General features: G+C 66.1%; 50 protein-coding genes (1 of these 50 cut by a window edge). 21 read left to right on the top strand and 29 right to left on the bottom strand.

Annotated features, from left to right (window positions below):
• The 9 genes from BMW87_RS29515 to BMW87_RS29475 form a co-directional block, all read right to left on the bottom strand.
• Positions 1-90 (bottom strand): GTP-binding protein (locus BMW87_RS29515; protein WP_038111923.1); only part of this gene is annotated, 90 nt, incomplete at its 3' end.
• A gap of 119 nt (positions 91-209) precedes the next feature.
• On the bottom strand, positions 210-2,309 hold the full coding sequence (gene fusA / locus BMW87_RS29510) for an elongation factor G (protein WP_093058727.1): 2,100 nt from the start codon (positions 2,307-2,309) through the stop codon (positions 210-212).
• 96 nt (positions 2,310-2,405) lie between these two features.
• Positions 2,406-2,879 carry a 30S ribosomal protein S7 gene (gene rpsG / locus BMW87_RS29505; protein ID WP_013543947.1) on the bottom strand — a complete coding sequence of 158 codons (474 nt, stop codon included), beginning with the start codon at positions 2,877-2,879 and terminating at the stop codon, positions 2,406-2,408.
• A 150-nt stretch (positions 2,880-3,029) separates the two neighbouring features.
• Positions 3,030-3,407 carry a 30S ribosomal protein S12 gene (gene rpsL, locus BMW87_RS29500; protein WP_013543948.1) on the bottom strand — a complete coding sequence of 126 codons (378 nt, stop codon included), beginning with the start codon at positions 3,405-3,407 and terminating at the stop codon, positions 3,030-3,032.
• Between the two features lie 206 nt (positions 3,408-3,613).
• Positions 3,614-4,783, bottom strand: a complete 1,170-nt coding sequence (locus BMW87_RS29495; protein WP_093081071.1) for a D-alanyl-D-alanine carboxypeptidase family protein — start codon at positions 4,781-4,783, stop codon at positions 3,614-3,616.
• Between the two features lie 40 nt (positions 4,784-4,823).
• The gene (locus tag BMW87_RS29490; RefSeq protein ID WP_093081069.1) at positions 4,824-5,456 is read right to left on the bottom strand and encodes an alpha/beta hydrolase; all 633 of its coding nucleotides are present in this window, start codon (positions 5,454-5,456) and stop codon (positions 4,824-4,826) included.
• 36 nt (positions 5,457-5,492) lie between these two features.
• The gene (locus BMW87_RS29485) at positions 5,493-5,846 is read right to left on the bottom strand and encodes a (2Fe-2S) ferredoxin domain-containing protein (RefSeq protein ID WP_093058724.1); all 354 of its coding nucleotides are present in this window, start codon (positions 5,844-5,846) and stop codon (positions 5,493-5,495) included.
• Between the two features lie 51 nt (positions 5,847-5,897).
• Complete coding sequence (locus BMW87_RS29480; protein WP_093081091.1) at positions 5,898-7,025, bottom strand: VanZ family protein; 1,128 nt, start codon at positions 7,023-7,025, stop codon at positions 5,898-5,900.
• A 14-nt stretch (positions 7,026-7,039) separates the two neighbouring features.
• The gene (locus BMW87_RS29475; RefSeq protein ID WP_056522085.1) at positions 7,040-7,468 is read right to left on the bottom strand and encodes a CopD family protein; all 429 of its coding nucleotides are present in this window, start codon (positions 7,466-7,468) and stop codon (positions 7,040-7,042) included.
• 367 nt (positions 7,469-7,835) lie between these two features.
• On the opposite strand from BMW87_RS29475, the gene hemB reads away from it, so the two are divergent.
• Positions 7,836-8,822 carry a porphobilinogen synthase gene (hemB, locus tag BMW87_RS29470; protein ID WP_093081066.1) on the top strand — a complete coding sequence of 329 codons (987 nt, stop codon included), beginning with the start codon at positions 7,836-7,838 and terminating at the stop codon, positions 8,820-8,822.
• A 17-nt stretch (positions 8,823-8,839) separates the two neighbouring features.
• Complete coding sequence (locus tag BMW87_RS29465) at positions 8,840-9,991, top strand: magnesium transporter CorA family protein (protein ID WP_093081064.1); 1,152 nt, start codon at positions 8,840-8,842, stop codon at positions 9,989-9,991.
• 83 nt (positions 9,992-10,074) lie between these two features.
• Here BMW87_RS29465 and BMW87_RS29460 read toward each other — a convergent pair whose 3' ends face one another.
• The gene (locus BMW87_RS29460; RefSeq protein ID WP_093058720.1) at positions 10,075-10,443 is read right to left on the bottom strand and encodes a DUF4148 domain-containing protein; all 369 of its coding nucleotides are present in this window, start codon (positions 10,441-10,443) and stop codon (positions 10,075-10,077) included.
• Between the two features lie 219 nt (positions 10,444-10,662).
• A complete protein-coding gene (locus BMW87_RS29455) occupies positions 10,663-11,001 on the bottom strand; it encodes an alpha/beta hydrolase (RefSeq protein WP_093081061.1) in 339 nt (112 codons plus the stop codon).
• A 133-nt stretch (positions 11,002-11,134) separates the two neighbouring features.
• Here BMW87_RS29455 and BMW87_RS29450 point away from each other — a divergent pair, with 133 nt between their 5' ends.
• Positions 11,135-12,049: a LysR family transcriptional regulator gene (locus BMW87_RS29450; RefSeq protein ID WP_093058718.1), complete on the top strand. Its 915-nt coding sequence runs from the start codon at positions 11,135-11,137 to the stop codon at positions 12,047-12,049.
• Positions 12,050-12,101: 52 nt separating this feature from the next.
• On the opposite strand, the gene BMW87_RS29445 is transcribed toward BMW87_RS29450, so the two are convergent.
• Together BMW87_RS29445 and BMW87_RS29440 are read right to left on the bottom strand one after the other, a co-directional pair.
• Positions 12,102-12,785: a dienelactone hydrolase family protein gene (locus BMW87_RS29445; RefSeq protein WP_093081057.1), complete on the bottom strand. Its 684-nt coding sequence runs from the start codon at positions 12,783-12,785 to the stop codon at positions 12,102-12,104.
• Positions 12,786-12,824: 39 nt separating this feature from the next.
• Entirely contained in the window at positions 12,825-13,430 is a 606-nt protein-coding gene (locus BMW87_RS29440) for a 2-hydroxychromene-2-carboxylate isomerase (RefSeq protein WP_093058716.1), read from the bottom strand.
• Positions 13,431-13,502: 72 nt separating this feature from the next.
• Here BMW87_RS29440 and BMW87_RS29435 point away from each other — a divergent pair, with 72 nt between their 5' ends.
• Positions 13,503-14,249, top strand: a complete 747-nt coding sequence (locus BMW87_RS29435; RefSeq protein WP_093058715.1) for an SDR family oxidoreductase — start codon at positions 13,503-13,505, stop codon at positions 14,247-14,249.
• Between the two features lie 2 nt (positions 14,250-14,251).
• Positions 14,252-14,905: a MarC family protein gene (locus tag BMW87_RS29430; RefSeq protein ID WP_093058714.1), complete on the top strand. Its 654-nt coding sequence runs from the start codon at positions 14,252-14,254 to the stop codon at positions 14,903-14,905.
• A gap of 17 nt (positions 14,906-14,922) precedes the next feature.
• On the opposite strand, the gene BMW87_RS29425 is transcribed toward BMW87_RS29430, so the two are convergent.
• The 10 genes from BMW87_RS29425 to purT form a co-directional block, all read right to left on the bottom strand.
• Positions 14,923-15,384, bottom strand: a complete 462-nt coding sequence (locus tag BMW87_RS29425; RefSeq protein ID WP_093081055.1) for an EVE domain-containing protein — start codon at positions 15,382-15,384, stop codon at positions 14,923-14,925.
• 7 nt (positions 15,385-15,391) lie between these two features.
• On the bottom strand, positions 15,392-16,564 hold the full coding sequence (locus tag BMW87_RS29420; RefSeq protein ID WP_093081052.1) for an ABC transporter substrate-binding protein: 1,173 nt from the start codon (positions 16,562-16,564) through the stop codon (positions 15,392-15,394).
• Positions 16,565-16,598: 34 nt separating this feature from the next.
• Entirely contained in the window at positions 16,599-18,455 is a 1,857-nt protein-coding gene (locus BMW87_RS29415) for an AMP-dependent synthetase/ligase (RefSeq protein ID WP_093058711.1), read from the bottom strand.
• 5 nt (positions 18,456-18,460) lie between these two features.
• On the bottom strand, positions 18,461-19,234 hold the full coding sequence (locus BMW87_RS29410) for an ABC transporter ATP-binding protein (RefSeq protein WP_093058710.1): 774 nt from the start codon (positions 19,232-19,234) through the stop codon (positions 18,461-18,463).
• A 457-nt stretch (positions 19,235-19,691) separates the two neighbouring features.
• Positions 19,692-20,510, bottom strand: coding sequence for an ABC transporter ATP-binding protein (locus BMW87_RS29400; RefSeq protein WP_093081047.1), 819 nt, complete (start codon positions 20,508-20,510; stop codon positions 19,692-19,694).
• Entirely contained in the window at positions 20,507-21,583 is a 1,077-nt protein-coding gene (locus tag BMW87_RS29395) for a branched-chain amino acid ABC transporter permease (RefSeq protein WP_093058708.1), read from the bottom strand. The genes BMW87_RS29400 and BMW87_RS29395 overlap by 4 nt, the downstream gene beginning before the upstream one ends.
• 7 nt (positions 21,584-21,590) lie before the next feature.
• On the bottom strand, positions 21,591-22,466 hold the full coding sequence (locus tag BMW87_RS29390) for a branched-chain amino acid ABC transporter permease (RefSeq protein ID WP_093058707.1): 876 nt from the start codon (positions 22,464-22,466) through the stop codon (positions 21,591-21,593).
• 18 nt (positions 22,467-22,484) lie between these two features.
• Positions 22,485-23,315, bottom strand: a complete 831-nt coding sequence (locus BMW87_RS29385; protein ID WP_093058737.1) for a helix-turn-helix domain-containing protein — start codon at positions 23,313-23,315, stop codon at positions 22,485-22,487.
• 110 nt (positions 23,316-23,425) lie between these two features.
• A complete protein-coding gene (locus BMW87_RS29380; RefSeq protein WP_093058706.1) occupies positions 23,426-24,367 on the bottom strand; it encodes an alpha/beta hydrolase in 942 nt (313 codons plus the stop codon).
• A gap of 63 nt (positions 24,368-24,430) precedes the next feature.
• On the bottom strand, positions 24,431-25,645 hold the full coding sequence (gene purT / locus BMW87_RS29375) for a formate-dependent phosphoribosylglycinamide formyltransferase (RefSeq protein WP_093081045.1): 1,215 nt from the start codon (positions 25,643-25,645) through the stop codon (positions 24,431-24,433).
• Positions 25,646-25,829: 184 nt separating this feature from the next.
• Between purT and BMW87_RS29370 the strand changes: the two genes are divergently transcribed.
• Genes BMW87_RS29370 through BMW87_RS29360 form a run of 3 tightly spaced genes read left to right on the top strand, consistent with a single transcriptional unit; the run spans position 25,830 to position 28,895 of the window.
• The gene (locus tag BMW87_RS29370; protein WP_093058704.1) at positions 25,830-26,678 is read left to right on the top strand and encodes a 3-hydroxybutyryl-CoA dehydrogenase; all 849 of its coding nucleotides are present in this window, start codon (positions 25,830-25,832) and stop codon (positions 26,676-26,678) included.
• 37 nt (positions 26,679-26,715) lie between these two features.
• On the top strand, positions 26,716-27,531 hold the full coding sequence (locus BMW87_RS29365; protein ID WP_093081042.1) for a crotonase/enoyl-CoA hydratase family protein: 816 nt from the start codon (positions 26,716-26,718) through the stop codon (positions 27,529-27,531).
• A 26-nt stretch (positions 27,532-27,557) separates the two neighbouring features.
• Positions 27,558-28,895: a serine hydrolase domain-containing protein gene (locus BMW87_RS29360; RefSeq protein WP_093081088.1), complete on the top strand. Its 1,338-nt coding sequence runs from the start codon at positions 27,558-27,560 to the stop codon at positions 28,893-28,895.
• Positions 28,896-28,898: 3 nt separating this feature from the next.
• On the opposite strand, the gene BMW87_RS29355 is transcribed toward BMW87_RS29360, so the two are convergent.
• Positions 28,899-29,684, bottom strand: coding sequence for a type III pantothenate kinase (locus BMW87_RS29355; RefSeq protein ID WP_093081040.1), 786 nt, complete (start codon positions 29,682-29,684; stop codon positions 28,899-28,901).
• 134 nt (positions 29,685-29,818) lie between these two features.
• On the opposite strand from BMW87_RS29355, the gene lysM reads away from it, so the two are divergent.
• Positions 29,819-30,283, top strand: a complete 465-nt coding sequence (gene lysM / locus BMW87_RS29350) for a peptidoglycan-binding protein LysM (RefSeq protein ID WP_093058701.1) — start codon at positions 29,819-29,821, stop codon at positions 30,281-30,283.
• A gap of 320 nt (positions 30,284-30,603) precedes the next feature.
• On the opposite strand, the gene BMW87_RS29345 is transcribed toward lysM, so the two are convergent.
• Positions 30,604-31,014, bottom strand: a complete 411-nt coding sequence (locus tag BMW87_RS29345; RefSeq protein ID WP_093081038.1) for a rhodanese-like domain-containing protein — start codon at positions 31,012-31,014, stop codon at positions 30,604-30,606.
• A 220-nt stretch (positions 31,015-31,234) separates the two neighbouring features.
• On the opposite strand from BMW87_RS29345, the gene BMW87_RS29340 reads away from it, so the two are divergent.
• The 3 genes from BMW87_RS29340 (at position 31,235) to BMW87_RS29330 (ending at position 35,032) form a co-directional block, all read left to right on the top strand.
• Positions 31,235-32,344 (top strand): TRAP transporter substrate-binding protein, encoded by a 1,110-nt coding sequence (locus tag BMW87_RS29340; RefSeq protein WP_093058699.1) that lies wholly within the window; start codon positions 31,235-31,237, stop codon positions 32,342-32,344.
• A gap of 91 nt (positions 32,345-32,435) precedes the next feature.
• Positions 32,436-33,104: a TRAP transporter small permease subunit gene (locus tag BMW87_RS29335; RefSeq protein ID WP_093058735.1), complete on the top strand. Its 669-nt coding sequence runs from the start codon at positions 32,436-32,438 to the stop codon at positions 33,102-33,104.
• Positions 33,101-35,032: a TRAP transporter large permease gene (locus BMW87_RS29330; RefSeq protein ID WP_093081035.1), complete on the top strand. Its 1,932-nt coding sequence runs from the start codon at positions 33,101-33,103 to the stop codon at positions 35,030-35,032. The genes BMW87_RS29335 and BMW87_RS29330 overlap by 4 nt, the downstream gene beginning before the upstream one ends.
• Before the next feature lie 48 nt (positions 35,033-35,080).
• On the opposite strand, the gene BMW87_RS29325 is transcribed toward BMW87_RS29330, so the two are convergent.
• Positions 35,081-37,132 carry a PEP/pyruvate-binding domain-containing protein gene (locus BMW87_RS29325; RefSeq protein ID WP_093081033.1) on the bottom strand — a complete coding sequence of 684 codons (2,052 nt, stop codon included), beginning with the start codon at positions 37,130-37,132 and terminating at the stop codon, positions 35,081-35,083.
• Positions 37,133-37,271: 139 nt separating this feature from the next.
• Here BMW87_RS29325 and BMW87_RS29320 point away from each other — a divergent pair, with 139 nt between their 5' ends.
• Together BMW87_RS29320 and gorA are read left to right on the top strand one after the other, a co-directional pair.
• A complete protein-coding gene (locus tag BMW87_RS29320) occupies positions 37,272-39,248 on the top strand; it encodes a DUF6600 domain-containing protein (RefSeq protein WP_093081030.1) in 1,977 nt (658 codons plus the stop codon).
• Positions 39,249-39,327: 79 nt separating this feature from the next.
• Entirely contained in the window at positions 39,328-40,686 is a 1,359-nt protein-coding gene (gene gorA, locus BMW87_RS29315) for a glutathione-disulfide reductase (RefSeq protein ID WP_093081027.1), read from the top strand.
• A 54-nt stretch (positions 40,687-40,740) separates the two neighbouring features.
• On the opposite strand, the gene BMW87_RS29310 is transcribed toward gorA, so the two are convergent.
• From BMW87_RS29310 to BMW87_RS29300, 3 genes are all read right to left on the bottom strand, one after another.
• On the bottom strand, positions 40,741-42,654 hold the full coding sequence (locus BMW87_RS29310) for a DUF3857 domain-containing transglutaminase family protein (RefSeq protein WP_093081025.1): 1,914 nt from the start codon (positions 42,652-42,654) through the stop codon (positions 40,741-40,743).
• A 106-nt stretch (positions 42,655-42,760) separates the two neighbouring features.
• Entirely contained in the window at positions 42,761-43,672 is a 912-nt protein-coding gene (locus BMW87_RS29305; protein ID WP_093081022.1) for a ketopantoate reductase family protein, read from the bottom strand.
• Between the two features lie 28 nt (positions 43,673-43,700).
• On the bottom strand, positions 43,701-44,615 hold the full coding sequence (locus BMW87_RS29300; RefSeq protein ID WP_093081020.1) for a LysR substrate-binding domain-containing protein: 915 nt from the start codon (positions 44,613-44,615) through the stop codon (positions 43,701-43,703).
• A 166-nt stretch (positions 44,616-44,781) separates the two neighbouring features.
• Between BMW87_RS29300 and BMW87_RS29295 the strand changes: the two genes are divergently transcribed.
• The 7 genes from BMW87_RS29295 to BMW87_RS29265 all read left to right on the top strand — a co-directional run.
• Positions 44,782-45,567, top strand: a complete 786-nt coding sequence (locus BMW87_RS29295) for an ABC transporter permease (protein ID WP_093058692.1) — start codon at positions 44,782-44,784, stop codon at positions 45,565-45,567.
• On the top strand, positions 45,564-46,592 hold the full coding sequence (locus BMW87_RS29290; RefSeq protein ID WP_093081018.1) for an ABC transporter ATP-binding protein: 1,029 nt from the start codon (positions 45,564-45,566) through the stop codon (positions 46,590-46,592). The genes BMW87_RS29295 and BMW87_RS29290 overlap by 4 nt, the downstream gene beginning before the upstream one ends.
• 22 nt (positions 46,593-46,614) lie before the next feature.
• Complete coding sequence (locus BMW87_RS29285; protein ID WP_093081016.1) at positions 46,615-47,703, top strand: extracellular solute-binding protein; 1,089 nt, start codon at positions 46,615-46,617, stop codon at positions 47,701-47,703.
• 10 nt (positions 47,704-47,713) lie between these two features.
• Positions 47,714-48,535: an ABC transporter permease gene (locus tag BMW87_RS29280; RefSeq protein ID WP_093081013.1), complete on the top strand. Its 822-nt coding sequence runs from the start codon at positions 47,714-47,716 to the stop codon at positions 48,533-48,535.
• A complete protein-coding gene (locus BMW87_RS29275) occupies positions 48,486-49,034 on the top strand; it encodes a TIGR00725 family protein (RefSeq protein WP_093081010.1) in 549 nt (182 codons plus the stop codon). Before BMW87_RS29280 ends, BMW87_RS29275 begins: the two co-directional genes overlap by 50 nt.
• 42 nt (positions 49,035-49,076) lie before the next feature.
• Entirely contained in the window at positions 49,077-50,594 is a 1,518-nt protein-coding gene (locus BMW87_RS29270) for an AMP nucleosidase (RefSeq protein ID WP_093058687.1), read from the top strand.
• A gap of 125 nt (positions 50,595-50,719) precedes the next feature.
• On the top strand, positions 50,720-51,719 hold the 5' portion of the coding sequence (locus BMW87_RS29265; protein WP_177192871.1) for a Bug family tripartite tricarboxylate transporter substrate binding protein. It continues 11 nt past the right edge of the window; the window shows 1,000 of its 1,011 coding nt (coding positions 1-1,000); it begins with the start codon at positions 50,720-50,722; the stop codon falls past the right edge of the window.

Here is a 51,719-nt window from a genome sequence, read left to right as displayed (position 1 = left end):
AGCCGTCAGCGTCGTCTTGCCGTGGTCAACGTGACCGATCGTGCCCACGTTCACGTGCGGCTTGGTGCGGGTGAATTTACCTTTTGCCATTTTTCAATCCTTGAAAGAGCAGTGCCCGTGATTGGGTTTTATGTCTGCACCGCATTGCTGGTTCCCTCGCCACGGGCAGCGAGGGGCACACGGTCGCAGACAGATTCGAAATTGAATACTTACTTGGCGCGGGCGGCCACGATGGCTTCGGCGACGTTACGGGGAGCTTCGGCGTAGTGCTTGAACTCCATCGTGTACGTTGCGCGGCCTTGCGACATCGAGCGCAGCGTGGTCGAGTAGCCGAACATTTCCGACAGCGGCACTTCGGCCTTGATGGCCTTGCCGCCACCGACCATGTCGTCCATGCCCTGCACCATGCCGCGGCGGGACGACAGGTCGCCCATCACGTTGCCGGCGTAGTCTTCAGGCGTTTCGACTTCCACGGCCATCATCGGCTCGAGGATCACGGGGTTGGCCTTGCGGGCGCCTTCCTTGAAGCCGAAGATCGCGGCCATCTTGAACGCCATTTCGTTCGAGTCCACGTCGTGGTACGAACCGAAGTGCAGCGTGACCTTGACGTCCACGACGGGGTAGCCCGCCAGCACGCCTTGCGTCAGCGCTTCCACGACGCCCTTTTCCACCGCGGGGATGTATTCGCGAGGAACCACACCGCCCTTGATGGCGTCGACGAACTCGAAGCCCTTGCCGGCTTCCTGCGGTTCGAGCTTCAGGATAACGTGACCGTACTGGCCCTTGCCGCCCGACTGGCGAACGAACTTGCCTTCGGCTTCTTCGACGGTCTTGCGGATCGTTTCGCGGTAAGCCACTTGCGGCTTGCCCACGTTGGCTTCCACGCCGAATTCGCGCTTCATGCGGTCCACGATGATTTCAAGGTGGAGCTCGCCCATGCCGGCGATGATGGTCTGGCCCGATTCTTCGTCGGTCTTGACGCGGAACGAGGGGTCTTCCTGAGCCAGGCGTTGCAGGGCGATGCCCATCTTTTCCTGGTCGGCCTTGGTCTTCGGCTCCACGGCCTGCGAGATCACCGATTCCGGGAACACCATGCGCTCGAGCGTCACGATCGCCGTCGGGTCGCACAGGGTTTCGCCCGTGGTGACTTCCTTCAGGCCCACGCAGGCAGCAATGTCGCCAGCGCGGATTTCGTTGACTTCTTCGCGGTTGTTGGCGTGCATCTGCACGATACGGCCGATACGTTCCTTCTTGCCGCGAACCGGGTTGTAGACACTGTCGCCCTTGGTCAGCACGCCGGAGTAGACGCGCACGAAGGTCAACTGGCCCACGAACGGGTCGGTCATCAGCTTGAATGCCAGGGCCGAGAACTTCTCGTTGTCGTCAGCCTTGCGGATGACAGGCGCTTCGTCTTCGTCCAGGCCGTTGACCGGGGGAATGTCGGTCGGCGCGGGCATGTATTCGACGACGGCGTCGAGCATGGCTTGCACGCCCTTGTTCTTGAAGGCCGAGCCGCACAGCATCGGCTGGATTTCGCCGGCGATGGTGCGCTGGCGAATGGCCTTCTTGATTTCTTCCTCGCTCAGCTCGCCGCCTTCGAGGTACTTGTTCATCAGCTCTTCGCTGGCTTCAGCAGCCGCTTCGACAAGCTTTTCGCGGTATTCGTTGCAGACATCGACCAGGTTGGCGGGGATCTCGCCGTACTGGAACGTCACGCCCTTGTCTTCGTCCCAGATGATCGCCTTCATCTTCACGAGGTCGACGATGCCCTGGAAGTGCTCTTCGGCACCGATCGGGATCTGGATCACGACGGGGTTGGCCTTCAGGCGGTCCACCATCATCTGGCGCACGCGCAGGAAGTCGGCGCCGGTGCGATCCATCTTGTTGACGAACGCGAGACGGGGCACCTTGTACTTGTTGGCCTGGCGCCAGACGGTTTCCGACTGGGGCTGCACGCCGCCGACGGCGTCGTACACCATGACAGCGCCATCCAGCACGCGCATCGAGCGCTCGACTTCAATGGTGAAGTCCACGTGGCCGGGGGTGTCGATAATGTTGATGCGGTGTTCGTCGAACTTGCCAGCCATGCCCTTCCAGAAGCAGGTGGTGGCAGCGGACGTGATCGTGATACCGCGCTCTTGCTCTTGCTCCATCCAGTCCATCGTGGCGGCGCCGTCGTGCACTTCACCGATCTTGTGGTTCACACCGGTGTAGAACAGGATACGTTCGGTCGTCGTGGTCTTGCCAGCGTCGATGTGCGCGGAGATGCCGATGTTGCGGTAGCGCTCGATGGGGGTCTTGCGGGACATGATTTACTTTCGGGTTGAAATGCGTTGAGCGCTGGGCCCCGAGCACGGGCACAACGCCCGACACTCAGCACCCAACGCCCAAGCGAAGTTTGATTTTTAGAAGCGGAAGTGGCTGAACGCCCGGTTGGCTTCCGCCATGCGGTGCACTTCGTCGCGCTTCTTCATGGCGCCGCCACGGCCTTCCGTGGCTTCCATGAGTTCGTTGGCCAGACGCAGGGCCATCGACTTTTCACCGCGCTTGCGGGCAGCTTCCTTGATCCAGCGCATCGACAGGGCGAGGCGACGGACAGGACGGACTTCGACCGGCACTTGATAGTTCGCACCGCCAACGCGGCGCGACTTCACTTCGACCATCGGCTTCACGTTGTTGATGGCAACGGTGAAAGCTTCGAGGGGGTCCTTGTCCGGGTTCTTCTTTTCGATGAAGTCGAGAGCACCGTAAATGATGCGCTCGGCAATCGCCTTCTTGCCGCCTTCCATGATCACGTTCATGAATTTGGACAGCTCGACATTGCCGTACTTGGGATCCGGCAGGATTTCACGTTTGGGGACTTCGCGACGACGTGGCATTTTTCTAACCTCTTTGCTTCAGTTGGCACCGTTTCCGGCACCGCGAGAGCCAGTCAGGACTCTCACTTACTCGACCCGACAGTGGGTCACTTCGTTCGATGTGCCCGCCAAGGCAACCGAACACCGTTTGTTTTTTGACGACAGGAAGGCTTAAGCCTTCTTGGGACGCTTCGCGCCGTACTTGGAACGCGACTGCTTGCGGTCTTTCACGCCTTGCAGGTCGAGCGAACCGCGCACGATGTGGTAACGCACACCGGGCAAGTCCTTGACACGGCCGCCGCGAACCAGCACGACGCTGTGTTCCTGCAGGTTGTGGCCTTCGCCGCCGATGTAGGAGATGACTTCGAAGCCATTGGTCAGACGGACCTTGGCAACTTTACGAAGCGCCGAGTTGGGCTTCTTGGGCGTCGTGGTGTAGACGCGGGTGCAGACACCGCGACGTTGCGGCGAGTTCTGCATGGCAGGGCTCTTCGAATTGATCTTTTCGACCGTTCGACCCTGACGCACCAGTTGATTGATGGTTGGCATGAATGAATTAGTCCCAAAACAACCCGGCCCTGGTTGTAAAACCGCCCTTGGTCCTTGACGTGACGCAAGGCAAGGAAACCGGGAATAACGAAAACGTGAAACCCTTCGGAAATTTCCGAAAAGCCCACGAGTATAGCAAACGAGTCTGAAACGGCAAGGTCAGCCGCAGCGGAGAGCTGCCAATCGCCTTTGTCGCCCCTGCGGATTTACTTGATCCAGAGCCGCACGGCATCCCATGCGCGGCCGAATATCCCTGCCTGCTCGACGGCTTCCAGGGCGACCAGGGGTACGTCGGCGACCGGCTGGTCGTCCAGGGTGACCTTGAGCGAGCCTACGGCCTGGTACTTGGCGAACGGCGCCACCAGCGGATCGGGGCGCGACACCTGGGTCTTGATCTTGCTGGCGGTACCGGCCGGCACCGCGACCACGATGGCTTCCGGGCGGCCCAGCTTCAGCGTGTTCGCCTTGCCCTTCCAGACGGCCGGGGTGGCGGCCGGCTGGCCGGCATCGAACAGGCGAACGGCGTCGTAGGCCGTGTAACCCCAGTTCAGCAGCTTCTGCGACTCGTTGGCGCGCACGGTCTCGCCCGTGGTTCCCAGCACGATCGACAGCAGGCGGCGGCCGCCCGTCAGATTGGGGAAATCGCGCTTGGCGGTGGCGATCATGCAGTAGCCGGCCGCCTCGGTGTGCCCGGTCTTCAGGCCGTCGACGGTCGGGTCGCGGAACAGCAGCAGATTGCGATTGGTGTCGTTGGTCGACGGGGTGCCCGGGTAGCGGTACTTCTTGATCGCGTAGTACTTGGCTTCCTCGGGGAAGTCGCGCACCAGGCGGGTCGCCAGAATGCTCAGGTCACGGGCCGTGGTGGTGTGGCCGGGCGCCGTCAGGCCTTCGGGGTTCTTGTAGCTCGTGTTCTTCATGCCCAGCGCCTTGGCCTGGGCATTCATCATCTCGACGAAGTGCTCCACCGTGCCGCCCACGCCTTCGGCCAGCGCCACCGTGGCGTCGTTGCCCGACTGCACGATCAGGCCCTTGATCAGGTCTTCCACCGGCACCTGCATCTTGGGGTCGATGAACATGCGCGAACCGGGCATCTTCCAGGCGCGCGGGCTGACCGGCAGCGTCTGGGTCAGCGTGATCTTCTTGGTGCGCAGCGCATCGAACACCAGGTAGGCAGACATCAGCTTCGTGAGCGAAGCCGGCTCGACCGGGCTGTCGATGTCCTTCTGGGCCAGGATCTGGTTCGCGGTCACGTCGAGCAGCAGGTAGCTGCGCGCGGCGATTTCAGGCGGAGCCGGCACCTGGGCGGCGGCGATCAGGCTGACGGATGCGGCGGCGGTAAAGACCAGCGCGCGGAGCGCGCCAAGAAAACGATTCATGGGGAGTTTGGAAAGAGACGAAAACAAGCCTGCGAGGCTTTCAAGCGATGTCCGCGCGCAGATGGCGGGCCACGAGACTTTTGAGCAGCGGCAATTGTCCGTGAAAGAAGTGGCCGCCCCCGGGGACGACTGTGACAGGAAGTGACTGCGGCCGCGCCCAGTCCATCACGGCGGACAGCGGCACGGTGTCGTCGGCTTCGCCATGAACCACCAGCATGCGCTCGTGCGCCTCGGCCGGCAGCGTGGCTACGGTGTTGCGCGCGGCGGCCGTACCTACCAGCACGATCTGGCGGATGTCGCGTTCGGTCCAGAGCTTTGCGGCGGCACCGGTCGCAACGAACGCGCCGAAGGAAAATCCGGCGATCGCCAGCGGCCCCTCGGGCGCGAGCTGGCCGACGACATTCAGCATGTCTTCCAGCTCGCCACGCCCTTCGTCGTGCACGCCTTCGCTGGCGCCCACGCCGCGGAAGTTGAAGCGCACCGTGGTCCACCCGCTGGCGACGAATGCGCGTGCCAGCGTCTGCACCACCTTGTTGTCCATCGTGCCGCCGAACAGCGGATGCGGATGGGCGATTACCGCGATACCGCGCGGGGTGCCGGCAGGCTGGTCGCGTTGAACCTCGATTGCGCCGGCGGCGCCCTGGAGGCTGATCTTTTCGGTCTGGGAATTCATTGGCGCAAGGTACGAGCGGAGGGTCGGCGGAAAAGTTCAGCGTCCGACATCGGGAGGCAGCAGCAGCCGCTCGACGACCTGGCCGTTCTTCAGGTGCGACTCGACGATCTCGTCGATGTCATCGCCATCAACGAAGGTGTACCAGACAGCCTCGGGGTACACCACAGCCACCGGCCCGCCCGCGCAACGGTCGAGGCAGCCGGCCTTGTTGACGCGCACCTTGCCGGGCCCGGATAGCCCCGCCTCCTTGACCTTCGCCTTGCAGCGGTCGAAGCCTTCCTGCGCGTTGTGCATGGAGCAGGAGTCTTCGCCGTTCTTGCGCTCGTTGAGGCAGAAGAAGATGTGGCGGCCGTAATAGCCGGACGGCGCGGCGGGGGAGGAGCTGGGCATCGGCAGATTTTAGTGACCGCCCCTTGGCCCCGTGTCGATACCTTCAAACGTTCAGGCCGTCGCAGCGGCATTGGGCCGGCCTCGGCGCGACAGAGCGACCACCACATACGCCAGCACCGCGAAGGGCCAGGTCCAGCCCAGCCACTGCGCCAGCCCGTGGAAGCGGATGAAGCGCCCCTGCTCCCAGGTAGCCAGCGTCTGCGCGAAGTACGCGCTCTCGGGCGCCTGGTTCAGCAAGCTCAGCTGCAGCACGAGCCCCACCAGCAGCAGCGCCGCACACAAGCGGCGCGGCGCGAACAGCAACAGCACGCCAGCAAAGAACGCCGCGGCCATGCCGACCTGCACAGGCAGGCCCAGCCACGCCCATGCGTGCTCGGGCCCATAGCTCAATGCCGCCGACAGCGCCGAGGCCGCGATGCCGGCCAGCAGCGTCAGCGGCAGCAGCACCGCGCGCTGGACCACGGAGCGCGCCACCAGATAGCCCAGCAGGCACGGCACCAGCGCGCCGAGCATCACGCACAGCAGTTCCACCGCCGGCACCAGCGGCTCGAGCTCGAACTGCCGCAGCGGCAGCCAGTCGATGAAGGGTGTGTCGAGCAGCCACTCGGAGATCGCCACTTCGAGCCGCTCGAACACCTGCCCCAGCCCGAAGGTGACGGCCGCTGGGAACAGCAGCGCAAAAGGCCACAGCGCGAGCAGCACCAGCGCGCCGCGCGAGTCCTCGGTGAACCACTGCGAACGCGCGCGGCTCCAGTGCGCAACCGCGCCCAGCCGCTCCAGCCCCGCCGCCAGCACGGCACCAAGGACCGCACCCGTCGTGTTGAACCCCAGGTCCACGTTGGAGGGAATGCGCGCGGGCAGGTAGCTCTGCAGCGTCTCCATGGCGAACGAAATTGCCGCTCCCGCCACGGTGGCGCGCAGCACCGCATGCCAGACGCTGGTGGCCGGGCGCGTGCGCAGCACCGCCAGGGCGCACAGGAAGCCGAAGGGCACGTAGCCCACCACATTGATGGCGAAATCGAAGCCCGTCCAGTACTTGGGCCAGGGCGCCGACAAGTAGGCCCACGGCGCGATCCCCTGGTCGCGCCAGTCGGCGAACGGATAGAGACTGGCGTAGACGATCAGCGCCGCGTACGCGAGCGCCAGGGGGAGCGCGGCGGACTTGTGCGGCCTCTCCACCGTGTGCACCGGGCTCAGAACGGCTTGACGACCACCAGGATCACGATGCCCAGCAGCAGCAGCACCGGCAGCTCGTTGAACCAGCGGAACCAGCGGTCGTTGCGCCGGTTCTCGCCCGCCACGAAACGGCGCAGCAGAACACCGCAGCCGTGGTGGTAGCCGATTGCCACCAGCACCAGCGCCAGCTTGGCGTGCATCCACCCGTTGCCCGGGCCGCGCCCGATGCCATAACCCAGCCACAGCCACAGGCCGAAGCCGAGCGCGGGAACCGCCAGGAAAGTCGTGAATCGCATGAGCTTGCGTGCCATCAACAGCAGCCGCTCCCGCTCGGCCACCGACTCGGGCGGCACCATCGCCAGATTGACAAAGATCCGGGGCAGATAGAACAACCCCGCGAACCAGCTTGCAATGAAGACGATGTGAAGAGATTTGACCCAGAGCATGGCGGCAGTTTAGTGGCGCCCCTCTCGCCGACCCCTCTTTTGCGGCGATGCCCCTGTACGACGGGCAAAAAAAAGCCCGACGTCTTCACGTCGGGCTGGGAAGCCCTTTTGCTGTCACACATCAAGGCACCCGCTCAGGGAGGAAAAGCGGGGAGCGGCAAGCCGCCCGCTTCAGAATTTAACAAAGACGAAACAAGGTTTCAAGCGACTGAGGCACTTTCTTTGACATTTGAAGCAAAAATTTGAGTACCTTGGTTCTACGAATTTCCGTAGTTGTCAGACAACTGGACACTCGGAGAGAAGGTCTGTGAAAGATCGCTTCAGGCACAATTTTGTATATATGACGTCATCATCTTCCCCTCTGGCCATGTTCCCCGCCGGGCGGCCGCGGCGCCTTCGCCGCGACGCTTTCACCCGCAATCTGGTTCGAGAACACGCCCTGACGGTCAACGACCTGATCTATCCGGTGTTCGTTCAGGAAGGCGAAAAACGTCGCGATGCCGTCCCCTCGATGCCCGGCGTGGACCGCCTGAGCCTCGACCAATTGCTGCCCGTGGCCGAGCAGTGCGTGGCGGCCGGCATCCCGGTGATGGCGCTGTTCCCGGTGATCGACGCCAGCCTCAAGACGCCCGATGGCCGCGAAGCCTTCAACCCCGACGGGCTGATTCCCCGCGTGGTGGCCGCCCTCAAGGCGCGCTTCCCCGAGCTGGGCGTGATGACCGACGTTGCCCTCGACCCCTACACCAGCCACGGCCAGGACGGCCTGCTCGACGACACCGGCTACATCCTCAACGACGCGACCGTCGAAGTGCTTGTGAAGCAGGCGCTCACACAATCGCAGGCCGGCGTGGACATTGTGGCGCCGAGTGACATGATGGACGGCCGCATCGGCGCCATCCGCACCGCGCTCGAAGCCCACGGCGACATTCACACGCGCATCATGGCCTACAGCGCCAAGTACGCCAGCGCCTTCTACGGCCCCTTCCGCGACGCCGTGGGCTCGGCCGCCACGCTCGGCAAGAGCAACAAGAAGGTCTACCAGATGGACCCTGGCAACAGCGACGAGGCCCTGCGCGAAGTCGCCATCGACATCGCCGAAGGCGCCGACATGGTGATGGTGAAGCCCGGCATGCCCTACCTCGACATCGTGCGCCGCGTGAAGGACCAGTTCCATGTTCCGACCTTCGCCTACCAGGTGAGCGGCGAATACGCGATGCTCAAGGCCGCCGCCCAGAACGGCTGGCTCGACCACGACGCCGTGGTGCTCGAAAGCCTGCTGGCCTTCAAGCGCGCCGGCGCCGATGGCGTGCTGACCTATTTCGCGCTCGACGCCGCGCGGCTGCTGCAGAAATAACGGCGCACCAGCACGGCATGCGCATCTTCGAAATCACCCGCTCGCAGGTCAGCGAGCACGCCGCGCTGGCGCCGCTGACCGTACCGGGAGCGTGCGGCACCGGAGGCTACCTCTGGATCTCGCTCACACGCGAGGAATTCCGGGCCTCGCTGGCCGAGGTGCAGCAGATCCTGCAGACGCTGTGCCTCACGCAACTGGTCGACCTGCACGTGGCCGACCTGCTCAACGACCAGTTGCCCTCCCACTACGACTACACCTCGCAATACGACGTGCTGGTGTTCCGGCGACTGGCCAACGGACAGGGCCAGGCGGCGCTGGGCAACGGCAAGGGCAATGGCAGCGAGGCCCCGCCCCTGCCCCGCAGCGGCCCGCCCGTGCTGCGCCGCGTCGACACCCGCCCGGTGGGCTTTACGGTGTTCGACCGCGTGCTGCTGTCGGTGCACCCGGAAGACGGCGCGGTGCGCGACGCCTTCGCCACGCGCCTGCTGGCGGCCGCCTCGCCCGACGACCGCGGCGCCCCTGCGCTCGACGTGCGCGCCACCTCGGCCCGCCTGCCGACCAGCCCTTCGGACCTGATGCTGCGCGTCATCAACCAGATCGTCGACGGCTACCTCGACCAGCGGCGCGAACTCACCAAGCAGCTCGATCACTGGCAGACCGAGCTGATCGACCCGCGCAGCCGCTTCACCAACTGGGGTGCGCTGATGGAGGCACGCCAATCGCTGCATCACCTGGACGAGATCTGCGAAGACCAGCGCGCCGCCATGCAGGACTGGATCGACTCGCTCGAGACGCTCCCCGTGCCCAAGGGCGAGACGGAGCAGCGCGAGCGTGAACTCATCATGATCCGCAGCCGCGACGTGCTCGAGCACATCGAGCGCGTGGTGCACCACGTGCACCGGCTGGAGCAGAACGCCGAGACTGCAGTGCAGATGCACTTCAGCGTCCAGGGCCACCGCGCCAACGACATCATGCGGGTGCTGACGGTGCTCACCGCCGTGTTCCTGCCGCTGAACCTCATCGCGGGCATCTTCGGCATGAACTTCGAATTCATCCCGCTGGTGCACAAGGCAGACGGCTTCTGGATCGCGATGACGTCGATGCTGGTCATTGCGGTGGCGCTGGTGCTGATCTTCTGGCGCAAGCGCTATCTCGCGCGTACGCGCTGATCCCGGAATCGCCAACCAAAGAAAAAGGGCCACGCTTTCGCGTGGCCCTTTTGCATTTCGACGGCCCCGAGGGACCGCTTCAATTACTTGGCGACAGCGCCCGAACCTTGCTCGGCCTGAACGCGAGCGTCCATCGGGTTTTGCATGGTCGAGATGACGCGGCTGTTGACGCGCGAGCCGCCAGTCACGTTCTGGTCGGGAGCGTAGGAGGTGCGAACGGCTTCGGCTTGGACGATTGCGCGGTCCTTCGACACGGCAACCGTTTCCGGGCCGCGCGAACCGCGGGTCACGTTCTGGTTCGGAGCCGATGCGGCGCGCACGGCTTCGGCGTTGACTTCATCACGGCTCTTGGTCGAGACGGCGGTGTTCACGCCTTGGTACGTTTCGGCTTGGGCGCCAACGGCAGCCAGCAGGGTCAGGGCGGCAGCGGCGAGGATTTGCGAGGTCTTCATATTCAGTTCTCCTAGGATGTTCGTTGGATGGTTCGTCCACCAGGCTTGCTGGTTCGCTTGCCTGTGCGGCGAGTTTCCGGGCGAACTGCCATGCCAAAACACTCTGTTCAGAGACACGGTGTTTCCTCTATTGAAACAATGCCGACATCAAGGCATGCCAGCAGAAAAAAGCCGGGCCCGGTTTGCACCGGCCCGGCCTTGCAGGAGAAGACTTCCGGCTTATCGCTGCGAGGCTTGGAACTGCGGCGGCACTTCGCTGTTGACGAAGGCGCGGCGGTCCAGGTTCTGGTTCGGCGCGTGGGCGGCAGCCACGGCCTGGGCGCGGACCGACGCCCGGTCGAGCGAACTCGGCCGCGAGACCAGCGGCGCCGCCACGACGTCGCCGTAGACATTGCCACCGCGCGCCGCAGCATCGGCGCCGGCCACCACATCGCTGCGGCTGGTGACGGCCTCGAGCGGCTGCACCGGCTCGAAGCCCTGTTGGGCACCCTGCGCCTGCGCGCCGGAGGCGGCGAGCAGCAACAGGACGGCAGCGGCAATGATGTTCGGGGTCTTCATTTCAGTTCCTTCCAACGGTCCAACCGGGCTGGCGACGTCGGCGAGTAACCGAAGTGTCGCCCAAGCTGGTTAGGAAAAACCCGGGAGAATCGAACCATCGCGTTCCCAAAACGGAAACAATGGACTCATTCACATGGACAGTCTCGATCTGATCAGAACCTTCCGGGAAGTCGCCTCGCACGGCAGTTTTTCCCAGGCAGCCAAGAGGCTCGACATGTCGAAGGCCACTGTCAGCAAGTATGTGGCCGAGCTGGAAACCCGCTTCGGCGTGCGTCTTCTCAACCGCTCCACCCGTTCCGTGAGCCTCACCGATGCCGGCCAACTGCTGCTGGACCGCAGCACCCCGATGCTAGAGATGGTCGAACTGACCCAGTCCGAGCTGCAGGACCGCGCCAGCCAGCCCGGCGGGCGGCTGCGCATCTCGGCCCCGCACGGCATGGGCAGCGGCGAGTTTCCGAACCTGCTGGCCGACTTCATGCGCTACTACCCCGACGTGACGATCAGCCTGCAGCTGACCAACCGGGCCGTCGACCTCGCCGAGGAAGGCATCGACGTCGAACTGCGCAGCGGCCCCATCGAGGACGCGAACCTGATCGTGCGCAAGCTGCGGCTCATGAACATGGTGGTCTGCGCCTCGCCGGTCTACTGGAAGAAGCACGGCAAGCCCGAGCATCCGCGCGACCTGTCGGGCCACGACGCGCTCACGTTCTCGGCGCAGGGCCAGCAGCCCGCGTGGCGCTTCGACGACAACGGCACGCCGATCGACGTACCGGTGAAAAGCCGCATGGACTGCACCGAAGGCGCGCCGCTGATCCGCGTGGCCATGCATGGCTTCGGCGTGATCTACCTGCCGTCGATCCTCGTGCAATCACACCTCGACCACGGCGAGCTGGTGCCCGTGCTGCAGGATTACGCGCGCAAGGACGTGTGGTTTTCGGCCGCCTACCTGCAACGGCGCCACAACAGCGCTGCATTGCGCGCGCTGCTCGACTTCCTGCAGACCCGAGTCGGCCCGGGCGCCACGGCACGCAAGCCGAGCCATTCATGAAATGAAAAAACCCGGCAGTGCCGGGGTTTTTCATTGGAGGACGAACGCAGGCTCAGGCGAGATGCTTCGCGAAGAACGCCAGCGTGCGCTCGCGCGCCAGCTTGGCCGCGTCGGCGTTGTACGAGCCGCGCTGGTCGCAGTTGAAACCGTGGCCGACCGGATACACATGCACTTCCACCTCCGGATGCGCCTTCTTGAACGACTCGATGGTGTCCAGCGGAATCCAGTGATCCTGGTTACCGAAGTGCGCGAGCACCGGCACCTTGGGCTCGCGCGCCGTTTCTTCCGGCGAGGTCATGCCGCCGCCGTAGTAAGGCGCGGCAGCAGCCAGGCCCGGCAGCAGCGCCGCCGAGCGCCACACCAGCAGGCCGCCCCAGCAGTAGCCCACGATGCCGACCTTGCCAGCCTTCGACGCGTAGGCAATCGACGCCTCGATGTCCTGCAGCACGCCCGGCGCCGGCAGCGCCTCGACAGCGGTCTTCAGGCCGAAGCCGTTCTTCATGTCGTCGTCCGAGTAGCCCAGTTCCACGTCCGGCTTGACGCGCTGGAAGGTCGACGGCGCCACGGCCAGGTAGCCCTCGGCCGCATAGCCGTCGGCCACCGAGCGGATATGCGAGTTCACGCCGAAGATTTCCTGCACCACGACCACCGCGCCGCGCGGCTTGCCTGTCGGCTCGGCCACGTAGGCGGGGAAACTGAAGCCGTCCTTGGCCTTGAGATCGATGAATTGACCCATGTTGTCTTGCTCCTTGATGGCAAATAAGTAAGTGCCGGGTTATGGGCGCAGCGCCCGTTCGACGAAGTCGAGACGGTCCTGCCCCCAGAAAATTTCGCCGTCGATCACGTAGCTGGGCGCACCGAACACCTGGATGTCGATGGCCTCCTGCGTGTAGGCCTCGTAGCGCTCCTGGACCGCCTGGCTCAGCGACTGCTCGCCACGCTTGGGCGACAGCCCACACTCGACGATCAGCGAATCGAGCACCTTCGGGTCGCCGATGTTGCGCTCCTGCACCCACACGGCCGCGAACACCGCCTCGCACATGCGCATGGCAGCCTCGGTGCCGTCGTGCATGTCGACCGCGATGATGACCCGCGCCGCGTCGTCGCTGGCCACCGGGAAGAACTTCGGCTTGACGTTCAGCGGCAGGCCGAGATAGCTCGAATAGCGCGCGAGGTCGACCAGCCGGTAGGCCTGCCGCTGCGGCGCGCGCTTGCCCAGCGGCAACCCGCCGGACACGGGAAACACGCTGCCCATGTCGATGGGCCGCACGCGCACCGTGGCGCCTGCGGCCGCAGCAATCGCCGCAAAGCGGGAATGCCCCAGATAGGTCCACGGGCTCTGTGGCGCAAAGTAGTAGTCAATCGTCTTGCTGGTGCTCATGCGCGTGCCCCAATGATGTAATCCAAGCCGACGGTTTTAACTGACACGCAGTTTCTCTGCAGGAGGTAGGTTTTGGACCAGGTGCTCTTGATCACGGGCGGCGGCCGCGGCATCGGCGCCGCCACCGCCCTGCTCGCCGCGCAGCGCGGCTATGCGGTGGCCGTCAACTACGCCAGCAATTCGCTGGCCGCCGACGAGGTGGTGCGCACCATCCGCGCAAACGGCGGCGCCGCCATGGCGGTGCAGGCCGATGTGGGCGACGAGGCGCAGGTACTAGCCATGTTCCAGAAGGTCGACGCCAGGTTCGGCCGTCTCACGGCGCTGGTCAACAACGCCGGCGTGGTCGACGTGCAGGCGCGCGTCGCCGACATGAGCGTGGCGCGGCTGGAGCGCATGTTCCGCATCAACGTGATCGGCAGCTTCATCTGCGCGCGCGAGGCCGTGCGACGCATGAGCACCAAGTACGGCGGCACGGGTGGCGCCATCGTCAACATTTCCAGCGGCGCTGCGCGGCTGGGTTCGCCCGACCAGTACGTCGACTACGCCGCCAGCAAGGGCGCCATCGACACCTTCACCATCGGCCTGGCCAAGGAAGTGGCCGCCGAAGGCATCCGCGTCAACGCGGTGCGCCCCGGCCTGATCGACACCGAGATCCACGCCTCCGGTGGCATGCCCGACCGCGCCTCCGACCTCGCGCCCACCGTGCCCATGCAGCGCACCGGCAGCGCCGACGAGATCGCCGGCGCCATCCTGTGGCTGCTCTCGCCCGAGGCCAGCTACACCACCATGGCCCTGCTCGACGTCACCGGAGGTCGCTGACCATGAGCACCTCCATGGACCTGATCAAGCCGCTGGTGACGCTGGTGGCCATCGTCAACCCGCTGGCCATCGTGCCCTTCTTCATCCACTACACGCAGGGCTACAGCGACGCGCAGCGCCGCCACACGGTGCGCATGTCGGCCTTCAGCGCGTTCGTGGTCATCGCGGTGAGCGCGCTGCTGGGCCTGCAGCTGCTGTCCTTCTTCGGCATTTCCATCGCGAGCTTCCAGGTCGGTGGCGGCCTGCTGCTGCTCATGAGCTCTCTGTCGATGCTCAACGCCCAGCCGGCCGAGAGCAAGACCAACGTCGAGGAGCTGCGCGCCACCGAGGTGAAGGCGTCGATGGGCGCGTCGATCGCGGTGGTGCCGCTCACCATTCCGCTGCTCACCGGCCCGGCCACCATCTCCACCGTGGTCATCTACGCCGACAAGGCGCAGCACCTGTGGGAGCTTGCAATTCTGGTGGGCTATGGCGTGGTGGTGGCGCTGGCCACCGCCCTGGCCTTCTCGCTCGCGCAGCCGATCGCGCGTGTGCTCGGCAAGACCGGCATCAACATCATGACGCGGCTGATGGGGTTGATCCTCGCCGCGCTCGCGGTCGAGGTGATGGCCGACGGCCTGGGCAAGCTGTTCCCGATCCTGAACAAGATCGGCTGAGCATCAAGCCAGCCGGCTCAGGCCAGCATCTTCTCGATGATCTTCCAGTGCGCCGGCTCCACCGGCGTGATCGACAGCCGGTTGCCCTTGCGCAGCACGATCAGCTCGGCCAGCTCCGGCCTGGCGCGCAACTCGGGCAGCGCCAGCAGCCGCGTCTTGCGCACCGCCTGCACGTCCACCAGCAGCCAGCGCGGATCGTCCTTCTTCGAGCCTGCGTCGTAGTAGGGCGACTTCGCGTCGAACTGCGTCGGATCGGCCTTGATGCCCGAGGCCACTCGCGCAATGCCGGCAATGCCCGGCTCCGGGCAGCTCGAGTGATAGAACAGCACGCCGTCGCCGACCTTCATGCCGTCGCGCATGAAGTTGCGTGCCTGATAGTTGCGCACGCCGGTCCACGCCACAGTGGCGCCGGGCGCGGCGAGTGCATCGTCGATCGAGACCTCGTCGGGCTCGGATTTCATCAACCAGTAATTGGGCATGGTCCCGTCATGGTGTCACATAGTCCGAAACCACGACCCACTTGCCGTCTTTGATCTGCGACAGGCGTGACTGGTCGTTGCCCAGGCGCTTGGTGGCCGTGTAGCTGCTCTTCGGGCTGCCGAACATGTCGGGCTCGAAGGTCATGCTGTCCATGGCCTTGATGAAGCTGTCGGTCGTGAGGTTCGGGCCGGCCTTGGTCGCCGCCTTGATGAACGAATCGATGATCACGTAGCCGTACACCGAGAACACCGTCGGGTCTTCGTTGAACTTGGTCTTGTACTTGTTGGCCCAGAAACGCAGCGGCTGCGACTGCTCGTCGGTGTAGGGGTTCTGCACCGTCATGGTGGCGTAGACGCCGTCCATCGCCTTGCCGCCCAGCTTGTGGATCAGGTCGGTGTAGGACGCGCTCGAACCCAGGAATGTCGGGTTGAAGCCGGTCTTGCGCGACTCGCCCACGGTGCCGATGGTCTCGCGGATGATGGTGCCGAGCACCACGAGGTCGCAGTTGGCTGCCTTCATCTTCGCGACCTGCGAGCTGAAGTCGGTGGCGCCGCGCTTGAACGAGGTTTTCTCGGCCAGCTCCATGTTCGCGGCCTTCAGGCCCGCCTCTGCGCCGCGCTGCACCTCGAGCCCGAACTCGTCGTCCTGGTAGATGGTGCAGACCTTCTTGGCGCCCTTGTCCTTGATCATCTTCGGCAGGGCCAGGCGGATCTGGTCGTAGTAGGTGGCCGCGAACGAATACTTCAGCCGGTTCAGCGGCTCGTACATTTCGCGCGCCGCGGTAATGGGCATGAAGTTGACGACGTTCTTGTCGAACTGCACCGGCATCGCCGCCATGTTCTGCGCCGTGCCGATGTGGCCGGCCATGATGAAGATCTTTTCCTGGTTCACCAGCTTCTGTGCGGCCAGCACCGCCTTCTTCGGGTCGTAGCCCGAGTCTTCGACGAACAGCTTGAGCTTGCGGCCGTTGAGGCTGCCCTGCTCGTTGAGCTCGTCCACCCGCAGCTGCATGCCGTTGCGCGCCTGCTTGCCGAAGCCCGCGAGCGGACCCGACAGGTCCTGGATGGTGCCGATGCGGATCTCGTCCTTGCTCACGCCCTGCTGCTGAGCGGACGCAAGCGTCGCGATCAGGCCCAGCACGGCCAGCGTCGTCAGTGTCGTCAGTGTCTTGAGCTTCATGCGGTTGTCTCCTCGGGTTGACGGAAAAAACGAATCACCGGTACATGGCTTCTATGCGCTCGGCGTACTTGGTCTGCACCAGCTTGCGCTTGAGCTTCATCGTGGGCGTGAGCTCCTCGTCCTCGGCGCTGAGCTGCGTTTCGAGCAGAAAGAACTTCTTGATCTGCTCGACGCGCGCGAACCTGGCGTTGACGCGATCGATCTCGCCCTGGATCAAATCCTGCACTTCCTTCGTGCGCGTCAGGCTCTCGTAGTTGCTGAACGGCACGTCGTGGTCCTGCGCAAACTTCTCGACGTTCTCCTGGTCGATCATGACGATCACCGTGAGGTAGGGCTTCTTGTCGCCGATGACCACGGCATCGGTGATGTAGAGGCTGAACTTGAGTTCGTTCTCCAGCTCGCTCGGCGTCACGTTCTTCCCACCCGCCGTGATGATGATGTCTTTCATCCGGTCGGTGATGCGGAAATACCCGTCCTCGTCCATCACGCCCACGTCGCCGGTGTGCAGCCAGCCTTCGGCGTCGATGGTCTCGGCGGTCTTCTCGGGCAGGTTGAGGTAACCCATGAAGACATTGGGGCCGCGCACCAGGATTTCGCTGGTGGCAGCGTCGATGCGCACCTCGTTGTAGCCCGTGGCCGGCCCGATCGAGCCCGGCTTGATGCGCGTGGCCGGCACGGCGGTAGAAGCGCCGCACGACTCCGTCATGCCCCACACCTCCAGCATCGGCACGCCGAGCGCGAGGTACCACTTGACCAGCTCGGGCGAAATGGGCGCCGCGCCCGTCACCAGGAAGCGCGACCGGTGAATGCCGATGAGCTTGCGCGCGTTGTCCAGCGCCAGCACGCGCGCCAGCCTGAACTTGAACTTCAGCACCGGGCCGACGTCTTCGCCCGCCAGCACGCGATTGGCGATCTCCTCGCCCACGCCAATGCTCCACTTGTAGGCCGCCTGCTGCAGCGGGCTGGCTTCCTTCAGCGCGATCATCACGCCCGAATAGAACTTCTCCCACACACGCGGCACTGCCGTGAACACGGTGGGCGCGATCTCGCGCACGTTCTCGGGCACCGTCTCGGGGTTCTCGACAAAGTTGAGGATCGAGCCGGTATACATCGCGAAGTACTCGCCGCCCATGCGCTCTGCGATGTGGCACAGCGGCAGGAAGCACATGCGCTCGTCCCTCTCGTCCTGCGCGATGAGCGTGTTGTAGCCGCGCGCGGTGTACACCAGACCAGCATGGCTGTGCATAGCGCCCTTGGGCTTGCCGGTGGTGCCCGAGGTGTAGACGAGGATGGCGAGGTCTTCGGGCCGGCAGGCGGCCACCGTGCGCTCGACAGCCTGCGGGTCTGCGGCCAGGTGCGCGCGGCCGAGGGTGCGCAGCGCGTCGAGGCTCATCACCGCCGCATCGTCGAGATCGCGCAGGCCTTCCATGTCGAACACGATCACGCAGCGCAGGCCCGGCAGGCCGGCGCGCACCTCGAGCGCCTTGTCGAGTTGCTCGTCGTCTTCAACGAAGAGCACGGTGGTGCGCGAGTCTTCGCAAAGATAGTGCACCTGCGAAGCCGCGTCGGTCGGATAGATGCCGTTGGACACACCACCGCAGCTGAGCACGGCCAGGTCGGCGAGCACCCATTCGATGACGGTGTTCGACAAAATCGACGCGCACTCGCCCGGCGCAAAGCCGATGGCCTGCAGCCCGGCCGCGATCTCGCGCACCGCGTCGGCCGTCTGGTGCCAGCTCCAGCTGCGCCAGATGCCCAGCTCCTTCTGCCGCATCCAGATGTTGTCGCCGCGCTGCTTCACGGCATTCCAGAACATCGCGGGAATGGTGTCGCCGGGCACGACGATGTCGAGCCGGGGTTCGAATGTGTTGAGTTCCCAGAGTCCTTGCATGGTGGCTACCTCCAGGTCTTTTTCTTTTTCCAGCGCCGCTCGCCGCGCACGCCGTCATCTTTCACGCCGAGGTAGAACTCCTTGATGTCTTCCTTCTCCCTCAGGCGTTCGCAGGAGTCTTCCATCACGATGCGGCCGTTCTCGAGCACGTAGCCATGGTCGGCCGCGTTGAGCGCCATGTTGGCGTTCTGCTCGACCAGCAAGATCGTGGTGCCACGCTCGCGGTTGATGCGCACGACGATCTCGAAGATCTCCTTCGTCAGCTTCGGGCTCAGGCCAAGGCTGGGCTCGTCCAGAAGAATGAGGTGCGGCGCGGCCATGATCGCGCGCGAGATGGCCAGCATCTGTTGCTGGCCACCCGACAGCAGGCCCGCGTCCTGCGTGGCCCGTTCGCGCAGGATCGGGAAGTAGGTGTAGACCGTCTCCATGTCGCGCGCCACGCCGTCGCGGTCCTTGCGAGTGTAGGCGCCCATCAGCAGGTTGTCCTTCACCGACAGCAGCGGAAACACTTCGCGGCCTTCGGGCACGTGGCTCAGGCCCTGCTGCACGATGTAGGCCGGGTCTTTGGCGGTGATGTCCTTGCCCTGGAATTCGATGCTGCCTTTTCTCGGGTCGATGATTCCGGAGATCGTCTTCAGGATGGTTGTCTTGCCTGCGCCGTTCGAGCCCAGGACGGTTGCTATCTCGCCCTGCCTTACTTTCAGGCTCACGCCTCTTATTGCCTTGATGGGGCCGTAGGCGCTCTCTACGTTGAGGAGCTGGAGTACGGCGTCGCTCATTTTTTCGCCCCTTCGGCCGGGGAGCGGCGTTGGAGCCCCTGTCCCCCGCGGGCCGACGTCACCGGCCCTTCGGGCTTCCCTGCGCTGCTCACGACGGGCGGGGTCTCGCAGAACTCGCTTCGCTCAAACAGCTGCGAGCCCTGATCCGCCCGTCGCTGCGCTGCTCGGCGGTGCCTCAACGGCCCGCGGGGGACAGGGGCCCCAACGCCGTGGGCACGCTCAGTGCACTTCCACCTCCGGCCAAGCCCGGTGTGCGGTGCGGTGTGGGCGCCCCCTCTGTGCCGCTGAGGAGCGCAGCTTTCCGGGGACAAGGGCCCGCCCTTGTTTGAGCGAAGCGAGTTTGGGCGGGACCCCGCGGAAGGCGAGCACCGCAAGGGAGCCCGAAGGGCCGGCATAGTGGGGGCGACCGCGCCGCACCGCATACCGGGCGCCCCCAAGGAGGTAGCGAACGAAGCACTCATACCGCCGCCCTCCTCAAACTGCTCACGTCATCCACGGTCCCCAGATAAGCCTCGACAACACGCGGATCAGCCTGCACCTCGCGAGGCGACCCAGTGACCAACACTTCGCCCATATTCATCGCCAGCACGCGATCAGAAACTTTGGAAACAAGCGACATGTCGTGCTCGACCATCAGCACGGAAACACCCAGCTCATGCTGAATGTCCTGAATCCAGAACGCCATGTCTGCCGTCTCCTCCACATTGAGGCCAGACGACGGCTCATCGAGCAGCAGCAACTTCGGCTCCGTGCACAACGCACGCGCCAATTCGACGACCTTGCGAACGCCGTAAGGCAACCCCGCTACCATCGAATCGCGATGGTGCTGAAGGTCCAGCAGCTCGATCACCTGCTCCGCCTTCTCGCGCGCAGCAATCTCCGCGCGCCGGGTAGCGGGCGTGAAGAACACCTCGCTCCAGAACCCCGTCTGCCGGTGCGTGTGGCGACCGATCAGCAGGTTGTGCAACACCGTCGCGTGCTCGAACAACTCGATGTTCTGGAAAGTACGCGCAATGCCCAGCGCAGCAATCGCATGTGGCGCCTGCTGCGTCAGCGCAATCGGGCCGCCCTCCTCGCCATGCCACGTGATCTCGCCCGTGGTCGGCGTGTAGATGCGGCTGATCAGGTTGAACACCGTCGTCTTGCCCGCGCCGTTCGGGCCGATCAGCGTGAACACCTCACCACGCCGCACGTCGAAGCTCACCTTGTTGACCGCCAGCACACCGCCGAAGCGCACGCTCAGCTCTTTCGCGGAGAGAAGAATGTCGCCGTTCATCGCAACCGGTCCGACTTGGTGAACGACTTCTGCCGCTTGAACAGCCCCCTGCGGTAGAACGGAAACAGCTGCAGCCAGGTGCGGATCTTCAGCCAGCGTCCGTACAGCCCCAGCGGCTCGAACAGCACGAAGGCGATCAGCACCACGCCATACACCAGACCCTGCAACCCCGGCGCCTGGCCGATGACCGCCGGCAGCCAGTCCTTGCCAATGGAGATCAGCTGCGGCATCGCGATCAGGAAGATCGCCCCCAGGAACGCGCCGTGCACCGAACCGAGCCCGCCGATCACCACCATCAGCAGCAGGTCGATGGACTGCAGGATGCTGAACTGGTCCGGCGAGATGAAGCTGAGCTTGTGCGCATACAACGCCCCGCCCAGCCCCGCGAGCGCGGCCGAGATCGCGAACGACATCGTCTTGTAGCGCGCGAGGTGAATGCCCATGCTCTGCGCCGAAATTTCCGAGTCACGAATCGCGACGAAGGCCCGCCCCGTCGGCGAGCGCAGCAGGTTCAGGATGCCCAGCGTGCTCAGCACCGCCACCACCAGGCACAGAAAGTAGAACCCGTCGCCCGAGCCCAGCGACCAGCCGAAGAGCTGCGGCGACTTCACGTGCAGCCCCGCATTGCCGCCCGTCACGCTCTCCCACCGCGCGAACACTTCCTCGACGATGAAGCCGAACGACAGCGTCGCAATGCCGAGGTAGATGCCCTTCACGCGCAACGCCGGCAGCGCGACCACCACGCCCACCGCCGCCGACAACGCAGCAGCCGCCACCAGCGCCAGCGGAAACGGCACGCCGAGATTCGTCAGCACGCCCTGCGTGTACGCACCCGTGCCGAGGAACGCCGCATGCCCGATGGAAAACTGCCCCGTGAAACCGGCCAGCAGCATCAGCCCCAACCCGACGATGCCGTAGATCAGCACGAAGGTCAGCTGCGCCAGCCAGTACTCGTCGATGACCCACGGCGCGACGATGAGGAACGCAATGAGCAAGCCATACCAGAACACATGCCCACCGTGGCGCGCGAGGCGGATGTCCTGGTCATAGCTGGTCTTGAAGATGAAGCGCATATGAGACTTACACCTTCTTGCGCAGCTTCTCGCCGAACAGACCGTTCGGCTTGATCATGAGCATCAGCAGCACCACGATGTACGGCGCCGTGTCCTTGAAACCGTCGGGCAGGTAGAAGCCCGCGAACGACTCGACGATGCCGATCACCAGCCCGCCGACGATGGCACCCGGCAGGCTGCCGAAGCCTCCCACCACCGCCGCCGGAAAAGCCTTCAGCCCGATGAAGCCCATGTTCGCGTGCACGAAGGTGATGGGCGCCAGCAGCATGCCCGCAATGGCCGCGACCGCTGCCGCGAGCCCCCACACCAGCCCGTTGAGCCGCTTCACCGGAATGCCCATGTAGTAGGCCGCCAGCTGGTTCTGCGACGAGGCCTGCATCGCGATGCCCAGCTTGCTGTAGCGGAACATCGCGAACAGCAGCCCGCACAGGATGGCCGTGGCGATGATGATCGCCAGCTGCTCCAGGTTGACCACCAGCTCGCCCAGCTTCCAGATCTGGTCCTTGTAGGGCACGGCCAGTGTGTGGGTTTCGGTGCCGATGCCCGGCACCATGGTGATGAGCCCGCGCGCCACGTAGGCGATGCCGATGGTCAGCATCACGATGGAGAACTGCGGCTGCCCGAGGATGGGCCGTATCACCACCAGTTCGAGCAGCACACCGAAGGCCGCCATCGCCACCACAGCGAAGATCGCCGCGAGCCAGAACGGCATGCCGAACAGCGACATGCCGGCGAACGCGCCGAAGGCACCGAGCATCATCAGGTCGCCCTGCGCGAAGCTCACCGTCTCGGTGGCCTTGTAGATCAGCACGAAGCCCAGCGCGATCAGGCCGTAGATGCAACCTTGCGCAATGCCCGACAGCAGGAGTTGAAGGATCTGCATGGGGCCCCTGCGCCGCGCCTACTGCCTGAAGCCGCCGGCCGCGTCGTGCAGCGCAAGGCGGCGCGAGCCGGCCACGATGTCGCTGGGCTTGAGGCCGTAGACCTGGCGGATCGAGTGGCTGAAGTGCGTCGAGTCGGGGTAGCCGGTGTCGAGCGCGATGTCGGTCAGCGTGCTGCCCTGTTGCACGTAGCGCAGCAGGCTGCGCGCACGCTTCCATGCGCGGAAGGCGCGAAAGGCCATGCCCGTTTCCTGCTTGAACAAGTGCAGGAAGCGCGAGAACGACAAGTGCACCGAGGCTGCGCACTCCTCGGCCGACATCGGCGTCGCGGGGTCGGCGTTGATGGCGTCGGCCACCTTGCGGATGCGCGCATCGAGCGCGCGCGGCGCCAGCGCTTCGCCGAAGAACATCGCATCGAAGTCGAAGCCCTCGAAGCTCATGCCGCGCGCCGAGGCCGCCAGCAGGTGCGCATGGGCCTCTCGCAAGCGCTGCACGAAGGCCGGTGCCTCGACCGGGCCGCAGTGCTGCAAAAAGGCCGGCATGCGCGCGGGATCGACCGACTCCGACTCGATCAGCAGGTTGAAGATCAGCGGGTGCGCGCTCTCCACCTGGTGCAGCACGTGCGGCGGCACCACGATGAATTCACCAGTCATCCACGCCCCGCCGCCGATGCGGATGCGGTTGGGCGGCGCGCCGGCGGGCGACACGTACACGCCGTGCCCGCCCATCGTGCGCTCGGCGGCGGCGCCGAGCAGGCCGGCATAGAACACGCGATGCGGCGTGAGCCACATCAGGCGTTCCCCCTGCCGTGCGGCGCCGCGCTCGGGCGGCGTCGTCCTCGTTCGCTGCATGGTGTTTGTCTCCTGCATCGGTGGACTGCCACTGCGGGGTGGCGTCTTTGTTGGCTGGATCGTAGCGGCGCGAGCCGCCCGCGCGATATCGATTTGCGCGGGGACTTTCCCTAGGCCGGTGCCAGTGCGCGGCGCAGTTCGGCGGCGCAGAGCGCCACAGCGGTGTTGGCCTCGTCGAGCACCTTGCCCATGGGCACGAAGCCATGGATCTGGCGCTCGAAGCACACGTACATGGCGCGGTTGCCCGCAGCCGTGAGCGCCTCCGCATAGGCCAGCCCTTCGTCGCGCAGCGGGTCGTAGCCGGCCGTGAGCACCAGTGCGGGCGGCAGCTTCGACAGGTCGGTATGCAACAGCGGCGAGGCGCGCCAGTCGAGGTCGTGCGCCGGGTCGGTGATGTAGTGGTCGTGGAAGTAGCGGATGGTGTCTGCCGTCAGCAGGTAGCCCTGGCCGTTCGTCTGGTGCGAGGCATGGCCGCGCCGCATGTCGGTGGCCGGGTAGATCAGCAGCTGGAAGGCAATGGGCAGGTCGCCGGCATCGCGCGCGGCGATCGACACCACCGCCGCGAGGTTGCCGCCGGCGCTGTCGCCGCCGACTGCGAGCCGGCTCGCATCGAGCCCCAGCGCCGCGGCCTCGCGGCGCACCCACCGGGTAGCGGCCAGCACGTCGTCGACGGCGGCGGGAAAGCGGTGCTCCGGGCCCATGCGGTAGTCAACCGCGACGACAGCGCAGCCCGCGCCGTTGGCCAACTCGCGGCACAGCACGTCGTGCGTGTCGAGGTCGCCGATGACCCAGCCCCCGCCGTGGTAGTACACCAGCACCGGCAGCGGACCGGCGCCGGAACCCAGGGGGCGGTACAGCCGCACCGGGATGGTGCCGTGCGGGCCGTCGGCGGCCAGGTCGCGCACCTCGGCCACTTCGGCCGGCAGCGGCTGCGTGGCGACGCGGCGTTCACGGTAGAAGGTCCGCGCGTCGGCGGGCGACAGGGTGTGCGTCGGCGGAATGCCGCGCGCCTCGATGAAGTCGAGCAAGGCGCGAGCCTGGGGGTGCAGCATGGTGTCTCCGGTGGAACCACTCGACCATGCCCGCGCCGTTGCGGCGCGGCTTGCGAAAACTGGCTATGCCTTGCGCGGCTTCACGCGCGAGGCGGCTTCCTTGGCGAGCTTGCGGGCCGTGTCGATGTCGGCCGCGTGCACCAGCGCCACGCCCATGCGGCGCTTCAGGAAGCTCTCCGGCTTGCCGAACAGGCGGATGTCGCTGCCGGGCACCTGCAGCGCCTCGGCCACGCCGTCGAAGGCGATGCCGGTGGCGTCCACGCCACCGTAGATCACCGCGCTGGCACCCGGGCTCTTGAGGGAGGTGTCCACCGGCAGGCCGAGGATGGCGCGCGCATGCAGCTCGAACTCGTTCTGCCACTGCGTGGCCATGGTGACCATGCCGGTGTCGTGCGGGCGCGGGCTGACTTCGCTGAACCAGACTTCGTCGCCCTTCACGAACAGCTCGACGCCGAAGAGGCCTTGGCCACCGAGGTCGGCCGTCACGGCCTGTGCGATCTGCTGCGCCTTCTGCAGCGCGGCGGGCGCCATGGGATGCGGCTGCCAGCTTTCCACATAGTCGCCGCTCACCTGCACGTGGCCGATGGGGTCGCAGAACTGCGTCTGCACAGCACCGCCGGCATCCTTGGCGCGCACGGTAAGCAGCGTGATCTCGTAGTCGAAGTCGATGAAGCCCTCGACGATCACGCGGCCATGGCTCACGCGGCCGCCGGCCATGGCGTAGTCCCAGGCCTTCTGCACGTCGGCGGGGCCGTCGATCTTGCTCTGGCCCTTGCCGGAGCTGCTCATCACGGGCTTGACGATGCAGGGGTAGCCAATACCTTTCCCGTCCGCGCCATCGATGGCCGCCTGCAGCTCGGCCAGCGAGTCGCAGAACTTGTAGGGGCTGGTCGGCACACCCAGCGTTTCGGCGGCCAGGCGGCGGATGCCTTCTCGGTCCATCGTCAGGCGGGCGGCGCGGGCCGTGGGAATCACGCGCACCACGCCGGCGTCTTCGAGCTGCTGCAGCATGGGCGTGGCGATGGCCTCGATCTCCGGCACCACCAGCGTGGGCTTCTCGGCCTCGATCAGCGCTTTCAGCTGCTCGGGGTCGCTCATGGTGATGGTGCGCGCGTGGTGCGCCACCTGCTGGCCGGGGGCGTTCTCATAGCGGTCGACGGCAATGGTCTCGACGCCGAGGCGCTGCAGGGCGATCAGCACCTCCTTGCCTAGTTCGCCGGAGCCCAGGAGCATCACGCGGGTTGCAGAGGGGGAAAGGGGGGTGCCGAGGGTGGTCATGGTCGGAGGGTCGAAAAGAGCGGGAAAACGAGCAGGGAAAAGCAACCGCCGCACTGTAAGCCACCGGCGGGCCGCCGGTGTCGCACACGGCAACGGCGCGGCTGCGGGGCTGCTTCACAATCGATGTTTTGCCGTGGCGCCAGCTGCGTGCACGCCCTTTTTGTTTTCTTCAAGGAGTTCTCTCATGGCTATCCAGACTGTCGGCATCATCGGTGCCGGAACGATGGGCAACGGCATCGCGCAGGCCTGCGCGGTGGCCGGCGTGAAGGTGGTGATGGTCGACATCGCCCAGGCGGCGGTCGACAAGGGCCTGGCCACCGTGTCGGGCAGCCTCGACCGCCTGATCAAGAAAGAAAAGCTCACCACCGAGCAGAAGACCGCCGCGCTGGCGCTGATCCAGGGCTCGACCAACTACGAAGACCTGAAGAGCGCGCAGCTGGTGATCGAGGCCGCCACCGAGAACCACGCGCTCAAGCTCAAGATCCTCAAGCAGGTCGACGACATGCTGGCGCCCGAGGTGATCATCGCGTCGAACACCTCGTCGATCTCGATCACGCAACTGGCGGCCGCCACCTCGCGCCCCGACCGCTTCATCGGCATGCACTTCTTCAACCCGGTGCCGATGATGGCGCTGGTGGAGCTGATTCGCGGCTACCTCACGAGCGACGCCACGCACGACGCGGTGAAGGCGCTGGCCGAGACGCTCGGCAAGTCGCCGATCACGGTGAAGAACGCGCCGGGCTTCGTGGTCAACCGCATCCTGGTGCCGATGATCAACGAGGCCTTCTTCGTGCTGGCCGAGGGCATCGCCACGGCGGAAGACATCGATGCCGGCATGAAGCTGGGCTGCAACCAGCCCATCGGCCCGCTGGCGCTGGCAGACATGATCGGCCTGGACGTGTGCCTGGCCGTGATGGAGGTGTACCTGGAGCAGTTCGGCGATTCCAAGTACCGCCCCTGCCCGCTGCTGAAGGAAATGGTCGCCGCCGGCCAGCTGGGCCGCAAGACGGGCCGCGGCGTCTACACGTACTGAGCCGCGCAGCCATAACAACAACACGGAGACAAGACCGATGACTGCGACCCCCACCACCCCACCGGCAGAAGGCTGCATCGACACCCAGGTGCTCGACCACGTGCTGCTGATCGGCATCAACCGCCCCGCCAAGCGCAACGGCTGGACGCCGCCGATGTTCAAGCAGCTGGCCGAGGCCTACACCCGGCTCGACGACGACCCGAACCTGCGCGTGGGCGTGCTGCATGCCTTCGGCGACCACTTCACGGCGGGCCTCGACCTGCCGGCGGTCACCGAGTACATGAAGCGCGGCGAGAAGGCCATTCCAGCCGGCATGGTGGAGCCGCACGACTTCGGCCTGCCCGACTACCGCCGCCGCACCAAGCCGATGGTGGTGGCGGTGAAGGGCATCTGCTTCACGGTGGGCATCGAGCTGATGCTGGGCGCCGACATCGTGGTGGCGGCCGACAACTGCCGCTTCTCGCAGATGGAAGTGCAGCGCGGCATCATGGCCACGGGCGGCGCCACGCTGCGCATGGCCGAGCGCGCGGGCGTGGGCAACGCGATGCTGCATCTGCTGACGGCAGATGAGTTCGACAGCGCCGAGGCCTATCGCCTCAACTTCGTGCAGAAGGTGGTGCCGGCCGGGCAGGAGCTCGATGCGGCGCTGGCCATTGCGCAGCGCATCGCGGCACAGGCACCGCTGGCGGTGGTGGCCACGCGGCTCAATGTGATCAAGGCGGTCGAGCATGGGCCGCTGGCAGCGGTGTCGGAGTTCATCGAGACGCAGAAGCGCCTGTCGAACAGCGAGGACGCCGCCGAGGGCGTGCGCTCCTTCATCGAGCGCCGCCCGGCGCGATTCAGCGGCCGTTGATCCCCTTCTTCATCCAGAACAACAACATGTCACTCTTCATTCGCACGGCGCTTGCCGCCGCCTTCACCCTGCTCGCCGTGAACACAACCTCCGCCCAGACGCCCACGCCCCCCGCGCTGCCAGACCCCGCGGCCACCTCGGTCGATGCGCTGGGCTGGATGAAGGGCTTTCCGCCCGCGCCCGACAAGCTCATCACCTTCGACAACCCGGCCGGCGGCGTGTTTCCGCGCACGCGCTGGAGCTTCTCGCACGTGCGCGAGACGGTGCCCACCGCCAACGTGTGGCGCGGCAACGGCGCAGCAAGCCCGCTGCCGGCTGCAACGCCGCGCTTCGACATCGAGGCCGTCACTTTCAAGCCTCTTGGGAGTACAGGCAGTGAGCAAACGCTCAACTTCGCCCAGATGATCTCCGGCACCTACACCGACGGCATCCTGGTGCTGCACCGCGGCAAGGTGGTCTACGAGAAGTACTTCGGCGCCCTCACGGCCGAGCGCCCGCACATCGCGATGTCGGTCACCAAGTCCTTCGTGGGCACGCTGGCGGCCATCCTCGCGGACGAGGGCAAGCTGGACCCGGCCGCGTCCGTCACCAAGTACATCCCTGAGCTCAAGGACACCGCCTACGGCGACGCCACCGTGCGCCAGGTGATGGACATGACCGTGGGCGTGCACTACTCCGAGAACTACGCCGACCCCAAGGCCGAGATCTGGGACTACGCCCGTGCCGGCGGCATGCTCACCCAGGGCCAGAACTACAGCGGCCCCAAGTCGTTCTACGAATTCCTGGTCACGCTGAAGAAGGAAGGCGAGCACGGCGACGCGTTCGCCTACAAGACCGTCAACGCAGAAGTGCTGGCCTGGATCGTGCGCCGCGCCAGCAACCAGTCGCTGGCCGATCTGCTGAGCGAGAAGATCTGGCGCCGCATCGGCGCCGAGCAGGACGCGTATTTCATGGTCGACCGCATCGGCACCGAGTCGGGCGGCGGCGGTCTCAACACCGTGCTGCGCGACCTCGCGCGCTTCGGCGAGACCATGCGCAACGGCGGCCGTGCACCCAACGGGCAGCAGGCCATTCCGAAGGCGGTGGTGGAAGACATCCAGCGCGGCGGCGACCCGGCGAAGTTCGTGAAGGCCGGCTATCCGCTGCTCAAGGGCTGGTCGTACCGCGACATGTGGTGGGTGTCGCACAATCCGCACGGTGCATACATGGCGCGCGGCATCCACGGCCAGAGCATCTATGTGGACCCGAAGGCCGAGATGGTGATCGTTCGCTATGCGGCGCACCCGGTGGCGGCCAACGGCGCGAACGATCCGCTGACGCTGCCCGCGTTCCAGGCGATGGCCGAGGCGCTGATGCGCCCCTGAGCCTCAGGCGGCAGCCCGCTCGCGGGCAATGACCAGGAGCCCGTCCATGATCAGGCTCTCGACCAGCTCGAAGTGCCCGTTCATGACGGGCGCCATCTTCCAGCCCGCGCCGCCGGTCATATAGCAGGCCGGCTCCATGCCGCAGTGCGAGCGCACGTGCTGCACCATGCGTTCGACCGCGCCGGCAATGGCGTAGGTGCCGCCGCTGGTGAGCGCGTCGCTGGTGTTGGTGGGAAATTCGCGCACCTCGCCGGTGGGCACGTGCAGCCCCGCCGTGCCCGACTCCAGCGCACGCAGCATGATGCCGTGGCCCGGCAGGATCAGGCCGCCGAGGAACTTGCCTTCGGTGTCGATCGCCTCGACGGTCACGGCCGTGCCGATCAGCACCACCACCATCGGCCGCGGCGGCTGCCCGGGTCTCTCGGCCAGCATGCGGTGGCGCGCGCCGATCATCGCCACGAAGCGGTCGGCGCCCAGGCGCGTGGGATGGTCGTAGCCGTTGACGATGCCGGCCTCGCCAGCGCTGGGCATCACCCAGCGGGGAGTGCAGTCGAAGCGCTCGACGATCTGTTCTTCGGCGCGCCGCCGCACCGCGTCGCCGGCCACCACGCAGCCCAGCATGGAGCCGGGCGAAGGCAGGTCGGCCCAGGGGCCGTCGGCCAGCCGTTCGATGTGGTCGAGGAATTCGGCGCCCTGCGCCTGCAACGCGGCGCCGGGGCGGGCCGAGTCGTAGAGCGCCCATTTGAGGCGGGTGTTGCCGATGTCGATGGCGAGGAAGGGGGATGACATGCGCGGGATTATTGCGACTTTGTGTCTATTCCTGCTGGCGCGTCGCTGACACACGCGGCGTGGGCCTACGCCGGCCCTCGGTGTTCCGCCGCTACATTCGCCAATTCCATCCACCACCGCACAAGGAGAAAGCCATGGGATTGCTGAGTTTCATCAAGGAGGCGGGCGAGAAACTGTTCGGCGGATCGTCGGCGCAAGCTGCCACGCCCGACGCCAATGCGGCGGCAGCAGCCGCCATCAAGACCTACATCGAGACGCAGAACCTCGGCCTCACGGGCCTCGAGGTGACCTACACGGCCAGCAGCGGCGTGGTCACTCTTGCCGGCCAGGCGCCCTCGCAGGAAGCCAGCGAAAAAGCTTCGCTGGCCGCGGGCAACGTGGCGAACGTGACCAGCGTCGAGAACAACCTCGTCGCCCCGGCCGCGCCACCCGCGCAGTACCACGACGTGGTGAGGGGCGACACGCTGTCGGCCATCTCGAAGAAGTACTACGGCGATGCCAACAAGTACAACGCGATCTTCGAGGCCAACAAGCCGATGCTGACGCACCCGGACAAGATCTATCCGGGGCAGAAGTTGCGCATTCCTGCGCTGAGCTGATCTTTCGTTCTTCGATCGGCAAAAGGCCTACCGATTTCGGTGGGCCTTTTTTGTTTCTTTCCGGGGTGCGTGCGAATGACACCGGGTACTCCCCTCCGCGAATGTCCCCCGCCTTCGGCTCCTCCTTTATTTCGCTGCGAGGAGCACCCGGTGCCATTCGCACATGAGCGCGGTCGTAGTGCCGGCCGCACAAGCACTGCGCCCATCGATCACGTCGATGGGGTGCCTTGCGCAGCGAAATAAAGGAGGAGGCCGAAGGCCGGGGGACATTCGCGGAGCAAGGCACCCCGTCGGCGTGAGCGCGCCCCGAACAGGAATCCCTAGCTCTGCTTCCAGGGCAGCCCACGCTTGCGCCAGCCGCCAATCTGCCCACGATGCCCCTGCTCGTCCGGGTTCCCCTCGAAGCCTTCGAGGATGTTGTAGGCCTCAAGACCCAGTTCCGTCGCGCGCTTGGCGGCGGAGATGGAACGCACGCCGCTGCGGCACAGCAGCACCAGCTTCTTCTTGCCTTCGGCGGCGGCGCGGATGCCGTCGTCGAACGCGACGTTCATCGCCATGCCCGGCCATTGCTTCCAGGCCAGAGGCACGGCGCCGGGCACGTAGCCGACCCATTCGCGCTCGGCGTCGGTGCGCACGTCGACCAGCACGGCCTCGCCGCTGGCCATCCAATGCGCGGCCTGCTCGGGCGTCACGTCGCCGGCATAGCCTTTTTCCCCAACTGGTTCAGTCATTTCTCTGCGTCCTTCAAATGAATAGGGTTACTTCCCAGGCAGCGGCCGTCTTTACGTTGCCCAACGCCCTCGCCGGATGGTGGAATTTTTCACCAGTTCGTGAAAACCCTGTTTGTCACGTTTTCCTGCGCGCCAAAGATGCGGCTTGGACCTGCCAAACATAACTCCAAGGGGCGGGCAGGGTTTCTTCGTCATCAGAACTTGTTTGGAGAGAGACAACATGACAGACAGCAAATCACCCCGCCGCCGCAACCTCCTCAAGGGTGCAGCCGTGGCCGCAGGCGCCATGTCGGTGCCGATGGTCAGCGTGGCCCAGACCACATCCTTGCGCTTCCAGAGCACCTGGCCCGCCAAGGACATCTTCCACGAGTACGCCAACGACTTCGCCAAGAAGGTCAATGACATGGCTGGCGGGCGCCTCAAGATCGAAGTGCTGCCCTCGGGCGCCGTGGTGCCCGCCTTTCAGCTGCTGGAGGCGGTGAACAAGGGCACGCTCGACGGCGGCCATGGCGTGGTGGCCTACCACTACGGAAAGAACTCGGCGCTCGCGCTGTGGGGCTCGGGCCCGGGCTTCGGCATGGATGCCAACACCGTGCTGGCCTGGCACAACTACGGCGGCGGCAAGGCGCTGCTCGACGAGATCTACAAGAGCCTGAACATGGAAGTGGTGTCGTACCTCTACGGCCCGATGCCCACGCAGCCGCTGGGCTGGTTCAAGAAGCCGGTGGCCAAGGTCGAGGACATGAAGGGCCTGAAGTTCCGCACCGTCGGGTTGGCGGTCGACATGTTCACCGAGATGGGCACGGCGGTGAACCCGCTGCCCGGCGGCGAGATCGTGCCCGCGCTGGACCGCGGGCTGATCGACGCGGCCGAGTTCAACAACGCGTCGAGCGACCGCACGCTGGGCTTCCCCGACGTGGTGAAGAACTGCATGCTGCAGAGCTTCCACCAGTCGGGCGAGCAGTTCGAGGTGCTGTTCAACAAGGGCAAGTACAGCGCGCTGTCGCAGGAGCTGCGCTCGATCATCGACTACGCGGTGCAGGCCGCGAGCGCCGACATGAGCTGGAAGGCGGTGCAGCGCAACTCGCAGGACTATGCCGACATGAAGAAGGCCGGCATCAAGTTCTACAAGACGCCCGACGCGGTGCTGCGCGCGCAGCTCGCGGCCTGGGACAAGACCGTGGCGAAGAAGGCCGAGGAGAACCCGCTGTTCAAGAAGGTGCTGGAGTCGCAGCGAGTGTTCGCCGAGCGCGCACTGCAGTGGCAGAACGACTACGGCGTCGATTTCAAGATGGCCTACAACCACTACTTCAGTAAAAAGAAGGCCTGAAGAATCTCTCGGTGACAGTTCGCTCCGGCCACACGGAACGCTCCGGATGGCTGGCTTTCCGATGCGTGCTTTGCTGTTTTCCCGTGCCTTCATGACCATCCAACGCTTCCTCCACACCGTCGACCGGTTCAGCATGGTCGTGGGCAAGACCTTCTCGTGGCTCATCGTGGCGCTGATGCTGCTGGTGTGCGGCGAGGTGTTCAAGCGCTATGCGCTCAACGCGCCCACCGCCTGGATCTTCGACGCCAACAACATGCTCTACGGCACGCTCTTCATGATGGGCGGCGCCTACACGCTCTCACAGGCCGGCCATGTGCGCGGCGACTTCTTCTACGGCAGCATGAAGCCGCGCACGCAGGCCGCGCTCGATCTCGTGCTGTTCGCGCTCTTCTTCCTGCCCGGCGTGGTGGCGCTCACCTGGTCGGGCTGGACCTACTTCGGCGAATCGCTGGCGATGCACGAGCAGACCTTCAATGCCGACCCGATTCCGGTGTACCCGTTCAAGTTCGTGATTCCCGTGGCCGGCGCGGTGCTGCTGCTGCAGGGCATCGCGGAGATGGTGCGCTGCGCGCTGTGCCTGAAGACCGGCGTGTGGACGCCGCGCCTGAAGGACGCGGAAGAAATGGACGTGGTCGGCGAGCAGCTCGCCGGCAGCAGCTACGTCGATGAAGCCGACAAGCGCGAGGTGATCGACAAGGCCAAGGCCATCGAGCAGGCCGCGCAGCAGCGCAAGAGCGACACGACTGGAGGTGCGGCATGAGCGAACCCGCACTCGGCCTCCTGATGCTTGGGCTGATCGTGGTCGTGATCATGCTGGGCTTTCCCACGGCGTTCACGCTGATGGGGCTGGGCATGTTCTTCGGCTTCATCGCCTTCTACGACCCTGCCTCGCCCTGGCTCGACAACAAGGTCTTCGACCTGATGGTGCAGCGCGCCTTCGGCGCCATGACCAACGAGACGCTGCTCTCGATACCGCTGTTCGTGCTGATGGGCTACGTGATGGAGCGCGGCGCGCTGGTCGACAAGATGTTCCACAGCGTGCAGCTCGCGTTCCGCCGCGTGCCGGGTTCGCTGGCGGTGACCACGCTGATCGTCTGCACCTTCTGGGGCATCGCCAGCGGCCTGGTCGGCGCGGTGGTGGTGCTGATGGGCGTGATCGCGATGCGGCCGATGCTCAACGCGGGCTACGACACGCGGCTCGCGGCTGGCGTGATCACCGCGGGCGGCACGCTCGGCATTCTCATTCCGCCCTCGGTGATGATCATCGTGTACGCGGCAGTGGCCGGGCAGTCGGTGGTCAAGCTCTATGCGGCTGCCATGTTCCCGGGCTTCTTCCTCGCATTTCTCTACCTGCTCTACGTGATCGGCTGGGCGCTGCTGCAGCCGAAGGTGGCGCCCAAGCTGCCGCCCGACCAGCAGCGCGCGCCGGTCACGCCGTGGGTTGCGCACATTGCGGCGAGCTATTCGCCGCGCATGCTGCCGGCGCTGTTCGCGGCCGTGGTGTCGCCCGCGCGTGCTATGCGCGGCGCGGCGGAAGGCGTGCGCATCACCTGGTGGCTGCTGCTGCGCAGCCTGCTGAATGCGCTGGTGCCGCTGGCGCTCGCAGTTGCGACGCTGGGCTCGGTGTGGTGGTACGTGACTATCTACTCGCAGAAGGACAACAACGCACCGACGGTCGCGGAGCAACAGGCGACGCAGAAGGCCGAAGCCCCGGCCGCTGCTGCATCGCCCGAGGCCTCCGGCACCGGGCTCGCTGAACCACCCACGTCCGACGAGCCGAAAGAGTCTGCATCGGAAGGCGGCCTGCAGGAGCCTCCCGGCGGTGTCGAGGAACCACCCGGCAGCGAGGCCCCTTCAGCGCCGCCTGCTGCGGAAGGCGGCCTGCAACAACTAGGCGAAGCCGTCGATGCACCGAAAACCGCCGCAGTGCCCGAAGCCTTCTACACAGGCTTCCTGCTGGCCAGTCTCTTCACGCTCGCGCTGCTCTCCTGGTACTACTGGCGCATGGACGCGGAGCAATTCGAGATCCTGCGCATGCTGGTGTCGTCGGTGATGCCGCTGGCCACGCTGACGCTGGTGGTGCTGGGCGTGATCTTGTTCGGCATCACCACCGCCACGGAGTCGGCCGCGGTCGGTGCGGCCGGCGCCTTTCTCATGGCATGGCAGGCCGGCACGCTCGACTTCAAGAAGACCAAGGAGGCCGTGTTCCTCACGCTCAAGACCACGTCGATGGTCTGCTGGCTGTTCGTGGGCTCGGCGCTGTTCTCGGCGGTGTTCGCGCTGCTGGGCGGCCAGCGCATCATCGAAGAGTGGGTGATGGGCATGAACCTCACACCGCTGCAGTTTCTGCTGCTGTCGCAGGCAATCATCTTCGTGCTGGGCTGGCCGCTGGAGTGGACCGAGATCATCGTGATCTTCGTGCCCATCTTCCTGCCGCTGCTCGCGCACTTCCAGATCGACCCGTTGCTGTTCGGCGTGCTGGTGTTCGTGAACCTGCAGGCGGCATTCCTCTCGCCGCCGGTGGCGATGTCGGCCTTCTACCTGAAGGGAGTGTCGCCACCGCACGTGACGATCAACCAGATCTTCGCGGGGATGATGCCGTACATGCTGATCGTGATCCTGTGCATGGTGTTCATGTACATCTGGCCGGGGCTGACGTTGTGGCTGCCGCAGTATCTGTACGGTTGAAGGCCGACGCCGGTGGGCGGCGGCGACCAGAGCCTGCGCGACGCTGGCTCAGCGCCGCCGCTCCACATACGGCCGCGCCTGCAACAGCACGATGCGGTCGCCCACGGTGGCCCACTCGATGTCCTGATCGACCGCGTTGAACGTTCGCTTCACGGCCGCGCCCACGTTGGCAAGCCGCACCACCAGCTCGTCCGTAAGCACGTTGCGCCCCACCTCCACCGGCACCTCTTTCACCCCGCCTTCCTTGTCGAGCTGCAACGAGGTTTCTTCGGCCGAGCGGCTCAGCACCTGGATAGCCTTCGACCAGCTCGAATACATCACCTGCTCCGCCACGCGCTGCCCTTCGACCACGCGGATGCCGATGCCGCGCTTGGCCGAGATGTAGGTGACATGCGGATGCCCCGCGTCGAAGGGGTCGCGCGTGATCATCACGCCGGCGTTGGTCGAGTCGATGGCGGTCTGCACGAACACGCCCATCAGCACCGACTCTGCGCCGAAGCCCGCGGCGCTGCGGGCTTCCCAGGCTTCGGGGTTGAAGACCGAGGCCCAGACCTTCTTCACCGCAACTTCGAGCGCGTCGCCGGTCTTGACGTTGGGCACCGTGGTGTAGAGCCCCGCGCCGCTGAAGCCGGGCAGGTCTTCGGAGTTGGACGAACTGCGCACGAACACGCCACTACCGCCCAGCTGCGACTGCCACGCGGCACGCCATGCCGCCGCGGTGGCAGCATCGACAGGCCATTGCACGATCTCGTCGCGCAACTGCGCCAGCGCCTTCTGGCGGAGCTTCGGATCGCTTGAGAAGCCGGGCTGCTGCTGCATGCGCGCGATGCGCTCGGCCAGGCCGTTGGCGCGCATGAAGCGGTCGTAGTACGCGAACGGAATGCAGAAGCCGTCGGGCACCGAGGTGCCCGGAATGTGCGCGGCCAGCATGGCACCGAGGTTCGCGGCCTTGGTGCCGCACTGCGCGTTGTTGCGCGCGCGCAGTGACGCCAGCGGCAGCAGGCGGGTTTCGCGCAGGTCGGGCTTGACGGCGCGCGCGCTGCCGGGCGTGGCGCCGGTGGACGCTGTGCGCACGGCGCGCGGTGGCAGCGCCGCGATCTCTTCAGGCGTGAGGCGGCGCACCTGGTAGCCCGAGGCAGCCACCTTCAACGCGACCCATTGGCCCGCGTGCGCCTTCAGCACCGTGGCGGCGTCGCGCACATAGGCGTTCGGAATGCCCCAGCCCTTGGCCAGCAGGTTGACGTGCGAGAGCGCGGTCGAGGGCCGTTCGGTCAGCACGCCCGCCACCGGCGGCAGGCTGATAGGCACCTGCCGCAGCACGGCGATGTCGTCGGGCAGCAGCGCGTTGATGCCCGATTCATCATCCACGATGCGCACGCGGCCGGTGGCGGTGCCCAGGTTCATCGGCAAAAAAGGCTGCTCGCGGATCAGCGCCTCCTGGCTCACGGAGTCGATGCCGGCTTCCTTCGCCACGCGCTCGTGCAGCGTGGAGTTGGTCTTGAACTTCACGGGCGCGAAGAAGCTGGCCTTGACCTGCTCGTCGGCCTGCCGCAGCAGCGCCGCGGTGAGCCGGTCGCCCTCCCAGAACTCGTAGGTGAAGGTGCCGATGTTCTGCTGCCAGCTCAGCGTGCCGAACAGGAAGCAGCGGTCGGGCACGAGGTAGTTGCGGTCGATCTCGCGCTTGGCGGTGCTCGGCACCAGCCGGGTGTCGCGCAGGAAGCGCACGTGCAGCTGGTAGCGCGGCGTGTCGATGTAGTACATGCGCGCCGGCCTGGCCTGCCGGTCGATGGCGAACAGAACGTGTGCGAGCTGCATGGGCGTGCCGGCGTCATAGACGCGCGCCATCTGGTCGAAGTCGCCCTGGCTGCGCAGCGCGGGCAGCGACGACGGCACCGAAGGGCGCGGCACGAGCTGCGCGGCCGGGCCTTCGGGCTGCGGCTGGTTCTGCTGCTGGTAATAAGACGGCTTGCGCGCCAGCTGGGCAATGGCAGTCGCGGGAATGGCTGCAAGGGTTGCTGCGGCCACCAGGCACAGCGCAGTCACGCTATTGTTTCGGGAGCGCGCGACGCTCGTGGGGCATGCGTTTTTCTGGTTTTTCATGGGTATCCCTCCTTACAGCCGGTTGCCGATTGCACGCGCGCTTCACCAAGCAGTGGGCAGGCGGTGACAGCGGCAGCGGATTCTCGCGCGTTACAAACACAGCGCTTTCGCATCGTCCCGAGGATCAGAGAACAACGCCATGAGCCAACCCGCCCTTTCCATGCTTTCCGCCCCGCGCCGATGGCTGCTCGGCCTGGCGCTGCTGTGCGTCGGCCTCGCGGCCAGCGCGCAGCAAGACCCGCCGGGCCGCGTCGCCCGCCTCAACTTCCAACAGGGCACGGTGAGCTTCGCGCCTGCCGGCGAAGACAGCTGGTACGACGCGCAGCCCAACCGCCCCATCACCACCGGCGACCGCCTCTGGACCGACCGCAACGCGCGGGCCGAGCTGTACATCGGCTCGGCGGCGCTGCGGCTCGACGGGCAGACGCATGTGGAGTTCTCCGAACTCGACGACGACACGGCGCGCATCACCTCGAACCAGGGCAACCTCCAGCTGCGCGTGCGCGACGAGCTGGCGGGCCAGCGCGTCGAGGTCGACACCGGCAATCTCGCGGTGGTGATCGACGAGCCGGGCGAATACCGCATCGCATCCGATCCGGCCGCCGGCACCACCTGGGTGGCCGTGGCCTCAGGCCGCGTCACGCTCTACGGCGACAACGGCCAATCTCAATCGCTGGGCGCGCGGCAGCAGCTCACCGTGTCGGGCCGCGACCTTTCGGCCGTGGGCGGAGCGCCGCAGCAGACCGGCGGTTTTGAAGCCTGGGTGGCCGAGCGCAACCGCCTCGAAGACCAGTCGGTCTCCGCACGTTATGTGTCGCGCGAGGTGGTCGGCTACCAGCAGCTCGACAACTACGGCGACTGGCAAAGCGACGCCACGTATGGCGACGTCTGGTTCCCGCGCAACGTCGATGCCGACTGGGCGCCGTACCGCGACGGCCAGTGGGTCAATGTCGCGCCTTGGGGGCTGACCTGGGTCGACGCCGCGCCGTGGGGCTTCGCGCCCTTCCACTACGGCCGATGGGCTCGCGTGGGTCCGCGCTGGGGCTGGGTGCCGGGGCGTCCGAACGGGCGGCCGGTGTATTCGCCCGCGCTGGTGGGCTTCGTGGGTGGCGGTGCCAATGCTGGCGTGCAGATCGGCAACGGTCGCAACGGCGTGGGCTGGTTCCCGCTGGCCCCGGGCGAGCAATGGCGCCCTGGCTACCACGCGAGCCAGCGCTATGTGGACCAGGTGAACCGCATGGCCATCTACAACCGGCAGGCCCGCAACGACTTCTATGCCAACCAGCAGATGCCGGCCGCCGTGACTGTGCTGCCCGCCGACCGTTTCGGCCGCGGCTCTTTCGGGCGGCGCGACCTGGTGCGGCTGCCGGACGACCGCTTCTCGCGCGGGCCGGTGGCGCCCACGCCGGGCATCGCCATCAACGGCTTCGGCGGCGGCTTCGGCCGGCCCGCCGCGGTGATGCCGCCGGCGGCGGCGCTGATGGCGCGGCAGCAACAGCAGGTCCAGTTCCAGCAGGCGCAACAGCAGCAGTTGATGCAGCAGCGCGCGGCGCAGGCCGCACAGATTCAACAACAGCAGCAACTGCAGCAACAACAGCAGATGGAATGGCAGCGCCAGCAGGGCGGGCGTCAGCAACAGGAATGGCGCCAACAGCAGGATTGGCGGGCGCAACAAGACTGGCGCCAGCGCGGCGAGCAGGAGCGCTGGCAACAGCAACAGCAGCAACAACAACTGCAGGTCCAGCAGCAACAGGCGCTGCGTCAACAGCAGGAAATGCAGCAGCGTGCCGCACAAGCCCAAGCCCAGCAGCAGCAACAGTTGCTTCAACAACAGCAAATGCAGCAGATGCAGCTCCAGCAACAGCGCGCGGCCCAACAGCAGGCCTTGGCCCAGCAACAGATGCTCCGCCAGCAACAGGAAATGCAGTTGCGCGCCGCGCAGGCGCAGCAGCAGGTGCAGGCCCAACAGCAGGCCCAGCAGAACGCAATGCGCCAGGCGCAGGAGGCCCAGCTGCGCGCGCTCCAGCAGCAGCGCGGCATCGCACCCCAACCGCAGCCGCAAGGCCAGCGCAGCGACGATCCGCGCAAGCTCTGGACCTCGCCGGACTCGCGCTGAGAACGCCCCACCGCAAGCCCCGCTGAAAGCGCTGCCTTCGCCCCGCCGCTACAGTCGGCGGCCAAGGAGCAAGCCTTTCATGCCCACATTCGACTTCGATCTCTTCGTCATCGGCGGCGGCAGCGGGGGCGTTCGCGCCGCTCGCATGGCGGCGCACACCGGTGCCCGCGTCGCCATCGCCGAGGCCGCCGAACTCGGTGGCACCTGCGTCAACGTGGGCTGCATTCCGAAAAAGCTCTACAGCTATGCGGCCGGCTATGCCGAGTCTTTCGAGGAAGCCGCGGGCTACGGCTGGAAGCTGCATGGGGCGCCGCAGTTCGACTGGGCGCACCTGAAGGCGCAGCGCGCAAAAGAGATCACGCGGCTCAACGGCGTCTATGCCTCGCTGCTGAAGAACTCGGGCGTCACGCTCGTCACCGGATGGGCGCAGCTGGTCGATGCCCACACGGTGGAAATCGACGGCCGGCGCCACACCGCGCGCCACCTGCTGGTGGCCACCGGCGGCACGCCCTTCGTGCCCGACATTCCAGGCCGCGAGCACATCGTGACCTCCGACGCGATGTTCGACCTCGACCCGTTCCCCAAGCGCCTGCTGGTGGTGGGCGGCGGCTACATTGCCTGTGAATTCGCATCGATCTTCAACGGGCTGGGTTCCAAGGTCACGCAGCTGCACCGCCGCGCGCACCTGCTCACCGGCTTCGACGACGACGTGCGGCAGTTCCTGGCGAACGAGATGGGCAAGGCCGGTGTCGACATCCGGCTGAACTGCGAAGCCTCCTCGGTCACGCGCGGACCGCACGGACTCACGGTCACGCTGGCGCGCGGCCAGCAGATCGAGGCCGACACGGTGCTCTTTGCCACCGGCCGCGTGCCCAACACGCAGGGGCTCGGCCTCGAAGCAGCGGGCGTGAAGCTCGACGAGCGCGGCGCGATCGCGGTCGATGCGCACTACCGCAGCTCGGTGCCGTCAATCTACGCGGTGGGCGACGTGTCCACGCGCGTGCAGCTCACGCCGGTGGCACTGGCCGAGGCGATGGTGGTGGTCGACGAGCTCTTCGGCAAAGGCAAGCGCCGGCTCGACTACGAATTCATTCCCACGGCCGTGTTCACGCACCCGAACATCGGCACCTGCGGCTACAGCGAACTCGACGCGCGCGCGAAGTTCGGCGAGGTGACGGTGTTCTCGAGCGAGTTCAAGTCGCTGCGCCACACGCTGTCGGGCCGCAGCGAGCGCACGTTCATGAAGCTGATCGTGGACAAGGCGAGCGACCGCGTGGTGGGCCTGCACATGGTGGGCGCGGACGCGGGCGAAGTGGTGCAGGGCTTCGCGGTGGCGATGCGTGCGGGTGCGACGAAGGCGATCTTCGACAGCACCGTGGGCATTCACCCGACGGCCGCTGAAGAATTTGTGACGATGCGCGAACCGATGCCCGGCTAGGCGGTCAGGGGAAGCGCAAAGTTTTCGACCTTTTTGGAAGGCGTCTCGGAGGCCTCAGCGTGACTTTCGCTTGTAGAAGATCTGCGACTTCAGGTTCTGCGCAATGGGTTCGACTTCGGCTTGCCACCCGTTCATGAAGTCCGGAGTGCAGATTCCTTCCGGCGTCTTGTCGAACACCTCGCGCACGACGCGCACACCGGTTTTCGTACGCTTGTAGCTGCTCGCAAACTCAAGATATCGCCCGCGCTTCGTCATCGATTCTGGCAACTGGGCAAAACTCACGCCGGGTGCCAGTTCGATGTCATAGCTTTCGTCGGTCTTGAATCCCTCGCAGTAGTGGCGCCGCGTGACAGGAGCCTGGTCGCCCTTGAATGCAAAACGGGAAACGGACAACGGCAGGCTGACAACGGGTGTCAGCCGGAAGGCCCCTGAGGTGCCGGCTTGCAGATAGTTGTCTATCTCGAAGGTGAGACCGAACGAGTACTCGTCCGCCAGGGCCTTGGCTTCAGACAAGTCGCCGCGATCGAGTTCGCCCTTGCCCTTGAAGCCGGAGGCCGACAGCGTGCGTCGAACGAAGTCGCGAACCGTGGTCGCCTTGAGGTCGCGCATGTAAGTGCGCCATTGCGCGGCTCGTGCTCCCTTGAAGCTGACTTGGACATCGCCCGTCGCGCTACCGTCTGCGCTGATGCGCAGCCTGGTCCGCACATGCTGCTGCGCCCGGTCGGGGGCCGAGGGTGGAATCGTCGCCAGCGCCGTGGCCGCGCCCACGTGGAGGACGGGCTTGCCATGCGAGCCACTTGGCAGGTAGCCGAAGGGAATCTCCTTGGCCGTGGCGTCCAGGTAGATCTTCCAGTCGGGCAGATAGTTGATGACATGGTTGACCATGGACACGACGGGTATGGCCGGCAGATCGAGTTGGCTACCCGCATTGATCAACACCTGTTCGCCCCGGATGTCGGCGGCGCGCCATAGTGCCTGCAGCAGTGTGGCGTGGTCCTTGCAATCTCCCATCTTGTTGTCGAGCACCGTATCGGTGTCTCGCGGCACGACCGCGCCTACGCCGATGCAATTGCCCCCGTAGGTGATGTTGCGGGAGACCCATTCGTACAGCAGTCGGGCACGCGTGAGCGGATCGGACTGGTCGCCCACGATGGACTTCGCCAATGCGGTCACACGGGCATCGGGTTCGGCCTTGGGCAACGCGCGGTCGCCGTAGGCCTTGGCGATCGACTCGTAGCTCGGAAAGGTGCTCACCATCAACACCGGGAATTCCTCCAAGCGCCAGATTCCTTCATCGGCCTCGTCGTACGTCCGCGGCGAAGGATTGCGATAGCGCCATGTACGCACCTGGAGGCCGCTGTCCTCGCTGGCAGCTTCTTCCTGCAGGTTGTGGCTTTCGAACTTCAGGTCGAGCGCCTTGGCGAACCGGACCGTGATGCGGGCGTCTTCATAGACGCTGAAAGGCGAGAAGGACTGGACGACCGAGAAGGCCCCCGGAAAGATCGGTTCCTTGTCCGCGATCCGATATTTCACGCCGACCGTGTCGCCCACGGCCACGTCCGGGAACACCACCGAAAGACGTGTGTAGTCAGAGAAGAGCGGCTTTGCCCCGTCACGTCCGTTGTTGACCTCGGTCTGGTAGTTGGTCGGCGGCGCCGTGATACGCCGCCCATCGGCCTTCAACGTATAGGCCTCCAGGATCTCGCCCTTCTGGATGCTCGTGCTGTACGAGAAGGTCGCGGACTTCATGTCTTCCAGCGCACTCGCGTGAAGAATCTGGTTCGCCGATGTGTAGGTCGTCGTGGCTCGACCGTCAGACGCCACCTCGTAGTCCGCGTACCACTGCTTTGAAATGACGTGAGCCTGCTGCGGCTCGGCAGCCTGGACCACCGAAGTACTCGCCAGGGCGGCGAGCAGGTAAAACGCACCCCAGGGCCGCGCAAGGGCCCGTTGCATCCGTTCGAACATGATTTCCTCCAGCGCTTCTTTTATGGGAACGAGGTAACAGACCTCGTCGTATCGCGCCGCATCAGGCGCGTTTCAAAATGATACGAGAAGTCGCCTTGCCTGGACGCTAGAACCCAGCCGCCTGCAGTTGCTTGCCCTCGAGCAGCTTCACCATCACGAACAGCACGCGATTGGCCGGCGTGGGCACGCCCAGTGCCTCGCCGCGCCGCACGACCAGCCCGTTGAGATGGTCGATCTCGCTGAGCTTGCCGCGCGCGAGGTCTTGCGCGGTCGACGAATATTGCGAGGGCATGCTCTGCGCGATGCCGCGCACGGCGGCGTCGGTATCGCCTGGCACTTCGACGCCTTCGGCCTTCGCAACCGCGAGGCACTCGGCCACCACGTCACGGATCACGTCGGTCACGCCCGTGCCCTTCGCGAGCACGCCGTAGGGCAGCTGCGTGACGGCCGAGAGCGCGTTGTAGGCGCAGTTGAGGATCAGCTTGGCCCACAGCGAGCCGCGCACGTTGCCCGAGATCTGCGTGGGCACGCCGGCGGCGACGAGGTGCTGCGCGACCTGCTCGCTCATGCGCGAGGGCGCGATCACCAGCTCACCGCGCCCGTGGTGCTTCACATGGCCCGGCCCCGCCATCTCGGTCGCCACGTAGACGACCGCCGCGGCAACCTCGTTCGCCGGCAGCACCGAGCGCACGCGCTCGTCGTTGTCGACGCCGTTCTGCAAGGTGAGCACCAGTGCACCGGGCGCGAGATGCGGCTTGATCTGCGCGGCGGCCGCTTCGCTGTCGGTCGATTTCACGCAGAACAGCACGAGGTCCGCGCCCTGCACCGCATCGGCTTCGGTGCTCGCAGCCACCTTCACGAATTCGTCGAAGGCCTTGGTCTCCAGCCGGAGCCCCTTGGCGTTGACGGCCTCCACGTGCGAAGGCCGACCGACCAGCACCACCTCATGCCCGGCACGCGCCAGCATGGCTCCGTAGTAGCAGCCGACTGCGCCGGCGCCCATGACTGCGACTTTCATCGGTTCGATTCCTTGGTTGTCGCGGCGATCATGCCTCGGTCTCCACGCCGCGCGATTTCAGACCTTCTTCCAGCAGCCATTCGCGAAACGCCGCGAAGGCCGGCAGGTCGAGCCGGTCGGGCCGGTAGCAGAGGTAGTGACCCTGGTTCACGCTCACCGGCGTGCCGCACGGGCTCAGCAGCGAGCCTTCGGCGAGTTCTTCCTGCACCAGCAGCTTCGGCACGAGGCCGATGCCCAGCCCGTTGAGCGCCGCCTGTATCAGCGCCGAATACTGCGCGAAGCGCGGGCCGGCCACGATCTGCACTTCGGGCACGCCGTGCTGCGCGGCCCATTGGCGCCAGGCGCTGGGCGCGCCTTCGTGATGCAGCAGCGTGTGGCCGACGATGTCGGCGGGCTGCGCGATGCGGTGCCGCCCCTCGACCAGCGAGCGCGCCACGATCAGCACGAACTCGCGCCCCGCGATGTATTCGGACACCACGCCGGGCCAGCCGTCGGGGCCGTATCTGATCGCGGCGTCCACGCCCGCCGGAATGCCGTCGCTCGGCTCCAGGTGACGGCTGAAGCTCAGCATCACGTGGCGGCTCTTCTGGCTGAAGGCGGGCAGACGCGGAATCAGCCACTTGGTAAGGAAGGTGGGCACGCTCGCCAGCGTGAGCAGCCCGGCGCCCGCGTCGCCCGAGCGCGCCTCGAAAGTCGCTGTTTCTATGGCGCGCAGGCCGCCCGAGATCTTCTGCCAGTACACGCGCCCCTGCGGCGTGAGCTGCACGCCGCGCCCGTTCTTCTGCAGCAGCTCGCGGCCGAGGAAGGCCTCCAGCCCCGCGATCTGCTTGCTGACAGCGCTCACGGTGATGCACAGGGCGCCGGCCGCTAGCGTGATGCTCTGGTGGCGCGCCACGGCGTCGAAGGCCAGCAGCTCCTGGATGGTGGGGCAGTCGCGCTTCATGCATGGCTCCGCTTCGTGAAAGCTGCATGAAAAACGCTTTCCGATTGCTCAAGTGTCGTCATCCAACTTTCACCCATAAGTACGCATGCGGTTCCTAGAATTCGAGGCAACGCGGCGGCATGCTCGGCGCGGACAGTAGCGCATCCGGAAAGTATGCCGGGTGTCCATGACATTGGAGACAACCTTGATCCGCGGCATCTCGCTCATCTACGGCCTGTACCTGCTGCTGCCCATCGCCCTGCTGCTGGTAGGCAGCGTGGGCGGCAACTGGACCAACACGCTGCTGCCCACGGGCATCACGGGGCAGTGGTATGTCGACCTCTGGCTCGACACCTCCTTTCGCAAGGCCTTCGTGAGCAGCCTCGTGGTGGCAATGGCTGCCTGCGCCATCAACACCGTGCTGGCGCTGCCGCTGGCCTATGCGCTGTATCACGGCGCGCGGCGCGGCGGCAGCCTGGCGGCGCGCATCGTGAGCGCCACGCCGGTGGCGGTGCCCGCGATCACTCTGGCCTTCGGCTACATGATCGTGTTCAACACCGACCTCGCGCCCTGGCTGGGCTCGATGCCGCTGCTGATCGCGGCGCACGCGATCCTCACCCTGCCCTACCTCACCAACACGCTGCTCACCGACCTGCGCCACCTCGACCTCGGCCGGCTCGAACAGGCGGCCGCCACGCTCGGCGCCTCGGGCTGGCAGCAGTTCACCGGCATCGTGCTGCCGAGCCTGCGGCAGAGCCTGATCAGCGGGCTGGTGATGGTCGCTGCCATTTCGGTGGGCGAGTTCGGCGTGTCGAACCTGCTCACGAGTTTCCAGAACCGCACCTACCCGGTGGTGCTGCTGCAGGCCTTCTACGGCGCCACGGGCTTTGCCTGCGCGGCCACGGTGATCCTTCTTGTGCTGGCCAGTGCGTCGGCGCTTCTTTCTTCTTCCCTTGTAAAGCAGCGCACATGAGTCTTCTGTTCGACAACGTCAGCTACAACTACCCCGGCAGCACGCACGGCCTGCACGACGTGTCGCTCGACGTACGCACCGGCGAGCTCCTGGCGGTGATCGGGCCCAGCGGCTCGGGCAAGTCGACGCTGCTCAAGCTGGTGGCGGGCCTGGAGACGGGCCACACCGGCCGCATCATGCTCGGCGGCGAAGACATGTCGCGCACGCCGGTGCACCAGCGCCACATCGGCATGGTGTTCCAGAGCTATGCGCTCTTTCCGCACTTGAGCGTGCTCGACAACGTGGCCTACGGGCTCAAGCTGCGCAAGCTGGCAACGGCCGAGCGGCGCAAGCGCGCGCAGCAGCTGCTCGACATCGTGGGGCTGGGCGACTTCTCGCAGCGCGCCGTGGCACAGCTCTCGGGCGGGCAGCAGCAGCGTGTGGCCCTTGCCCGCGCGCTGGCCATCGACCCGCGCGCCCTGCTGCTCGACGAGCCCCTGTCGGCCCTCGACGCCAGCGTGCGCGGCCATCTGCGCGACCAGATCCGCTCGATACAGCAACGCTTCAACGCCACCACGCTGCTGGTCACGCACGACCAGGAAGAAGCGCTGGTGATGGCCGACCGCGTGGCCATGCTGAAAGACGGCCGGCTGCTGCAGATCGCCACGCCGCGCGAGATCTACGAAAACCCCGCGAGCCGCGCGGTGGCCGAGTTCGTCGGACTCTCGACGATCCTGCCCGCGAAGGTGGCCTCGCCCGGCCGGCTGGACCTGGGCTTTGCCGAAGTCTTCGCCGACACCGGCCACCGCCCCTTCGGCACCGCGCTGCACGTGCTGGTGCGCCCCGAACACATCCGAGCCGACCCGGCGCCCGACGCCGTGAACCGCCTCGCGGGCCGCACCGGCGCGCAGCGCTACCTGGGCGCGCTCACGCGCTACGACTTCGAGGTGCCGGGTGCGGGCAAGCCATTCCTTGCCGAATCGTCCCTGCCCGCTGCCGAGGCCATCGCCATCGCGCCCGAACACCTTCGTTTACTTGACCACTGACCTTTTCCTTCAAGGAGCCACCATGCAACGCAGACATCTGATCCAGGCCGCCGGCGCACTGCCCGCACTGTCATTGGCAACCCTCGCGGCACGCACCGCCTTCGCCTTCGACGTCCCCGAGCTCTACGCAGGCGAGAAGGCGCTGTACGCCGAGGCTCAGAAGGAAGGCCTGTGCGTCTCCTTCGACACCGGCCCCGAATGGGCCAACTGGAAGTCGCTGTTCCGCGACTTCAAGAAGCGCTACCCCGAGATCGAGCTGACCTACAACGACATCGGCTCCGCCGCCACCGTGGTCGCACTCGAAAAGACCAAGCGCCGCCCGCAGGCCGACACCGCCTACTACTTCGCCGCCTCGGCCGTCGACGCCGCGAAGAAGGACGTGGTCGCGCCCTTCAAGCCCGTCAACTTCGACAAGCTGCCGCCCGTGTTCCGCGAGGCCGAGGGCCGCTGGTTCACCATCCACACGCTCAACATCGCTTTCCTGGTCAACAAGAAGCTGGTGAAGACCGTGCCCACCGGCTGGGCCGACCTGCTCAAGCCCGAGTTCAAGAGCACGGTGGTTTACCTTGACCCGCGCTCCACCGGCATCGGCCAGGTACTGACCTTTGCAGCGGCCTACGCCAACGGCGGAAGCGTCGACAACGTGCAGCCCGGCACCGACTACCTCGGCAAGCTGCATTCGGCCGGCAATGTGCTGCGCGTGGAAGGCACGACGCCGTACGCCAAGTTCCTGAAGGGCGAGATCCCGGTGTGGATCAGCTACGAGAACGACGGCCTCAAGGCCAAGCACGTCGACGGCATGGGCGACGCGGTGGAAGTCGTGATTCCCAAGGAAGCCAGCGTGGCCGCACCCTACGCCATCAGCCTCGTGAAGAACGGCCCGAACCCGAACGCCGGCAAGCTGTGGCTCAACTTCATCATGAGCGAGGCAGGCCAGTCGCTGTTCGCGCAGGGCTTCGTGCGTCCGGCTGTGCCGGGCACGCCGCTGAGCGCCGACGTGGCGGCCAAGATGCCGGCCGCGCCGCAGATCAAGCCGCTCGACGTGGTGAAGGCCTCCGAGCGCAAGGCCGAAGTCGACAAGCTCTGGGCGCAGGCCGCGCTGGGCAAGTAAGCAGGCCGTGATGCGACGCTTTGGCGCCTGGCCCGCATGGGCCTTCATGGCGCTTTTCTTCGCGGTGCCGCTCGCGGCGCTGCTGCCCGAAGCCTTCGCCGAGGGCGGCAGCGCCTTCGGGCGGCTGTTCGGCAACCCGCTGTTCCTGGGCGCGCTGCGCAATACGTTGGGCCTCGGCCTCGCGGCGGGCGCGATCTCGGCGCTGGTGGGCACCTGCATCGCCATCGAGCTGGCGCGCCAGCCCGAAGGCCGACGCCAATGGATGATGACGCTGCTGGGCTTGCCGCTGGCCTTCTCGGGGCTGGTGATTGCCTACGGCTTCATCCTGGCCTTCGGCCGCGCGGGCTTCGTGACGCAGCTGCTCGCGGGTCTCGGCGGTGACCCGGCCGCCATCGGCAGCTGGATCTACAGCGTGTCGGGCCTGGGCTTTGCCTATGCCTACTACCTGATTCCGCGCGTGGCGCTGTCGCTGTACCCGGTGTTCGCCAACCTCGACCTGCGCCCGGCGCAGGCGGCGCGCACCTTGGGTGCTTCGAAAGCGCGTGCCTTCTGGGACACGGTGGTGCCCGAGGTGATGCCCTCGGTGCTGTCGAACGCCTGCATGGTGGCCGCGATCGCGATGGGCACCTACGGCACGGCGCTGGCGCTGGTGGGCACTCAGCTGAACATCCTGCCGCTGATGCTGCTCGCGCAGGTGGGCGACGGCGGTTCCGATTTCGCGGTGGCGGCGGCCTTGTCGCTGGTACTGATGGTGGTCTGTGTGATCGTGATGGGAGTGGGCGATGTCTTTACGCGAAGGCGCGAGCGTGGTGCTGTCGGCGCCGGTCACTGAGGCGCTGGCGCGCCTCGCGCAGAAGCAGCGGGGGCCGCAGCGCTACCGCCAGCCCGTGGCCATCATCGGCCCGGGCGACGGCGGCCCGGCCGAATGCGAGGCCGCCCACGCGGTGGCGCATGCGCTGGCCGGCGCGGGCATGTCCGTGGTCTGCGGCGGACGCGGCGGCGTGATGGCCGCGGCCTCGCGCGGGGCCGCGGAGGCCGGCGGTGTCGTCGTGGGCATCCTGCCCGAGGACGACGACCGCAACGCCAACGAATGGCTCAGCGTGGCCATCCCCACGGGCATGGGCGAGATGCGCAACGGCATCGTCGCGCGCAGCGGCGTGTGCCTGGTCGCCATCGGCGGCAACATGGGCACGCTGTCAGAGATGGCGCTGGGGCTCAAGTGGGGCAAGCCGGTGTTCGTGATGCACGGCGACGTGGCGCTGCCCGGCGCGGTGCAGGCCACGGACGTAGAAGACATGCTCACGAAAGTGCTCGCCTGCCTGCTGGCATGACTCCCCCCGGCTGAAGCGGCGGGCGCATTGCACAATGCCGTCATGCCCTACATGCCCACCTTTGTCGCTCCCGCCCGCTTCACCGATGCCGCCGCTGCACTCGAACAGGTCAAGGCCATCTACCAGGGCGGCCTCGCCCATCTGCGCGAATCGATGCTGCGCTTCGTTGCCGGCGAGGCGCTGCCGGGCCGGGTGCGGGCCTGCTACCCCTTCGTGCGGGTGCACACGCACACCGTCTCGCGCCACACGCCGCCGGCCAACGCCGGCCTGAGCTACGGCTTCGTGGCCGGCCCGGGCCGCTACGAGACCACGCTGACGCGGCCCGATTTGTTCTCGCGCTATTACCTCGACCAGTTCCGCCTGCTGCTCGAAAACCACCAGGTCGAGCTTGAGGTGGGCACCAGCACGCAACCCATTCCCATCCACTTCTCCTTTGCCGAGAACGACCACATCGAAGGCACCATGAGCGCCGAGCGCCGCGCCCTCATGCGCGACGTGTTCGACCTGCCCGACCTGGGCGTGATGGACGACGGCATTGCCAACGGCACCTACGAGGCCCGCGACGGCGAGGCGCAGCCGCTGTCGCTCTTCACGGCCGCGCGGGTGGACTACTCGCTGCACCGCCTGCGCCACTACTCGGGCACTGCGCCCGAGTGGTTCCAGAACTTCGTGCTGTTCACCAACTACCAGTTCTACATCGACGAGTTCGTGCGCCTGGGCCACGAGGCCATGGCCGACGAGAACAGCGAGTACGTCGCCTTCATCGAGCCCGGCAACGTGGTCACGCGCCGGCGCGGGCTTGCTGCAGGTTCGAGCGCCACCTACGGCCACCTGCTCGACGGCAGCCAGGGCACTGCCCCGCCGCGCCTGCCGCAGATGCCGGCCTACCACCTGGTGCGCGAGGATTGCAGCGGCACCACCATGGTCAACATCGGCGTCGGCCCGGCCAATGCCAAGACCATCACCGACCACGTCGCGGTGCTGCGCCCGCATGCGTGGATGATGCTGGGCCACTGCGCCGGCCTGCGCAACACGCAGCAGCTCGGCGACTACGTGCTGGCCCACGCCTACGTGCGTGAAGACCATGTGCTCGACGAAGAGCTGCCGCTGTGGGTGCCGATTCCGGCGCTGTCGGAAATCCAGCTCGCGCTGGAGAAGGCCGTGGCCGATGTCACACGCTACGAGGGCCCCGACCTGAAGAAGATCATGCGCACAGGCACCGTGGCCAGCACCGACAACCGCAACTGGGAGCTGCTGCCCGGCAACCAGCCGCAGCGCCGCTTCAGCCAGAGCCGCGCCGTGGCGCTCGACATGGAAAGCGCGACCATTGCGGCCAACGGCTTCCGGTTTCGCGTGCCCTACGGCACCCTGCTGTGCGTGAGCGACAAGCCGCTGCACGGCGAGATCAAGCTGCCCGGCATGGCCAACCACTTCTACCGCGAGCGCGTGGAGCAGCACCTGCGCATCGGCATGCGGGCCATCGAGATCCTGCGCGAAGAGGGCTCGACGCGGCTGCACAGCCGCAAGCTGCGCAGCTTTGCCGAGGTGGCGTTCCAGTAAGAAGAAGGTCTTCTGGAGGGCCCCGACAGAGGTCGGGCCCTCAGGGTTTGTCCTGCCCGCCACCGCGCGGGATTGCGCCGTTTCGCGGACATCATCCGGTTTACCCCACAGCAACCGGAAAGAAGATGACCCAGTCGCGTTCCGTTCCCCTCTCCCGCCGCAGCTTCTCGACATGGATCGCGGCCTCGGCCGCAGCTGCTGGCGCAGGACATGCCGCACTGTGGCCGCGCACCGCCTCCGCCGCCGATGCACCCGTGAGCAGCAAGCTGCGCATCGTGATTCCCGCCAATGAAGGCGGCGGCTGGGACCAGACGGGTCGCGCACTCGGCGCCGCGATGCTGGCGTCAGGCGCGGTCGGCAGCGTGGTGTACGAGAACATCGGCGGCAAGGGCGGCACCATCGGCCTGGCGAAGTACGTCGAGAAATACGATGCGGACCCCGACACCCTGCTGATGAGCGGCATGGTCATGGTCGGCGCGGTCGCGCTGCAGAAGCCCGCCGTGACGATGGCCAACATGGCGCCGATCGCCCGCCTCACCAGCGACTACGAGGTGGTGGCGGTGAAGGCCGATTCGCCCATCAAGACCCCCAAGGACCTGATTGCACAGCTGCGCGCTGATGCAGCCAACACCGTCATCGCGGGCGGCTCGGCCGGCGGCGTGGACCACATGTACGCAGGCATGCTGGCGCGCGTGGCCGACGCTTCGCAATCGCTGGTCTACCAGGCGCACCCCGGCGGCGCGGAAGTGGTCGAGGCGCTGGCAACCGGCAAGGCCGCAGCCGGCATCTCCGGCTACAGCGAATTCAGCGAGGGCCTGGCCAGCGGCAAGCTGCGCGCCATCGGCGTGTCGTCGAAGCGGCCGTTCCAGGGCATCGCCTCGGTGCGTGAGCAGGGCGTGGAAGCCGACCTTGCCAACTGGCGCGGCGTGCTCACCGGCCGCAAGGTGCCGCCGTACCGCAAGGCGGCGCTGCTGACGGTGGTGCGGCGCGCCACCGCCACCGATGTGTGGCAAAAAGCCATCAAACAGAACAACTGGGACCCCTTCTGGATGGAGGGCAAGGATTTCGAGAATTTCCTCGAAACCGACACCGCAATGGCCGGCCCGCTGATCTATCTGCTCAAGC

Origin of the sequence: Variovorax sp. OV084, assembly GCF_900111625.1 — a bacterium.
GTDB lineage: Bacteria > Pseudomonadota > Gammaproteobacteria > Burkholderiales > Burkholderiaceae_C > Variovorax.
Note: the sequence above shows the minus strand (reverse complement) of the source record. Positions and strands in the feature narration are given on the sequence as shown.

Excerpts from the sequence above, each read along its gene's own strand:
- fusA (WP_093058727.1), bottom strand. The coding sequence starts at position 2,309 with ATGTCCCGCAAGACCCCCATCGAGCGCTACCGCAACATCGGCATCTCC.
- rpsG (WP_013543947.1), bottom strand. The coding sequence starts at position 2,879 with ATGCCACGTCGTCGCGAAGTCCCCAAACGTGAAATCCTGCCGGATCCC.
- rpsL (WP_013543948.1), bottom strand. The coding sequence starts at position 3,407 with ATGCCAACCATCAATCAACTGGTGCGTCAGGGTCGAACGGTCGAAAAG.
- BMW87_RS29495 (WP_093081071.1), bottom strand. The coding sequence starts at position 4,783 with ATGAATCGTTTTCTTGGCGCGCTCCGCGCGCTGGTCTTTACCGCCGCC.
- BMW87_RS29490 (WP_093081069.1), bottom strand. The coding sequence starts at position 5,456 with ATGAATTCCCAGACCGAAAAGATCAGCCTCCAGGGCGCCGCCGGCGCA.
- BMW87_RS29485 (WP_093058724.1), bottom strand. The coding sequence starts at position 5,846 with ATGCCCAGCTCCTCCCCCGCCGCGCCGTCCGGCTATTACGGCCGCCAC.
- BMW87_RS29475 (WP_056522085.1), bottom strand. The coding sequence starts at position 7,468 with ATGCTCTGGGTCAAATCTCTTCACATCGTCTTCATTGCAAGCTGGTTC.
- hemB (WP_093081066.1), top strand. The coding sequence starts at position 7,836 with ATGTTCCCCGCCGGGCGGCCGCGGCGCCTTCGCCGCGACGCTTTCACC.
- BMW87_RS29465 (WP_093081064.1), top strand. The coding sequence starts at position 8,840 with ATGCGCATCTTCGAAATCACCCGCTCGCAGGTCAGCGAGCACGCCGCG.
- BMW87_RS29460 (WP_093058720.1), bottom strand. The coding sequence starts at position 10,443 with ATGAAGACCTCGCAAATCCTCGCCGCTGCCGCCCTGACCCTGCTGGCT.
- BMW87_RS29455 (WP_093081061.1), bottom strand. The coding sequence starts at position 11,001 with ATGAAGACCCCGAACATCATTGCCGCTGCCGTCCTGTTGCTGCTCGCC.
- BMW87_RS29450 (WP_093058718.1), top strand. The coding sequence starts at position 11,135 with ATGGACAGTCTCGATCTGATCAGAACCTTCCGGGAAGTCGCCTCGCAC.
- BMW87_RS29445 (WP_093081057.1), bottom strand. The coding sequence starts at position 12,785 with ATGGGTCAATTCATCGATCTCAAGGCCAAGGACGGCTTCAGTTTCCCC.
- BMW87_RS29440 (WP_093058716.1), bottom strand. The coding sequence starts at position 13,430 with ATGAGCACCAGCAAGACGATTGACTACTACTTTGCGCCACAGAGCCCG.
- BMW87_RS29430 (WP_093058714.1), top strand. The coding sequence starts at position 14,252 with ATGAGCACCTCCATGGACCTGATCAAGCCGCTGGTGACGCTGGTGGCC.
- BMW87_RS29425 (WP_093081055.1), bottom strand. The coding sequence starts at position 15,384 with ATGCCCAATTACTGGTTGATGAAATCCGAGCCCGACGAGGTCTCGATC.
- BMW87_RS29420 (WP_093081052.1), bottom strand. The coding sequence starts at position 16,564 with ATGAAGCTCAAGACACTGACGACACTGACGACGCTGGCCGTGCTGGGC.
- BMW87_RS29415 (WP_093058711.1), bottom strand. The coding sequence starts at position 18,455 with ATGCAAGGACTCTGGGAACTCAACACATTCGAACCCCGGCTCGACATC.
- BMW87_RS29410 (WP_093058710.1), bottom strand. The coding sequence starts at position 19,234 with ATGAGCGACGCCGTACTCCAGCTCCTCAACGTAGAGAGCGCCTACGGC.
- BMW87_RS29400 (WP_093081047.1), bottom strand. The coding sequence starts at position 20,510 with ATGAACGGCGACATTCTTCTCTCCGCGAAAGAGCTGAGCGTGCGCTTC.
- BMW87_RS29395 (WP_093058708.1), bottom strand. The coding sequence starts at position 21,583 with ATGCGCTTCATCTTCAAGACCAGCTATGACCAGGACATCCGCCTCGCG.
- BMW87_RS29390 (WP_093058707.1), bottom strand. The coding sequence starts at position 22,466 with ATGCAGATCCTTCAACTCCTGCTGTCGGGCATTGCGCAAGGTTGCATC.
- BMW87_RS29385 (WP_093058737.1), bottom strand. The coding sequence starts at position 23,315 with ATGCAGCGAACGAGGACGACGCCGCCCGAGCGCGGCGCCGCACGGCAG.
- BMW87_RS29380 (WP_093058706.1), bottom strand. The coding sequence starts at position 24,367 with ATGCTGCACCCCCAGGCTCGCGCCTTGCTCGACTTCATCGAGGCGCGC.
- purT (WP_093081045.1), bottom strand. The coding sequence starts at position 25,645 with ATGACCACCCTCGGCACCCCCCTTTCCCCCTCTGCAACCCGCGTGATG.
- BMW87_RS29370 (WP_093058704.1), top strand. The coding sequence starts at position 25,830 with ATGGCTATCCAGACTGTCGGCATCATCGGTGCCGGAACGATGGGCAAC.
- BMW87_RS29365 (WP_093081042.1), top strand. The coding sequence starts at position 26,716 with ATGACTGCGACCCCCACCACCCCACCGGCAGAAGGCTGCATCGACACC.
- BMW87_RS29360 (WP_093081088.1), top strand. The coding sequence starts at position 27,558 with ATGTCACTCTTCATTCGCACGGCGCTTGCCGCCGCCTTCACCCTGCTC.
- BMW87_RS29355 (WP_093081040.1), bottom strand. The coding sequence starts at position 29,684 with ATGTCATCCCCCTTCCTCGCCATCGACATCGGCAACACCCGCCTCAAA.
- lysM (WP_093058701.1), top strand. The coding sequence starts at position 29,819 with ATGGGATTGCTGAGTTTCATCAAGGAGGCGGGCGAGAAACTGTTCGGC.
- BMW87_RS29345 (WP_093081038.1), bottom strand. The coding sequence starts at position 31,014 with ATGACTGAACCAGTTGGGGAAAAAGGCTATGCCGGCGACGTGACGCCC.
- BMW87_RS29340 (WP_093058699.1), top strand. The coding sequence starts at position 31,235 with ATGACAGACAGCAAATCACCCCGCCGCCGCAACCTCCTCAAGGGTGCA.
- BMW87_RS29335 (WP_093058735.1), top strand. The coding sequence starts at position 32,436 with ATGACCATCCAACGCTTCCTCCACACCGTCGACCGGTTCAGCATGGTC.
- BMW87_RS29330 (WP_093081035.1), top strand. The coding sequence starts at position 33,101 with ATGAGCGAACCCGCACTCGGCCTCCTGATGCTTGGGCTGATCGTGGTC.
- BMW87_RS29325 (WP_093081033.1), bottom strand. The coding sequence starts at position 37,132 with ATGAAAAACCAGAAAAACGCATGCCCCACGAGCGTCGCGCGCTCCCGA.
- BMW87_RS29320 (WP_093081030.1), top strand. The coding sequence starts at position 37,272 with ATGAGCCAACCCGCCCTTTCCATGCTTTCCGCCCCGCGCCGATGGCTG.
- gorA (WP_093081027.1), top strand. The coding sequence starts at position 39,328 with ATGCCCACATTCGACTTCGATCTCTTCGTCATCGGCGGCGGCAGCGGG.
- BMW87_RS29310 (WP_093081025.1), bottom strand. The coding sequence starts at position 42,654 with ATGTTCGAACGGATGCAACGGGCCCTTGCGCGGCCCTGGGGTGCGTTT.
- BMW87_RS29305 (WP_093081022.1), bottom strand. The coding sequence starts at position 43,672 with ATGAAAGTCGCAGTCATGGGCGCCGGCGCAGTCGGCTGCTACTACGGA.
- BMW87_RS29300 (WP_093081020.1), bottom strand. The coding sequence starts at position 44,615 with ATGAAGCGCGACTGCCCCACCATCCAGGAGCTGCTGGCCTTCGACGCC.
- BMW87_RS29295 (WP_093058692.1), top strand. The coding sequence starts at position 44,782 with ATGACATTGGAGACAACCTTGATCCGCGGCATCTCGCTCATCTACGGC.
- BMW87_RS29290 (WP_093081018.1), top strand. The coding sequence starts at position 45,564 with ATGAGTCTTCTGTTCGACAACGTCAGCTACAACTACCCCGGCAGCACG.
- BMW87_RS29285 (WP_093081016.1), top strand. The coding sequence starts at position 46,615 with ATGCAACGCAGACATCTGATCCAGGCCGCCGGCGCACTGCCCGCACTG.
- BMW87_RS29280 (WP_093081013.1), top strand. The coding sequence starts at position 47,714 with ATGCGACGCTTTGGCGCCTGGCCCGCATGGGCCTTCATGGCGCTTTTC.
- BMW87_RS29275 (WP_093081010.1), top strand. The coding sequence starts at position 48,486 with ATGTCTTTACGCGAAGGCGCGAGCGTGGTGCTGTCGGCGCCGGTCACT.
- BMW87_RS29270 (WP_093058687.1), top strand. The coding sequence starts at position 49,077 with ATGCCCTACATGCCCACCTTTGTCGCTCCCGCCCGCTTCACCGATGCC.